We start from the raw sequence: 56041 nt of genomic DNA on the forward strand, positions 1-56041 counted from the left end.
CAATTTCCAGGGGTCCATATTCAGTTCGGGTTGGAATGCATCGGGTCAGATTCCGGAGCGGGCCGTTCGGCAGGAACTCATTAGCCGTTGGGGGTCGATCGATTCTACTGAAGGCGGAAATACATCCCGCATGAATTTGGCGATGCAATACCGTGCGCTGATCAGTGATCAGGAAAGCTGGGAAAGCAATGTTTACTTGTCGCGCTATAAATTTCAGTTGTTTTCCGATTTTACTTTTTTTCTGAAAGATCCCATTCATGGCGATGAAATAGAGCAGGTTGATAATCGATACCTGTATGGTATCGAAAACAAATACAATCGCCAATTTCAGTTTGATCATAGTCAGCTTTCTTGGACATCGGGTTTTGGACTCCGAGTGGATGATATCAAAGATCTTCAACTGAACCATGTCTATCAGCGCGACGAATTATTGGATCGGCTTTCGCATATTTCGGGCGTAGAAATGAATCTGCATGGCTATAGCAATCTTGATTGGCGTATTGGTAAATGGACTATTAATCCTGCAATACGTGTCGATCATTTGGTTTTCAACTTGCATGATAAGCTGAAAAGTGACCCCGCCGGACAAGAGGCTTCCGCGACAAGGATCAGTCCAAAGCTTAACTTTGGATATACGTTCAGTCATCGCGCACAAGTATATTTGAAAACGGGTATGGGATTTCATTCCAATGATATCCGCGTGGTGATGGAACAACATGGAAAAGATATTATGCCCGTTTCCTATGGTGCAGATCTTGGCTTGATCTGGAAGCCAACTGATAACCTCTTTATTCAGCCTGCTTTATGGGGGTTGTATCTTCAGCAAGAATTTGTGTATGTTGGGGATGAAGCTGTCGTAGAGCCTTCGGGGAAAACGAAACGTCTGGGGGCAGATTTGAGTTTACGCTATCAAGTTAGCCGTTGGTTGTATTTTGACAGCGACATAAATTATGCTTACGCGCGGGCAATTGACGAACCTGAAGGCGAAAACTATATCCCGCTGGTGCCTTCTTTAACAAGTACAGGAGGGGTATCTGTGAAGTTACCGCTTGGCATTTCTGCCAACTTGCGCTATCGTTATATGAATACAAAACCAGCGATAGAAGATAATTCGGTACGTGCTAAAGGTTATTTTGTCAATGACCTCCTGCTAAACTATGGCCTGGGAAAATGGAATTGTTTGGTGCAGGTCCAAAACTTATTTGACACCAAGTGGAATGAAGCGCAGTTTGAGACCGAGACTCGATTAAGAAATGAACAGCAGTCCGTTTCTGAATTGCATTTTACACCTGGAACGCCTTTTATGGTAAAAGCGGGCCTGAGTTATAAATTCTAAAGACTGGGAGCGATGGTAGCTTTAAAATTTTCCTTTGTATCTTTAATAGGGATTATAACTCCTAATAAATAATGTATTATGGAAAAGAGTAAGTTACTTCGAATGGATAATATGGGTATCGTGGTGGAGTCATTGGACAACGCGATTTCCTTTTTTTCAGAACTTGGTTTATATCTTGAAGGGCGAGCGCAGATTGAAGGTGAATGGGCAGGTAGAGTGACTGGTCTCGGAGCGCAGCATGTCGAGATCGCCATGATGGTGACACCAGATGGACATAGCCGATTAGAACTTTCAAGATTTATTGATCCTGCGATAATTGCAGATCATAGAAATGCTCCGGTTAATGCCTTGGGCTATTTGCGGGCAATGTTTACCGTTGAAGATCTAGATGATGTACTGCGGAGGCTAATTGGCAATCATGGCGCTGTCCTCGTCGGGGAGGTGGTACAATACGAAAATGCTTATCGCCTTTGTTATCTAAGAGGAGTAGAGGGATTATTGATTGGTTTAGCCCAACCGCTATAAGGTAAATGATTGAATCGAACCTTTGTGCGAAAAAAAGAAAATTTAAGAAATTTCTCTGTTGTACAAAATAAATAGAAAACTAAGACGTTATTGATACAAATACTTTTCATAAAATAGGTTAATATATGGCTAAGACCCTAGAGTTCCCCGCTCTAGGGCTTTTTTGTAATTATACGTGTGGGAATAACGAAGTTTAGCACAATCTGTTCGGATTGTGTTCTTTCCTGATCAATAAAGTGAAATTTATCTGCTTGATGAAAGCCATGAGGAAGGCCTAAGAATCTATTTTTTTAGACTCTATTTTCCATGATGAACTCGTCATTACGTTCATGAATGGTTTTACAATTTTGCCCAAACCGGATGTAATTTAGGCAATTTTTGAACATGTGGTCATTAGTACAATCACACATAGGACGAGCAATATAATAACAGATGTGGTGTAAGGCGTTCTTCTCATAATACTTTTTTTTACTTAGTAGTTTACAAAAGCCGTGCCTTTATTTTTAGAACCTGCAGTGAGTCTGATTGTTGTAGCTTCGTGTCTACATAATGTCAATATGAATTTACATTACTTTTGAATAAATACTGTACGTAGATTAAAAGAATGGTGTGCTTTTTGTTTATAGGGGAGAAAGATTAGAGCAATAATAATATGAAGTATCCTTATTTAGGAATTAGTATGGTATGTGCGGCCCTAGCGAGTATGGCCGATTCAAAGATTGTGTTCGCCGGAGAGCAATTGGGCGTTCAACACATTGAATATGTGCAGATAAATTCAGACTCATTGAAGGTTGAACAATTAGCAACAGCCCTGAGAAAGATGAAGCCTATCAGTTCTGCTGATTTCAAGACGAAGTTCAAACCGGAAATAAACGGATTTAAATTGACAGAGGTTACGGCCTTTGAGGACGCGGAGACAGGATCTTATGCAACGGCAAACTATGTGAAGGGAGAACAAAATATTTATTTGATGGTTACCGACGGAGCGGGTCCAGGTTCGGATCAGGTAAAGTTAAATTTAATGAACTATATCGACCTAAAATCAATTGAAGACCTAGGAACCAAATTGCAGGTTAAGCCTTATAAAGGTTGGCTGGCATCTTTTGACTGGAGCATGTTTGAAAATGATGGTTTAACTAGCATTCAATACCTCGAATCAAATCGATTTGCAACTGTCTCTTCAGCAAATCAAGTAGCAATTGAAGAATTAGAGAATTTTTTGAATAGTTTTAGTCTATAAGAAAAATTGACTAGGTCCCGGAACCTTTAGCCAAAGCCGGGACTTAGTCCATCATTTAGATTTATTCCATTCCCCAACCACCGATATTCGTATAAAAACCATATCTTCCGAGCCTTTCCTTTCGTAATTTCCCAATTATCCACCCTATAATTGGAATTGTTGATGCAATATTTTATTGTTTATTTCTTATTTTTATTATATTAAGCAATAAACCAATGAATTATGGCTATGGTCAATCTAAATCGGAGAAAATTTATTCAAGGAGCGGGCGCAGTTTTAACTTTATCAGCCTTAGAAGTTAAGGGGCTTTCATTTCGTGATGCGATTAAAAATTTTCGGGTCGGATTGATCGGTGCAGGTTGGTATGGGAAAAGTGATTTATTCCGTTTAATGCAGGTACGTGATGTTGATGTGGTTGCACTATGTGACGTCGACGACAATCAGCTGCAGGAAGCTGGACGGCTGGTTAGTGAGCGTCAAATTTCAAAAAAAGTTCCAAAACTGTATAAAGATTATAGGGAAATGCTCGCCAGTCATAAATTCGATCTAATTCTCATTGGAACACCAGATCACTGGCACGCCAGACAGGCTATTGATGCGATGCGTTCGGGTGCTCATCTCTATTTGCAGAAACCCATCAGTGTTGATGTGCTTGAGGGGGATGCTATATGGCGTGCGGCAAGAAAATATAACCGGAAAGTACAGGTGGGGACTCAACGGCGGAGCACAGCTCACCTAATAGATGCGAAAAAACGTGTTATCGAGAGTGGATTACTTGGGAAGATCTCACATGTAGAAATGTGCTGCTATTATCATATGCGAAAGAATGGAAATCCCCCCATAGAGCAGGTTCCGGATTTTTTGGATTACGAGCTCTGGACGGGGCCGGCCCCTTTACGTCCTTATGATGGTTTGCCTCACGGCGGTTGGTGGCGGACTTTCATGGCTTATGGAAATGGAATAACAGGTGATATGGGGATGCATATGTTTGATACGGTGCGTTGGCTGCTGCAACTTAAATGGCCAAAAAGTGTGAGCGCTAAAGGAGGGATTTATGTTCAAAAAGAAGGGAAATCGACAATTGCAGATACCCAGACTGCTATATTTGAATATGAAGATCTCAACTGTGTCTGGCAACATAGAACCTGGGGGGCAGCAGCAGATCCTGAATATCCGTGGGCATTTATCATATATGGAGACAAGGGGACTTTAAAGGGAAGTGTGATGAAATATGAATTTATTCCAATCGGAGAAGGCGAATCCATTCGAAAGGATGTTATTCTAGAAAAGGAGGCTTTTCCGAAAGATCTTGAGGAGCATCGAATCGAATTGCATACAGCTCCTGCAACGAGACAACATATGCTTGACCTTTTATCGGCAATTGAAAATAATCATCTCCCTGTAGCGGATATTGAAGAGGGGTATATCTCCACAGCAAGTTGTATTTTGGCCAACTTATCCATGAAGTTAAATCGTCCTTTGATTTTTGACCCAGTACAAAAAATATGTGTTGATGACCCAGAAGCAACTCAATTATTACGAAGATCATATCGAAGCCCATGGCAGCATCCTTATTAATAAAAGTCTTGTGTATATCGTTTCTTTCGTCGGCGGTGCCTTACAAGGTATGCTGCCACATATCCCAGTTGTCGCTATAACGAGTATGAAAAAGAATCAAGCAAACAATGCTTGCGACGAGGCTTACGGTAAAACACGTCAGGATTGGTTTTGATGCCCATGAATTACTGAAAACGAACACAAGCGATTTTATCCACCTGTCGACAACAGCATCCGGCCATAATATTATGCTTGAGGAGCCGACTTTGGTTATCAATGCTCTTTCTCAATTACGAAGCAAGCTCCAATGAGCAGAAACTGGCATTTAATCTTTATGCTCCAGCATTAGGCTGAGCTAAATATTGAATGCCGGTTACTTGTATCGCTGCATCTTGTCTGAACTTCGAGTTCTAAATTTCTACAAAATTCGATCCGTTCTTTACTCGATTAAAAAGACGAGTGAAAGATGGATATCAATACGACGATAATCAATAATTATGCTAGGCTTAGAAAATCATTATTCTTTCTGCCTATTCTTCTATTAGTTTTACTTGTAGTATTTCTATATTTCAATAAAGCATTAAGTATTCATGGTTATACGGGAATACAGAAGAACAGTTTTTTCGCCATAAACGCTTACCTGGGGCAATATCCCAATCTTGAATCTAACTTTACACAGTTTGGAGATTGCTTAATTAGCCTGTCGCTTTTGAGTGTTTTTGTATTATATGGACCCAAATTATGGGAAGCACTGCTATCGGCATCTTTTATTTCGGCTCTCTTTTCAGTCTTGTTAAAACTTATATTTGCTGTTCCGCGACCTGCCGTAGTATTTAACCATACTAGTTTTTTGATTACAGGGAAGATGCTCCTTGGTCACAATAGTCTACCTTCCGGTCATTCCATTACCATATTTACCACATTGACTGTCATCATGTACGCTTTCATCCCTAAAAGATTAAATTATAAAATAGTGTGGTTTTTGAGTTTAACATCGCTTGGGTTAATACTAGCTTTATCTCGGGTAGCGTTGGGAGCACATTATCCATTGGACGTTGTGAGCGGCTGCATTATAGGATACCTTTCGGGACTATTGGGTATTTTTCTAAGCCGGGAATTGAAAATTTGGAATTGGGTGAGCAATAAACGGTATTATCCTATTTTCATTTTATTATTCCTCGTTTTCAGTATTGTAGTGGTCAATAGAATAATTAATGATAATTTGCTAATATTTTATTTTACATTTATCTGCTTAATTAGTACACTTTATAAAATCATTACCATTTATGCTAAAAAATAGCTTAAAAATAGTCCATTTTGTTATATTCATGAGTGTGTTGAATTTTATATTCTTCCATTTTCCATTTTATACTTTTGTATTTAATAATATTGATTATAAGAGTTTTGGCGGAATTGTTCTGATCGGTAGTTTGATGGTTTTGATGCTGACCATGAATGCCTTTGTACTTTATCTATTTTTTTCCCTTTCTCGTCGTTTCGGGAAAGCTATACTTGTATTGTTTTTTCTAATCAATTCAGTCGCCGTTTATTTTGTGAATACCTATAGCGTTATTTTAGATGAAACGATGATCGGTAATATATTGAACACGCGATACTCCGAGTCTAGTGGTTTCTTTTCCCTGAAACTGATCGTCTATCTCGTGTTTCTTGGTATTATACCCAGTATCTTCATCATTAAAGCTAAAATAGTAAAGGATAAACCAAAAAAATTCTTAATCACTTCCTCCGTTTCATTGTTATTTATTGTCATTTTGATATTTGCCAATGCAAGTAACTGGCTTTGGATCGATAAGAATTCAAAGACTTTGGGTGCACTTGCAATGCCCTGGTCCTATACTGTAAACATTTCACGCTTTTACATTCATGAACATCAAAAAAATAAAAAAGAGATATTATTGCCTGATGCGATGATAACTAACCACAAGAAGACGGTTGTCGTACTTGTTATAGGTGAATCTGCTCGAAGAGGCAATTTTTCGCTATATGGATATCCGAAAAATACAAATCCATTACTTTCAAAGACACCGAATCTTTATCATTTTGATGCAACCTCTTGTTCTACCTATACGACAGCGGGAGTAAAGTGTTTATTGGAGCATAAAAATACGGATGATTTATACGAAATACTGCCAAATTACCTCTATAGGAATGATGTAGATGTGATATGGCGAACAAGTAATTGGGGAGAGCCACCGGTACATATTAAAGAATATGAAACAAGTGATCAACTCGCTACAACCTGCAAAGGCGAAGGATGTGCATATGATGAGGTACTTTTAACAGGCTTAAAAGAAAGGATATCAGCGAGTAAAAAGGATAAAATTTTTGTTGTCCTTCATACAAGCACAAGTCACGGACCAACTTATAGTAAGAAATATCCTGCTAATTTCGAGGTGTTTAAGCCTGTGTGTAATAGTGTGGAGCTAGGTAATTGTTCGAAAGAAGAATTGATTAATGCCTATGATAACACAGTCGTTTATACGGATTATATTTTACACAATTTGATTGAAGACCTTAAAGGATTAAAAGAATATGATAGCGCGATGTTATTTGTTTCGGATCATGGCGAATCATTAGGTGAAAATAACCTCTATATGCATGGCTTGCCAATGAGTATCGCTCCAAAAGAACAATACGAAATTCCTTTTATCGTGTGGGTATCTGATAACTCTAAACAGCTGAAACCAAATAAAACTTTGACGCAAAATCATGTATTTCATAGTGTATTGAAGTTTCTGGATATGAAGAGTCCTATCTACGATGAAAATATGGATATCTTCAAATAGTGGGTATAATGACTGTCCAGATGATAACGACTTGGCTCGTATTGCCTGATGGCGGGTATTGTTCGATATGATGTATTGGGAGGGGACTGAGTCATGATTGCTCCTTCCAAAAAACGTTAATCCGGATATTGGATAACCAATGTTTTAAACAGATACTGATTCAATGGATTAATAATATGGTTGATATAAAATTGAAGGGAAATTAATCTCGCTATTTAACTATGATTTTCTTACTTCTCCTGTAAAAAAATAAACCGAGATAGCTCTTTTTTGTTCCGACTAATTTGTATCTTAATAAACTGTATAGCCATCCGCAATCTCATGTTTTAAGGCCTTAAATTGGGGTATTAACTTGTTGGTCACATTGGCTTCGAAACTTTGTCAAAGGAATATTGCTGCAGTTTTTAAAAATAGGGGGAAAATACGAAATGAAAAAAATTATCGTCATTGCTGTCTACAGTGTTGTGTTGTTTATGTCGTGTAACAATAGGGATGAAGATAGGGGAAGTGATGAGGTTGCTGAAGTATCTCAAAGCGGAATAGCCTCAGTCGTAAAATCATACTTTCTCTATCATGAAATAAGAAATGTAGACTATGCTATCTATATCAATGACGTATTGGCAGGACAATCTCATGAAAATGATGGTATTCCGGGGCCCTATAAGCTGAACCAGTATATAACTTCATCAGGAAAGCAAATTGTGAAAATGATCATATCTGCCAACAGTCGAGAAAGAGAGATCACCCCAGAAATTTTGGGAGAAATCAGTAAGAACACAGGCATCTATTTGCTTTTAAATAAAGATTTCGAGAATATTAAGGAGCTCAAAAAACTGCAATTTCCGCACATCGAAAAGCCTGTTCCTTCCTATGAATGTATATGGGAATTTGAAACGGAATAGGATAATTTTTCCCTAGGCTTGCATTACTAGTTGATTGATCAGCCGGAAGTTATCATCGTCAAAACATACTATTTTGACTTCCGTAAGTGTTGTATCCGCCATCAGAAACTGCGTAATGACGCGGATGGATAGTTGAGCAGCTAGTTCTTTTGGGAATCTGTAAATCCCCGTACTGATATTGGGAAAGGCGATCGAATGGCAACCATTCTCTACAGCTAATTTGAGTGCATTATAATAACAGCTTTCTAATTTTTCAATTTCGTGATTTTTCCCTCCATTCCACACAGGGCCAACTGTATGAATTACATATTTAGCGGCTAGCTTGCCTGCAGTTGTAATGACGGCTTCACCGACCTTGCAGCCTCCTTGTTTAGCAACAATGTTACGGCATCCTTCCAGAATTTCCGGCCCACCGGCGCGATGAATAGCGCCATCTACACCTCCACCTCCAAGTAACGACGTGTTGGCAGCATTTACAATAACATCGACTGCAATTTTTGTTATATCGCCCTTTACTACGGTTATTTTATCGGTATTATGTGACATAAGATTAATCTTAATTCAAAGATATGAAAAATAAAATAGCAGGTCTAATCAGTGTATTAGGGGGATAGCCATTGAAGTTAATGTCTCAGCTAAAAAAATAAAAAAATATTGTGTAGTTAAATAGCTACACTTATATTTGTAGTCAAATAACTACATAACAAGGAGCGGTCGGTAAAAGACCTCGCATATTTTAGGAAATAAGAATAAGACCAAGTGTTGAATATAGAAGCGGTGACTATTAACGTGAAGTAATTAACAGTATAATAATTAAATCATAGCATTATGAAAAGAAATAGGATAATTTATTGGATAGCAACCGTATGGTTAGCTGTAGGATTATTGTCAACTGCTATCATACAGATTTTTAAAATTCAAACGGAAGGAGCAGGTGGGATACAAAATGTTACTCATTTGGGATATCCTAGTTATATACTTCCTTTACTTGGGATCTGGAAGCTTTTAGCCGTGGTTGCCTTGCTTTGGCCCAAAAGGCCTCTCTGGAAAGAATGGGCATATGCGGGTATTTTCTTTACCGCTACTGGTGCTTTGTGTTCACATATTGCATCGGGAGATTCTTTCGCTTTAATGGCTCCAGCACTATTATATATTATTCTAATTGCTACTTCTTGGTATTTCAGACCAGCCGATAGGAAATTTGATTTGAAATCGTGTTGAAAACTGTGATGAATTTAATGAGTTAACCGAAAATATACACTGTATTATGGATTCATCAGGAACAGTAAGTATTTAATGCTTTAACCTTTACTCTTCAGATGAAATATGGTGATTTCCGGTAGTATCCCAACTCGGCTTGGATAATCCAGATAACCGAATCCAACATTTACGTACAATGCCTGATGCTTTTCACGGTATAGGCCGGCCCATTCACGGTAAGCATATTTCACTGGGCTCCACTGATAATTCGGGTTGTTATAGCCGAATTGTCCCCCATGTGTGTGTCCACTGAAAGTGACGTCGATTGTGGGATATTTGGGTATGATCTCCGCGCGCCAATGGGAGGGATCGTGTGAAAGCATAAAGTTGATGGGCGAAGATTTATCTACTTTAGACATGGCCAAATCGATATTCCCATAATTTTTGGGATTATTTGTTCCCCAATTTTCGACGCCTATAATGGTAATCTTTTCGTTATTCAGTATCAGTTCTTTCGATTCATTGAGAAGTAGTTGCCAGCCTAGTTGTTGATGAATGGATTTGAGATTTGAAAGATTTTGTTCCCTGGTCAAGTTCATTTGATCAAAGAAATGATATCTGTTAAAATGATAATCTCCATAATCGTGGTTTCCAAGTATAGAGAATGTGCCTAATGGGGCCTTCACTTTATCAAATATGGATAAATAGTCCTCCATTTCGGTAGCAAAATCATTGATTAGATCCCCTGTAAAAAAGATGATGTCAGGCTTCTGCGCTAACAAGAGGTCGATCCCTTTTTTTACAGCAGTTGAATTAAATAGACTACCTGCATGTATATCGGAAATTTGCGCTATAGTAATTCCTTCAAATGATTTCGGTAACTTAGGTAAGATTAAATCGAGGTGGTTGACCTGATATTTATACAAATTGAAGGCAAATCCACGTGTAAGTGCAAGGATGGGAACACTGGCTAGCAGAAGACCGCTTTTGACAATAAAATCTGATCTTTTTATAGGCGGTAAATTTCCAGCCTGTTTCGGCGAAGATTTAGTTTTTTTAAAATGTCTGTTAATTATTTTGAACGTATATACAATAGTATCAATACCGATAAAGAAAAGACAGATTATCTTACCAAAAAGCGCCGAAAGCGGAAAAAATACGAAACAGGCAGATTCAAAACTAGTCCATTTAAAAAATAAATTAAGAAATATGCACAGATAGGAAAGTATACTGACAGACCACCAGACTATGTTTAGTAGCTTTGGATTGGATTTCCAAATTGACAATGTCCGAATTCTTAAGAAGATTAAAAGATCTAAAAAAATGAATAGCATTAAAATTTTTAGATAAGCATAGAACTGTTGGAGCATATTCGAAGTTTAACTAATTTGGACCAGGCACCTCTGGAATAAATAATTGGATTACAAAACCTAAAATAGGTGTTTTTTTCCGTAATCATAATTTCATTGTTAAATTATTTTCATAGTAAAGACTATTACGCTTTGGAGCCTATAACCTCTTCTTGTTTTGTGTCATATTATTGACGAATGTGGTGTCACAGATGTAGGGTAGAAGTTTTAAATTTGTCCCTATTTGCAACGGATTGTACGCTATTAAAGAAATTTTAAATCATGGGAAAACGAAAAGAAAATTCGGCAAATAGGATTAATGAACAGTATATTATTGAATGTGATTTAGCCTACGCTGTATGTAAAATCGGCGGCCGATGGAAGCTGCTGATACTTGCTAAATTGCAGCATGGAAAGTTGCGGTTTAGTGAAATTAAACAATTGATTACAGGGATTACCGATCGCATGCTCACCTTGCAGCTCAAAGAATTGGAAAAGCAAGGACTTGTTAAAAGGATTGCTTATGCAGAAGTGCCCCCCCGAGTGGAATATCGATTGACTGAGATTGCGGCAGAACTTATCCCTATTTGGTGTCAGTTGGAAAAATGGGGCGCCAAGCATAAAATGATAACGTAACGGCAACGTTGTTTCCTGTAATTTTTTTATCAATACCTAGATTAAAAAAGATTATTATGGGCGCAATGGAAATTTACACTATGATTGTCTCTTAAAGATTTTTATTTCAGAAAATCGACCTTGTTTTAGATCCCAGGTATATTCGAAGGCAATGGAATAGCCTAAAGATCTAATTTTCCACACCTGGCCTTTTTCATGGCCAACTATATAGTGTAAGAACCCTGACATTGCATTTTTTCCAATTTCGTCAATATCTTGATTAAAAGGGATAATGCCATTTGAAAATGAAAATAGCTGCTGTGCAGCTTCGTCGGGTTGAAGTATATTACTTTTTAATGTTTGTTCTACCATTAAATTTTCATCAGAAGATAGTTTTAGTTCCTGCCAATTTGCACCTAAATCGTTTCCCTTCCCAGTTTCTTTAAGTATTTCATGTTGAACTTTAATGAAACGAGACTGATTTTTTAGGTAAAAAACCGATAATCGCTTATCAATAGTATCTTGCCATTCTTGAGGACTGACTTCCTGTATACCTGTTGATGAATAGCTGTTCCAGCGTATTTCGTCCATTTCTTGGTAGAGTTTCTCTAATTCATTGGCTGACTTCTGAATTACGAACGGGAACTGAAGTCGTAAATATTCCGCTTTATTGGGCAGCGTATATTCCGAATGATCGATAACCATAGTTTGTAGATTCAGGTTAAACCTAAGCATATAAAGCCTATTTACTAACCAAATTTGCCAAATATCCTCTTTTAATTGTTTAGCGAACACTTGATTTCCAAAGGTATAAGCTATTGTAGCTTCGTTTGTTCCTGTATTCGATTGCTGATAAATCACAGGTTGAATAATTCCACTGATAAGTCTGGCTATTTCAAGCGGACGATAACATTGCAATAATGTCACAGTTGTGAATTGTGGATTTTCAAGCATTTTTGACAATTCTTCGGAAGGATTTCCATCAAACCTAATTGCGTTAAGGACAGCTGGGGGCGGCTGTATCTTTTGAAAATACTTTTTGCGCAGTTGTGTTAAACTACTGTGCGCTCTATGGGCATAATCAAAAATTGGATCGAACAATGCAAATTGTTGTTCAGTCGTTAGCGTGGAATCCGATAACTTACTTTCTATTTCACTAATAAATTTAAAAAATTCCTTTTGAGTCTTTTGCTTCTGACCCTTTAGTTCGCGGTCAATAATCTGAGAACTACAAGTGACCGCCATCAATAAGAAAAGAACTGTTGACAGCGTTATTTTTAAAGATATCATGTGTTGATAGTTTTTATCTTAATGTTAGTCTGCAAAGATCGCTTTTTTATTTAACATGCATACCATATATATGTTTATGATTACTTAAAGTTCGCTATGATAATGAATGTAAATTAATTTATTTAAAACGATTTTAGGTTGTATGCTGTTTGGTTTCTAGAGCGATTTGGACAGCGTAATTTAGCCCCATTCGTATCAGGTCAGTAAAAAAGTTATGCTATTATGGACAATAAAAATAAGGAACAAATGACAACAGCATATTTGCAAATTGTGTTAAAAGCGAATTCTTCCAGTAGAGGAGAATTGGGGAGTACTTATAATAAATTCAAAGATTTATTTTCGGAACAAATAAAGGGAGCTAAAACACAAGAGTTACTCATCAGCGATGAGGACATACAGCTCTTATATGGTTTTGATACCTTTGAACATGCAGAAGCCTTTTTGTCAACAGAATTATATAATAATATCATCCTTCCCGCATTAAAACCATTAATGAGCAATAATCCTGAGATCAAAATATACAATGGGGCTTAAAGAAGATTTAACTTTCATCGAATAGACACACATAATCCATATTTTAATATTGGATGAAAATAGAGTTTCCCAAATTATTAGTATACGAGGTCGCGAAACATATTAGTTGATAAAAACAGAATTGCTGTTGGTGAAAGTGTACCTGTAGGATTATTGCAACTGGCCTTTTCACATGGAGGCAGCAGCTTAAGTTTTGTTCGCTTATATGTAAATTGCTCATCGGCACAGGAGTGTAACTACCGAGAAAGTCGAACTTCGATCAGGTATTAAAACGGAGGGTGCCCAGGCTATTCATTCATGATGGCCATTCGAAACGTTAAATGAGCTATTAAAGCTAGATAGATCGTCCCACATATTTAGGACAGCCCTTTTGAGAATCGAATATTCGATATAGTATAGGGAGGGCAAAATAAATAAACTTGTTAATGGAAGGGTTGTCCATGTTAATCTCTGTCCAAGAATTTAGGCTTTGGACAACCCCTTAACTTTATTATGCCTCTCTTTTCAAATCAAAAGAGACATATTTTTCGTAATCAACTAAAGATCTCACCGGAGTTGTTACACGCTGTAAATGCTCCATATACATTTTTGCCACGTTCTTCCATACCGTTTGTTCTCCATAGCTGCGTGCTTTGAAACGATGCCATGCGAGTAAACGATGCGATCTACACAATAGATTGATGTTGTCACGCATGCTTTCTATGTCATTAAAAGGGGTAAGGATGCCGCGTTCATCTTTTAATAAATCTTTGGCATGCCAGTAAGGTGTGGAGATAACTGCAGCGCCGGCACCAACAGCAAAAGATAAGGTGCCACTACTAATCTGCTGTTCGTGAGGGTATGGAGATAGATAAATGTCACATGCGGTCAAATACTCCTTTAGTTCATCATCCGTTAAGAATTTATCAATAAAAACCACTTTATCGTCTAAACCGAGTTGATTAACCAAATTTTGCAATTCGTAACGGTAAGATTCACCTTCATGAGCAAGCACATTGGGATGTGTTTTTCCAACGATCAAATATTTGAATCCTGGGAGATCAATACCCGACAAGGATTTGATGGCGTATTCCAGACCTTTGCTTCTTCCGATTAGACCAAAGGTCATCATCACAAAGTTCTCCTGCAGGTTCAATCTGTATTTGGCCAATCCCTGATTATAGTCAAATTGTGGCACGCCATGTGGTATAACCTTAATCTTATCAGCATGCGCCGAATTGAATTGCTCCTTTAACAATTCTACTCCTTTTGGCGATAGACTCACAACAACCTGAGACTTTTCTAAAAGTAACTCGATAATTTCTCGCTGCTGTAAGGATGGGGTTTGCAGAATAGTATGAAATACGGTTAACAATGGTACATTAAGGTTGTTGGCGATTTGCGTGATGAAAATGCCGTCAACACCACCAAATATTCCAAATTCATGTTGAATAATACAATAGTCGTATTCCTCATTAATGATACGGGCGGCTTGATGATAGCTGTCAAGTTGGTCCTTAAAGATGATAAAACGCACAGATTCGTCAAAATCCTCTAAACCCAGTTTAGATAAAGCGATTATGTCTATTTGGACATGAGGATCAAGCTCCATGCCTTGTTTGAGATCTTTGGTAAAAGTTGCCAACCCACATTCTTGAGGCGGACAAGTGCTAATGATTGCTATTTTTTTCATATAACTTAACCCTCCTTTATTGTATTTTGTGCTTCTTTAACTGGAAGGTCCAAAATAGCCATGAGCAATAAATAATAGCCTTTCTCTAGGTTTAATTTTTTCGCTTTTTCATTAATATTTTCCATATCCGTACGCTATTTGAGTGTAAATTCTTTTGATCTAAGTGAATCAAAATTTATACCTAAAGATTGTTTATCATGCTTTAACCGTAGTTTTTGAATAGAAATAGCGTAAGATTTTATGGAATTTCCAAAAAATACAGATCAGTTACGTATTTATAGCGTAGCAGAGTTAGAATTATGCTCTTATCATTTAAATAATTCTATAAATCAGATGCAAATTTTAGAAATACCGTTTTGTTGATACAAGTTTCTTTACGAATTCAACTTTTTATACATTTGATCAGCTATAATGTTAACTTACACTGCTGTTCGTGGAAACGATTGGTATCGTGTACAGCGCTGGACCATGGTCTGAATTAAATTTTGAGATATATTAGTAATATGATAAACATCAGAAAGGTTAAACCAGAGGACAATTTAATATTAGCAACGATTATACGGGGTGTTTTTGAAGAGTTGAAGGCTCCGCGCTTGGGAACAGTTTATTCCGACCCTACTACCGATAAGCTTTTTGAGCTATTTCAAGAAGTGAAATCTTGTTTGTGGGTCGCTGAGGTTGATGGGGAAATCGTAGGTTGTTGCGGTATTTTTCCGACTGTTGGACTTCCTAACGGTTGTATTGAACTCGTAAAATTCTATTTGTCAGCTAAAGCAAGGGGCAAAGGTATCGGCCGGGAATTAATGGATAGATCAATAAATTCAGCCAAGGAACTCGGTTATTCCAGCATATACCTAGAGAGCTTACCGGCTTTTAGCGATGCAATTAATATGTATAAAAAACAAGGATTTGAGACACTCCCCGCACCAATGGGTGAATCGGGACATCCCGGTTGTGATGTCTGGATGGTGAAAGACTTAACATAAGGAGACATTTTTTAATTTATTACCATGTTAAAATCTAATAAATAAATTTATCTGAACACTTCTCAAACAATTGCAATACTCCTTTGGTTGTTTATGTAAGTTAGAAAGACAATTTCATGAAAATAGCCACCTATAATATTAATGGTATCAATGCACGTCTTCCCGTGCTGTTACGTTGGTTAGCAGAAGAATCACCTGACGTCGTTTGTCTTCAGGAGTTGAAATCTCCGCAGGAACGTTTTCCATTGAAAGAAATTACTGACATCGGATATCATGCGGTTTGGCATGGTCAGAAAAGTTGGAATGGGGTTGCGGTACTTTCCAAATACGACATCGAAGAAGTCTCTAGAGCTCTTCCAGGGGATTCCGAAGATGTACAAAGCCGTTATTTGGAGGTTGTGATCCAGCAAGTCGTGATTTGCTGTCTTTATCTGCCCAATGGCAACCCATTTCCAGGGCCCAAATTTGACTATAAATTGAAGTGGATCGAGCGCTTAGCAAAGCGGGCCAAAACGTTGCTTAGTATGGATGTTCCAGCGATACTCATTGGGGATTTTAACATTATTCCAACAGAAATGGATACGTATAAACCTGAAAAATATGTCAATGATGCATTGTTTAGGAAGGAGGTGAAGGAGGCTTTCAGTCAACTTCTTGAAGAGGGCTGGCAGGATTCTATTCGTCAGCTTTTTCCGGATCAGCAGGTTTATACGTTCTGGGATTACTTTCGGCAGGCTTACAATCGAAATGCTGGTTTACGAATTGACCATATCTTATTGAGCCCTTCAATTCAGGATCGTTTAATTGAAGGCGGAATTGATCGCGATGTGCGTGGATGGGAGAAGAGTAGCGATCATGCGCCTACGTGGATTCGATTACGAAATATCAGCAAGAATGGCTAAGAAGATAAATACCAGTGCTGGATTGTTATTGTATAAATTTCAGGCGTCAGAAATATATTTTTTCTTAGTACATCCTGGAGGACCCTATTTTACTAAAAAAGATGAAGGCTCGTGGACAATCCCTAAAGGGGAAATCGATTTGAATGAAGATGAACTTGATGCGGCCAAAAGAGAGTTTATTGAAGAGACAGGCTATCTTCCGCGTGGAAATTTTATTGCGCTAAATGCTATTCAACAAAAAGGAGGCAAAATAGTTAAGTGCTGGGCAATTGAAGGAGACATAGATCCTGCTAGACTTGTAAGCAATACCTTTGACATGGAATGGCCGCCGAAATCGGGGAAAATGCAAACGTACCCTGAAATAGATCGTGGCGATTGGTTTACATTTACGGAAGCCAGGAAGAAAATAAACGAACGACAGATTTCTTTTCTGGAGCAAGTTATTGCACATGGAAAATGATCGTTTATTTCAACATAAGTTTATTGTGCAAGCACTACCTAGCGGATTTCATTGCTTTAACTTTTGTTGTGTTATCATCCGATACCAATTGTTGGTATATAACTGTTTCCATTCCGTATAAGGCGACCTTGCCTTCACTATTGCTATGAATCCCATACCCATATGTCTTTGTAAGAGGGGAGGCGCGCAGGCAAGCTTGTCCTCTAGAGAAAAAAACTGTTCTAGCTTCGGGATACTCATCTGGCGTTAGGTCCCTTCTTTCCGCATAGACTTGGAAAATAATGTCGTCAGATGTATACTGATAAGGCGCTGCAGCGATTAATTCATATTGTCTTTCAGCTATGGTTTTATGGCGTTTTGATGGTGGAATAGTACCCTTAACTACTTTGGTATCTGTAGCAGCTTCAATTAAAGTATTGAAGTAATTTGTCGAATGGGTTTTCATAATTTTTATTTTTCTTTAATCAAAAAGCATGTAATGATAGAAACAAAAATAATAGAATATCTTGCGATCTGATAGCGGATCGCAAGATATCTTATGAATTACTGATTATTGTTGCTGTTCTCCTACAGTGCTGCTTTTATAGCGGCTAGGCAATCGGACTGATATTTCATGATATTATCTTTATCCGAAGCGGAGATTTTTCCTTCAACAAGATTTTTTTCAATCTCATTTTTAATATCCAATATCGATTTTTCTTTGTCCAATGCTTTTTCTGCTGATTCTGCATTAATACGGTCTACCCAGGTTTTGCCTAGCTTTGTATAAAGCTCTTTAGCCTTATCATTGGAGAGTACTGGGGCAGTCACTGAAGCAATTGCTGCATTGGCCGCAGCTTTATCTGAATAAACGACTGCTTCCGCATCTTTTGTTGCAGCATCTTCAGAGGTTTTCATGGCCTCTTCATTGGCGTCAGCTGCTTTTTCCTCCGCATTTTCCATGTGCTCGGTTGCTTTTTCTTGTGGTGTTTGATTGTTACATGAAACTAGAATTGCTGCAGTCGCTAATGAAGCGAGTAATGTTTTGTTTGAAATCATAATATTATTTATTTAGTGACAATGTTTAAATGACAAGATTTACTGATGAATAGTTTTACTAACTAAAGACTAACATCCTATCTTTGCGTAAATATTACGGAAAATGTGGTTTATACTTGTTTTGTTGTAATCGGTTCATTATGAGTTTTGTGGCGTTTTGCTTCAGGACTTCTCAATCTATTAGCCAGTAATATAAAACCGTATAAAATTTCGCCGATAGCTTATATTCTTTCGAATTCTTTCTTTGACGTTATTTATACTTTAATTGAGTAATATCCAAGATAATCCAAACAAAGCCGTAAAAAGTATTGTTGATTAAATACAGACTGCTTGTCCGGTCATGAAGAAAGTTTTAAAGCTAGGCACCTTTCCAACCTAGCTTTTTTATTTTTCACCGAAATAGCCAATTAATAGGCTTTAATACCAGCCATCCGGATTACTCAGATTCTGAATAATTATTGGACAATCGTTTGATCCACTTTTCGTAGTTATTTTTTTCTATATTAGCCTTAGATATGACATGTTTGAAGAGGGGTGCTAGATTTCATTATGCGTGGCAAATTATCTCTTTCGAGAATTTCCTATTATTAGTAAGTTAAAAGATTAAAAACTAGCAAAATATGCGTCAACTGGAGTGCCACGAAGAAGAAATCCACCTATGCGGTAAAATCCAATATTTCGGTTTCCTTTGTATTTTTAATGAGAGTGGGTGTGTTGCCGCAAGTGAAAACCTATCTGCATTGCTCGATATTTCTATGAAAGAAATCTTGGGGAGATCGATCGAGCAGCTATTGCCTTTGATATCGTCCGAACCGGAGTTGAATCTCAAAGAAATAGAAAAACAGATCACAGGGGAAATATTTACCCGTTTTGTAGAACGCATTCGTATCAAAAATGTAGATTATTATCTGAGCATTTACCGGTATGATGAGAAAACATATCTTGAAGTTGAGATCTGTAGTGAGAATCATCTAAAAGCAACCCGTTTATTTTATTATGCAAAATACCTGGAAGAGCAACACGGAAATGCTTGGCAATCATTGACTGTGTTGATTCGCCAGATTATTGGTTTTGATCGTGTCATGGTATACCGTTTCGAAGAGGACAATAGCGGACAGGTAATTGCAGAGTCCATCGCAGATGGGATGGCCTCATTGATGGGCTACCGTTATCCAGAATTTGATATTCCGGCACAAGCACGCGCGCTATATGTTAAATTCCCTGCACGCCATGTAGCAGATATTGAGGCACCAACTATTGCTATACAGGGCCTGGAGGCAAGTGAAGTAGACCTGACTCGTTGTAGCCTCAGAGCATTGTCTCCCGTACATTTACAGTATCTTAAGAATGCAGGTGCACGTGCCAGTGCCAGTTTTTCCATCGTTATCGAGGGAAGACTCTGGGGGCTGGTGGCCTGCCAGAATAGTCTAGCTTTGAATGTGGACCTTGCCCAACGCCACTTATGCGCCTTCTTAACGCAGTATGCTATAAATTATTACCTTTCAGAATATCAAAGGGAAAATCTTGTCGCGCAGACTATTATGGGCGTTATGGAACGTGACCTGAAGTCTGAATTATTGGTAAACAGTGATATCGGAATCGTGCTTGAACGCTTCGCTCCGCAAATCCTGGCAATAGTGGAGGCAGACGGATTGGTGATCAAACATGACCGTGGTTCCAAAACTTGGGGTGTAGTACCGACAGAATCAGAGCAACGACAGATTGATCTGCATATAGAAAAACAGGGCGGGAGTGATTTATTTTTTACATCAAATTTTGTTCCTGACAGGACCGACCCAGTACAATCGCTCATATTTCCCGGTATTTTACGGATAAATATTCTTCCCAGCAATAAATGGTACATCTATTTATTCCGCAAGGAGCACGTATATGAAGATGTGTGGGCGGGGAAACCCGAAAAAATATATCATTACGATTCCGAAAGGGAAATAGAGTTTCCGTCACCCAGGACATCATTTGAAGCTTGGCGTCAAACGATGAAAGGCAAGTCTATTAAATGGAAAAAAACGGAGCTTTCCTTCATTGAAAAAGTTGCACAAATAACCCAACAGGCTATTGCGCAACGGGGCGGGGAGATTGCTCAGCTCAATAAGGAGCTCGTAAGATCAAACAATGCCTTAGATACGTTTGGCTATACATTGACTCACGATCTTAAAAACCCTCTTTCTTCCATAAAGCTTGCGGCACAGATGATGTTGATGAAAGATGATCTTCCGAAAGAGATGTTGCGAAAAATGGCAACGAATATCATCGATGCGACTGGACTGATAACAGAAATGATGGATAAGGTTTATCAACTCACACAGTCTAATTATGTAGCATTCAAAACAGAACTGATCGATCCGCGAAACAAAATTCTTAATATTCTCGAAAGCTGCAAGCAGCAGTTTGACAGTACAAGGTTGGAATTTGTCTTAGGGGAGACCTTGCCCATTCTCGGGGAAAGAACACTGTTATATCAGCTGTTTTTAAATCTGATCGGCAACGCGATAAAATACAGCAGTAAAAAAGATCAACCAAGGGTGGAAGTTTATAGTGAAAAACACGGCCATTCAGTTTACTATTATATTAAAGACAATGGCATTGGGATGGATATTCAGGATGACAGTAATATATTTGACATTTTTAAACGGCTGTCAAATTCGCAGGGCTTTGAAGGATCGGGGATTGGCCTTTCCATCGTCAAACGGATAGCGGATCGTCTTGATGCCGAGGTTACAGTAGAAAGCGATCTCGGCGTGGGTACAACGTTCTGTGTTAAATTTAGAGGTTGATAGATAATGATCCAATTTACAAATCCATTATGGTATCCAAACCACGTTTTACCTCTTTAGAGCTCCCCATTTTAGCTAGCGTATGCTCGCCTTTATCTATTGCATTCAGGATGTTCTTCTTGGCAATAAATGGACTGGTAAAGTCAATTAAAATATCAAAATCAATATCCTCATTTGCATTTTCTATTGTATCAAATGGAGGAATTCGATACGTTTTTATATTTAGAATCTCAGCGAGATTTTCTCCCGCATAGGTGCGTGAAAGGCCGCCAACCAACCGACCCGGCCTGTCGCTCCTGCAAAAAGCAACTTTTTCATCATTTTTTTTAACTATTAATCACTATAAATAACATGTTTTTGATTTCGATATCAGCTAAATGAGTTAAAACTCCTTTATTTTACACAAACAAGAAGGATCTTTAAATTGTTGTTATACGTAAAGTGTTTTCAAGTTTAAACTATTTGTCCATGATTATGCCCGAAAAACAACTTCTACAAATGCTTATCCGAGTTCAGGATGAGCTATGCATTACGATTTCCATCAATACCCATCGCACACATCCTGATAACCTAAGCGATCGAATAAAGATCAAAAATCTTATCAGAGAAGCGATTGATAGACTAACGGATAAGTATGATACGAGGGCAGTTGCTGGCCTTATCCGACAATTGGAAAGGATAGCGCAAGAACTCGATATTAATTATAATCTCGAAAGTCTGCATATCTTTGTTTCAGATACGGTAGCAGAAGTTTTCAAGTCTTCATGGGAGACAAACCAAGAGGGTGTCCATATTAGCAATACATTTGCTGTGCGCCCCTTGGTTAAGGAGATTGGCCGTCAAGCCAGTTATCTTGTGATGTTGCTTTCGCAAAGCGGTGTTCATCTTTTTCGTGCCTTGAATGGGCGCATTGTTGAGGATATCAGTAGTGAAGAGTTTCCTATTGCCGAAAATCAATTTTACAATACATTTCCCGATAAAAGTAGTGATGCTAAACATCTTGATGACCTTTTAAGGGAATATCTTAATCGGGTAGACAAAGCTCTCCTGCGTTATATTGGGAACTCAAAGAGTGTAACACTCGTGTTTTGCACAGAGAATAATTATAGTAAGCTCTTACAGGTTGCGGATAGACCGTCTATCTATTATGGATACTTGCCTATAGATTACAATAACATTGAAACACATCAGTTAGAGAGCCGTGCCTGGAATTTTATGAAACAGGAACTGGTACGAAAAAATGAAGACTACTTTAAAGAACTGGAAGCAGCTGTGGGCAAGGGTTTAGTGATCACTGATCTGCAAGAGATTTATCGTGCATGTCAGGATGGTCGTGGGGATCTCCTAATTGTTCAAGAAAATTTCCATCAGGCTGTAAAGATTCTTTCAGATCGCGATATTGAAATTGTAGACAATAATGTTGGACTGGACACGATTGACGACATCAGCAGCCTATTGGCGCTATTGGTGGATGAAAAGGGTGGACAAACGGTGTATGTTTCACAAATACCGAATATAGAGCTTCAGCCAATTGCGCTTAAGATTAGGTATTAAAATGCAACTTAACGATGTTTGCTGAATAACCATCGCTGGAGCGTATCCGTTAACAGAAACGGAATAACAATATTATTGTGCTGTAAATTTTCAAACGTTGTGAATTTGAGTTTGTGATTCCCTCGCAATTTTTCGTACAAAACTACGCTGCCATAATAGGGATTTTCGGTGTCTTTTTCGCCATGAATCAGCCAAATGTTTTTATTGCCGAGTGCGTTGAGATTAGATAGATCGGGTACGGCAGCGATGGAAATCATTGCTGCGAATTTATCTGGAGACAGGCTCATCAAGTTCTGCGCTGTTGACGCGCCCATTGAATAGCCTATGAGATAAATTCTATCGCTATCAATATTGCCATATTCGTTTTCAATTGATTCTATCAATGCTAGAATCTGTTGTGCGTCTGTTGAAGGCTTCGCAGTAAGTATTCCATCTCTATTAAATTCATAATCGGATGAACGCTTTTTAAATTGAGGAACAACAACGAAACAATTGAACCTAGCATAAATCTCCTCTCTAACCCAGGTTCTTGCCAAATGCTCTAATTGGTTTTCATTGTCATTTCCTATTCGTGATGAGTTATGAAAGGTAATTACAATAGGATATTTTCTTTTTGAATGGAAATCTTTTGGCAATAGAAATCGATACGGTATGGTGGTGATCTCATTTTTGAATATCCTCTTTTCATATCGATTCGTAGATAATTGGCTTAATGTATTTCTAGTTTCCACATATGTTGCACTATCAATTGATCTATTATCATATTCGTGTTTTTGTGCAAAACAAAAATTGCAAGTAAGTATGCTCAACAGAATACCAATTTGCCTACTAAAGCTTGAGCCTTTTTGTTGCATAAGATCTTAAAGAGATATTGATTAGCTTTTTAAGTAAAATCTAATTTAGATAGCGTAATCCTATTGTATTGATTATTGTATTAAGTCCCTGTTTAGTGATGATAAATAAGGTCGCAATAATGATAACTCTAAGGACAAGTTCGATCTTATTATAATGGTAAACAGAAAAATACTGATAGAAAAATATGATAGTATATAAAAAGATAAGAATTACGAATAGTAGGTTTACCGTTAATATTGTGGAAGAGTCGTCAGTTAAAATCAACGTAAAAGTGATGAAAAATCTTAAAGAAACAACAGCTGCCAAAAGAAAGATATTGAGTACTAAATTTTCGGTATAATTTTGTCCACTTTTTTTAAATATCAGGTAACTCATCAGTGCATTAAAGGGGATGACGATAAATGTAACGAATTTCGAATAATCCTTAATGACTTTAGACAATCCTGAAACACTCTCCTGGTTGAGTACATTCTGTAGATCCACCTTTGTGAATTTTGAGAGAAAATAGTTGATGGTAAGTACGATAATTACGGTTGCGAAATAGTTGAAGTGCTTCGCTCTTCTACCTTCTATGTATTCCCTAACACTATGGCCTGGCCGCGTAAACAGTTCCTTCATCGTATATAGAAACCCATTGTCGAAATGGAATATTCCATGAATAAAATCGTGGATAAAAAAATGTTTTAAGGAATATCTGTGAGTGGCGGCTGTTTGTCCGCAATTGCTGCAAAAATTAGCTTCGATTGCACGATCGCAATTAAGACATCTATTATTCATTATCGGGTTAATTGTTTTTGCAAAGATATATTTATTATCGAAAAATCAACAAACTGCAAGACTCAATTTTCATCGTACTGAATTGCAATTTCAACGAAAAACAATACATCGAAAACCATTTCTACGCTGAACATAGTAGAGTAGTATTTATATTTGACTAGTAAATCAGTAATGGAATTTACAACGAATGAAAGTAGGGGGGAGATCAGTTCTAATTATAGAGAACGGGGATGCTGACTAATTTTTATGGAAAATAGATTTCAGTCGCATCATTTAGATGAACGATCCATCAGGATATTCTTTACCTGAAAAAAGTATACCTATTTTATAAAGTAATCGATCTATTCGATTATGCAGGAGCCTCTTGATTTTCCAAAAATCGGAGGTTTTGTTTTTAGTTACCTGCGTTAAGTTAATCATATAAATAATAAGGCCAACCCTAAGGAACTGGCCTTATTGTTTACAATGTTCAATTCAACCGGGGGCTAATCATTCGTGTGGTCCTCTGTGGCAAATGAAAACTTAACTGATTTTTGTGGATAAGCCTCCATACTCTTGCGGCTTGTATTTTTGATAATGGTTTTGATACTAACGCGATCTCCCAATTTATAGTAAGTTTCTACGGTCTGATAATCCAGTAGGTAGGGGCCACAAAAGTAGTTCCCATTATCATCTTTTTCGATGATTCCCTGATAAAGCCCTGTTCTTGTCTCTTTTGGCATGTTAATTTAATTTGAAAAACAAAGGTAGCAAGAGTATTTGGTGAAATGATATTAAAGATGAAATTAGAAATGGTTGTAACGAATTAACTTTTTTATACTAAAATTTAGAAATATATGTAAAACCTTCGGATAGTTGACATCTATTGATCTTTATCTATCAAGGAATGAAGGGCTTGCTCCTTGGATGACGGCGTCTAGAATATCTTTAGCAAAATAACTTCATAAGGTCGTCTTATGATATTAAAAGAAGACCTCTATGGGATCGATTGATCTCATAGTGGTCCGTGGTTTTTGTGATTATAGACGGTCGCTTATTTGCTTTTTACACAACGTATACCGACTTGGTTATTTTGATGTATATCTACGATTGAAACACCTGTCGCTGTTAATACCAGTGCAGGTTTAGAGTTCCCTTGAACTGTCGCACTCGCCCAATAGACACCTAGGGCGCCAGTAGGGATATTGTTGCTTCCTGATGATGAGCGAACAAAAGCATTGTCAGGCAGGAACATATAATTATCTTTATTGGTGGTTGGCACGACGGATGTTCCTAGAAACCAGCCTGTCTGTCCATTGTAGCTACCTCTAGCGGTACCCATATTAATCAATGACTGATATTCCGTTTGCGTAGCTGTTCGCCATCCGGTGCCTAAAGCACCTTCACAATATGTTGCCGATCCGTTTCCTCCATAAACGCTTCCTTTTATGTATTGCGCGGATGCGATTGTGATGGGTGAAGTGCCAGTCAAATTGGCTGAACTCCAGTAGTAATTGGAGGTAGGTACATCGATTGCACCTTTAGGTACTAAGCGAAGTTTTAAAGTGTATTTTACCCCTTTTTGTAAGCTTAGATTCGATAAATCTATTGTTCCAGAACGTACGCCATTTTGTGTGGAGTTTAGGGACACTGTTCCAAAATTAACTTTACCGGTCGTCGTTCCTTCGGTAAGAATAAGTGCCGCATTACTTGTCCATAGAACACCTGTACCACTAAATACGACGTTACGAGCTACCGACGAGCCACCTTGGGTGAACAGACCATCGGTCAATTTAACAGAAGCTGTACCATAATTAGGAGAGATTGTACTACTGGTCATGGATGTGATATTGCCAACCACATTGGCAGATGTACTTTCTAAAGTGGCCTGTACTTGTGTAAATAGGTGACTCAAGATAACGTCAACAGATAGTGTTTGGTTAGCAATTACGGTGACGGGTAATTTTTTCCATAAGAGGTCTGTATCTGCGCCAGTCACATTAAAGGTAATGTTCGCTAGTGCCTGATTAAAGTTAATTGAAGGGAACACCTGGCCATTTGCCACTGCGATAGCAACAAAAGTATAAGGACCTGCAGGAAGCGAGAGATTCCAATTTGTACCACTGGTCGAATATGTTAAAATTCCTGTATCTTTGACATAATTTCCTGCTGCATTATAAACCGCAATGGCATATTTGGCACCTGCACCTAACGAAACAGGTGTTGTTGCCATTTTAAGTCCTGTTGACGCACGTAATGCGTTCGATGAAATAGCGGCCTCTGGTGCCAAGGTAGCTAATACCGAAAGTTCATTATTAAATGGAACAATGGATTCCTGAATGTTTGAAAGTACGCTATTTAAACTTTTGCTGGTTGATAATTTTAATTGAGGGTCAGTATTTTCATCGGAGAAAGAGACTCCACCCATTTTCACGCTAACATTGCCATCTGTCTCAACAGCTGTGTTACTTTCATTTTTGCTACATGATGTGAAAAGTATAACAAGGAAGCTGAGCAATTGAATAAATTGATTTTTCATTTTTCTTCTTTTTGGTTAATTGATAGTGAATTGGGGGACTACCACCAGCCGTCACTTTTACTTTGAGTTTGTGATTCTTCGTTGTCCCAGGTTTGTTTTACATCCCCAGAAGTATTACCATTTGAACCAGCAGCAATGCCATTTTCCAATAAAACGACAGTCATTTGAATCTGAGGGACCTGGTAGGCTTGTTTGCCAGTCGGAGATTTAAAAAGTTTCTTTTTCATAACAATGTAATTTATAAGTTGAAATATTTTTATAGTTCTTTCGTCAGCCAATGGCTTATTACATGGGCTAATGCGCGAGACGTTAGCTGATATGGCGTATTTAAATTTCAGTGTAAAAGACGCATTTTATTGCGGTCTTACATTACATTCGATCGTGATATAGCATGTTTATGGGATGTTTTAGACTGGATATAACAGGAACATGTTATGTTTGTAGTTGTATGTCTACATGCTTGCAAAACAGTGTTTTATGGTTGTTTTAAATAATTATATTTGTCTTACTAGTTTAATTAGACAAGCCATACTTATGAAAATCGCTAGCCATGCTGTTATCCTAGATGACCAGAAAATAGTTGCTTTTTCTTTCGCACTCTTGTTAAAACGGGAATGTGGAATAGATTTGGTTCAATCCTTTAGTCAAGGATCTGAATTCCTTCAATTTTTGCGCGCTTTCGGGAAGCGGTATTTGTTTGTTTTTTTGGATTACTATCTTCCAAATGAAAATGGCCTTTCATTATTAACTGAAATCAGGCGTATAAATGGAGATGCAAAGGTCATCTTTTTGACTGGAGCAACGGCTCCTGTCGTAATATCGAGTATCCTTCAATATCGTCCAGAAGGTATCCTAAGTAAATCTTGTGAATTAAGTGAAGTCTTGGCTTGCTTTGAGGCGATAAAGAAAAAAGAAGTATATATATGTGAGGAATTTGAACGTATCCTGTCTACGCACGGTAAGAAGATTAAAACATTTACTACCCGGGAGATTGAAGTATTACAATACTTTTCAGAGGGTTATAGCGTGGCCGAAACTGCTTCAAAAACCTTTTTGAGTCCACACACAGTCGTTGCACATCGTAGGAAGATGATGGCAAAAGCAGATTGTCAAACGATAGGACAAATGCTTAAATACGCCCGTGAGCATAATTTAATTTAAAAACATTGCATACCGGAGGTATTATGGGAGGTATTATGATTACTGTATTTATTGTCAATATACAATTGATAAAGTTGATTCAAGTAATTCCTTTTGGAATAAGGGCTCTCTACAAAGATCTGATCTAGTTTATGTTTGGCGGACAAGATCAGAGCAAAAATAGATATTTCATGAGATCCATAATGTAAACAAATTTCTTTTTGAAGCTTGGATGAAAATGGCATAATGTATTCTTAGTGAATACTATTGATTAAAGCGCACCAATCGCTTACTTGGAACGAATGATGCGTAGAAGGGAGGATTATTTAATTAAAAATGGTAACCAAAAGATAAAGCGGTTCGAATACCTGCAAAAGGTCCGCTGGTGTTTATTGTTACACCTTCAGCATTCACTTCTTTTTTGATTTTCAAGAGATTACTGTCAAATTCATCCAGCTGTTTTTTTACTTCACGTTGCTCATCTCCATTTAGTGGTGTTCTCCCTTCAAATGTTCCCTTATTGAACCCATAATTTGGACCAATAATACGCCAATCCAAGTAGATGTCTTGGCCGATTTTCCACTGGCTACCGACAGCCACACCTCCTGTAAAAGCATTTAAGGCACCGGATATGGACACTTCTCTGTGATAGCTCGATTCATCGACGGTAATTTTGGTGTGAACGTTGTAATTGGCGTATTTGACAAATGGTGCGATATAGAATCCCTTAAGTAATTCTTTATTACTGACGTAGAAGCGTACTTCTGGTGTGATGGAAAAAGCTCCTAATTTGGCTTCGCCTAAAATGTTGTTGCGATCGTCAAAGGCGGAATCCCAGAGCGATTTAAAGGGTAGATTGGAACTGGGACGATAGCTTACCGTTCCATTGAGCGATAGATGTTCATTGAGCGACCTTTCGTATTCCAGTGAAACATTACCAACAGTTAGGGGCCAAATATTTAGTTTGATCAAATTAGGTTTTTCTTGGGCCTTTAACCCAGTGATAGCGCATAACCCAAAGGTAAGCATGGCAAAGTAGTGTAATTTCATGGTAGTTTTCCAAAAGTCAGGTTGTAAAGATAGTCGAATATATCTTTAATTACTAAAGAAAAGCCAAGGCGTAGAATTTGTTTTTTAAACATTATATCTTCTAATGGTTTGGAATTGAATTGTTTTAAGGAACGATGGTTAAGTTGATTTTGTTGTTTAAATTTCTGTTAAATTTTTATTTTTAGCAGCCGTAAACATTTTTGTGTTTGCTAAAATATCCCTTCAGTTTATGACACAGTTCTTTTGAGAAACACAAGGATGAAAGTCGCACGGTTCACATACCGATCAATTTGTATTTACTTTATAGGATGATATTATTTACATTCATAAAAATGACGGTATTCGAAGATGCCACAAAACTGAAGTCGGAAAAAATGAAGTAATGAACGGGGAGATGCGCAAAGATTTTATGACGAGCTGATTGTCAGACTTTAAATCATACACTGAAGGAAATTACTCCTTCAGTGTAATTAACAGATTAGAGTTTATTGCCTTCTAAAGTGCTTATACTTTTAGCGGGTACTATTAACGAATAGACACCTGAGCTATTCGGATTTACAGCGCCGACATTACCCCAATGCCCGAACTGCTTGCGGTGGTTTGGTAATTGTTCAATGCGCCGCTTGCAAAACCCGTAAGGTTGATATCCAATGGAACTGCTGCGGTTCCCGTGTTGGTGACAACCAATGCAAACTTTCCTGTTTGGGGATCTTTGTAAGCTGAAATCAATAAGCCATTTGCATTTTGAACCGCTACATTGATTCGCATATAACCTGCTTTGATAAACCTGGAATAGTGTCCCATCACATCATACGTTTTTGGAAATTCCAAAGAACCATCACTTTTTGTGCATATGAGTGCTTCATTATTTTGAAAAGCTAACATACCTAACCAAAACACATACGCATTGGCATTACAATCTGCAAGAAGTTTATGCATGTTAACCGCCAGTTTGAGGCCGCCTTCAATGCCGCTGTCATAATTCCCACCGTCATCTGAAGCTTCTGTTACCCACATTGGTTTGCCACCAATACTAAAATTCCACATGGAAGGACTCTGGTTAAATCCACGTTGTCCAGAAATAATCCCACTGATCTCAACGTAGCCATGTCCTGCAAGGATGTCGACTTTGCTTCTGTCCATGCCGGAAAGGAAATTATCGGCAGTTCCCCAGGCCGCATTTTCAGAAGATATAATCTTGGTCGATTGCAGACCAGCGCTGTTTAATTCAGGACGTAGATTGTTGGTAATAAATTGTCCCAAATGGGAGGAGTTCCAATAAGAAGCATCCCAGTCTGAAAAGACATTTTCAGGTTCATTTGATGGGGAGATAGCATTGATGGTGATGCCTTCATTCTGAAATGATTTTACAAATCCAGTCAAATAGCGTGCAAAAGCTGTTGAAGAGGTATTAAAATTAAGTCCATTAAACCATTTCCCGGAAATACTGCTCGTATTGGTCTTCATGTATAATGGTGGAGTCCATGTACTTGCCATAACGAAGGGGACTTCATAGCGTTCTTTCGCTTTTTTGATGATCCAGACCTGCCCAAGCTGTTCTTTTTCGTCTGCTGTCAAATTCTGATATGTTGCACTATTGGGATCCACGTCAATCGAAACTCCTGCAGGTTTAATGGTAACGACCTTGGTCTGTTGGTTAAAAGGGTAGGTATGAAGTACCTTACCACGAAGGATATTCAGTTTCAACCCACTGCCTCCCCATAAATAATCCAGGATACTATCTCTTTTTGCGGATTCAAAGAATGGAACAATCCGACCTCCGAATGCACCAAATCCATCAATCTTTTGATAGGTTTGATCCCAATTCAATGTTGCAATTGTAGCTCCTGCTTGCGCGGATACTGCAGCTTTTTTGTTAAGTTGTGCCTCTGGATTCTCAAGAGTCAAAGAATTTTTTTGGCAGCTAAAAATAGAAAATGTGGAAACTACGGCGAAAACAGTATAAAGTCTGTTCCAGCGACTGGTTAATTTTAACATAACTTAGTTTTTAAGATTTGTGAATGAATCATTAATTTAATTGTGCTTGGTTTTTCAAGCGGTTCTCATCGTCGTTGTTTTGTTTGCCTCCTTTCTTTAGTTAAAAAAATAAACATTCACCGATTTCCACATTGGTTAGTTTCCGAAAATTAATAAAATTTTGGGATAATTTATTATTACTCTTATTGTTTTAATTTTATTTTTTATTGATTTAAACATAAGTACATATTTTTTTAATGGTGACTTAATTTTACCCCTTCTTTTCTGCCGAAGATGGAGATTAAACTTGTCATTGATTACGCATTAAAAACTGATGTCTGATGGCATTTTCAAGTTCACCCACCATGTGTTGATCAACGGTATCGTTGACAATAATGATGATGCCATAATTGTATGTCGGATACAGCACACATAAGGTATTATAGCCTATTTTAGTATTCCCATCGTGATAGAAATAGCGGGCACCACGTTCATCACGATTGATCATCCAACCGAGCCCCATACCAAATCCATTGTCTTTTCCATAGGTCAGTTGATGTGTTAGACGAAGGGCTTTATCCTTTAATTTGAGGTTGGCTTCGATGTAGGTTAACATATCATTGATCGTTGAATTCATTGTTGGACCAAAGTAAAATCCCCTCAAATTGGCAAATGGAACAGGCTGACCTTTATTATTATGGCCTTGTACAATGTCGTTTTTTTGCAACTCATTCAGGTAGGGGATTGTATGGTACATGCCAAGGTGCCTCTTCAGATATGCGCTGATAAGATGTTCATAGGAATTCTTATAGCTATTTTCCAACAGCGCAACAAGTACCATTACAGCCATGCTATTGTAGCTGAATTTTGTGCCTGGAGTACTGTCCAGCTCGGCTTTCCTCAGGTCGTTGAATAGGCTGTCACGACTATAATTTCCAAGGTAGTCTACCTGTTGTGGAATAGTGAGTCTCTTTAAACTATCGGCAACTTTGGTAGAAAGCAATCTGAAAGTCTTTGGAAGTGCTGAAGTATGATTTGCAAGATGCTTAACAAGGATTCCATGGCCGTCGTATTGCAAATTGGGATAGTTTCCGGGTAAGTATTTACGGATATCGTCATCTAGGTTGATTTTCTTCTCAATGACTGCTTGTGCAAGTAAAGCGGCTACAAAGGTTTTCGCTACCGATCCAACGTTGTAATAGTTATTGGCCTTTGGTAGCTTTTCTTTACTGTAGTTGTATGCGATTTTTTTTCCCTTGGTATAAATTCCGATCGATACACTGTAGGTGTGTTCGTTCGAGAGGTAATCTGTAGCCAGTTGATTGATAGTGGTATCGAGCCAAGTTTTTAGTTTATTGTCAGTTTTAACGGATTCAAGATACTGTCCTTTTAGTGAAGGACTATGTAGTAGCAATAAGGTGCCTAAAAGAATTGTGAAGGATTTTGACAACATATTCATAAACGTTTTAGTACTGTTGATGTTGGTATCTATCGTGGGTATTTGGAGAAGCCTTTCGATTACTTATCACCTTGTGGCATGTATCAATTGTATGTACCAAATTGTTACTGAAAGATACAAATTATTACTGTAAATATGGCAAAGCTTAGTTTATGAAGCGACGGTAGCCCTGTTGGAATATTGTTCTTATTTATGTGTTTTATAGACAAATTTTGTCGTGTATTTAGGCTTGATTTATAGTGTATGTTTCTATAAATTTATTTTAGAAATATCGTGATTTATTTCTCTCTGAACGAGAACAATATAGCAATGAAAGCCAATGTCCGAAAATAATTTTGCTGAACTTTATAAAACTTGGTCGACGGATCAGTTGTTGTCTGTGGTAGACAATCCCGATCACTATGAGCCTTCTGTGCTTGAAGCTGCCGAGATTGAATTAAAAGGTCGACAGTTGACCACCGAGGAGTTGACAGCAGCAAGATATGTGCTTAACCAGCGAGAAGCGGAAAAAGAGACTAATTTTGATACAATAAAAACCAAAGAACAATGGGCTATTACCGGTAGATTTGATACGCCCAGGGCACAAGTGGTCAAAAGAAGTATCGTGCGGATCTCATTTTTTACAGGTATCCTCATTGTATTTAAAGGCTATAATCTTTTTCCTGCACTGGTATATCCGATCAAATATTTCAAAGAGCTACCGGATACCTACACATTACTGTCCTACTGCTCACACTCTTTTTTGCAAGTTCCTCATCCATGGTTTTTTCTATCTTGATGTACATGCTCTTGCAAAGCAGCAGGGAGGCCAAAATTTTAGTGGAGTTCAATCCAATTCTACAGCCATATCCTTTGGAGATGTATATCTTACCAATTCTGCTCTATGGTTTTTTGACGTGGATTTTGTGCACAAAAAAAATACGTGAATGGCTTTAATGCCGATTAATTTCTACTTTTGAATGCAAACCTGCTTTCGTGGTTTTTTTGGAAGTTCGCGACTTCAAATTTTGTAGCCGTTACTAAACAAAGAACAGTTGCTATAGGGACAATAGACTAATAAATAGTGTATGAATATTATTGAAAGCATAAAAAAGACGAATTGGTTGCATATCGCATTATTTTACGTATTGCTGATGGTGGGAACTTTTGCCATACGGAAGCTTCCTAATATTTTCCAGATGGCTATGAAAGATGTTTTCAGTTTTCCATTGCCCTGGAATATGAATCACGGATTTATGATTCTGATTATCTCGGCATTTTTTTATGCTTTGTCAAAAGTCGTTTCCACCGTTACACTTTTTGGCCCTAATAAAACAAAGTCACTTTTGTTTCCATTCTTTTTATTCGCAGGATATGGTATTTATGGATTCAAAAATAATTACGGTGTCGATGAGCACGTTTGGGCACTGTTGTTCTGCCTGTTTACATTGCTGTATGATATCATGGAGGAATTTACTTGGCGGGGCTATTTGAATGACAGTCTAGGTGAAATAAAATGGCCCATTAAAAGTGTGATAACGGGAATGTTTTGGGCGATTTGGCATCTTTTAATTTTTGATAATTTCAGCCAATTTGGTGGCTTTGCCGGATTTGTGCTTTTGTGTATTGTCTTTTCATTTGTATTGACTTTCTCCACCATAAGAACCAATTCAATTATAGCTCCAGCAACTTTGCACGCACTGTTGGGGAAGACAAATTTAGTCACCCTGTTATTATTTATACTGTTTATTATTTTATTGCTTTTTTGGAACAAGAAATTCAAGGGATCAACCAGCGAGGCTGGACTCAAATCGTAGGGAATTGCTAGATGACCATTGCTGCACACAGCCGATCAATTTTGAGTACTGACCGTAAGGAGCAGAGGATATACAGCATAGCGATCTATAAATAAACTGCTGCTCCCTAGGCCATTTAGACTATTCGGCAAGTTTATCGGCATGTCGATGCATAAGTTTCCAGATACCCTGCTCTTTTCTGAAGATTTCGGTGATTCTGAGATTGAAAATCACCACGGTATCTTGCCCTTTTACGTTGACGGACGAACGTTGTATACCCGTCCAGTAGGCTAGCGTATCGCTTGCATCTTGATGGATCACTTCAAATTTGTTTTGTGCACGCGGAAGAAAATTGGAAGCTCCTTTTCGATTAAAATCATTGACCTGGGATACTCCAGAAATGTATATTCCATTGGGTGGAAAAATTGTTGCAGGCTCATTTGAGACAGAAATATCTTTTAGGGAGTCAAAATGGCCTTCCACAAAATCTGTTGAGGCTTTTAACCGGGCAGCCATAAATTTTTCAAAATCCAAGAGTGCATTATTACCTGTTTTCATATCTTTTATCTTTGTTTAATTACACAAAGTTCCTAAAATGAAATTATTCTAACCTGTGACAATCGTCACATAATGTCAAGAGTTTAGCCTTCTTCGACGAATTCTGCTTAGGGTTTCTCGAGCTACCCCCAAAAAGGAAGCCAATTGAGAAAGGGGCACACGTTGTAGGATTTCAGGGTATTTTCTTTCTAGATAAGACAACCGTTCAGCAGCCGAATAGCATATAAATAGATTAGCAAACTCTTCCTGTCGCGAGGCAAACTGCCTGATGCAATGCCGTCCCAACCGCTCTATTTCCGTGACTTTCATTGCGAGTTCAAAGAGTTTTGTCTTATCGAAAATAATGGCCGTTAAGTTCTCACAAGCAACAATGTTAAATTCTGATTTCTTGCCGCTGCCAAAACTTTGAATGTTGGTGGCAATATCGTTTTCAAAGAAGAATCCGATGTTTTTGACGGTTCCGTCTATAACATAATAACTTCTACAATAGCCTTTATCGATAAAAAAGAGCGAATTGCAAACTTTACCCTGTTCTAGCAGCAAATCATTTTTTTTGAAGTTGCGCAATGTCAATGTTGGCTGTAGTAAGTGCCAGCTATCCGTCGAAAAATCAACCAGTGCGTGAATGTAATTTCGGAGATTGTCCATGGTTAAACGGTTTCATCGTCGTAGTGGCGCATAATGTAGTAAAAATAGTCTATCATCTTTAGGTAGTTTTCAATGCTAATGTATTCATTGGTACTATGCATACTCTGCTGTTCAGCGTGATTAATTTTAATGGGCATAAAGCGATAAATATGATCACTGAGATTTTGGTATTTGATAGCGTCGGTTCCGCCAACGGTCAAATAAGGCGTAACAATAAGATCAGGGTACAGCCTGCGGATTGAAGCTTCCATCATATTATAGGCTTTAACGTCTGTTGGTGAGACTTTGGATGCTTCTCGGGCATTGTCGACCTGTTCGATCTCAACATCAAACCCGCTTGTAGCCTGCTCGACATGATCCCGAACTTCCTGTAGGGTGTTTTCAGGCAATAGCCTAAAATTGACGACAAATTCAACTTCAGGTGAAAGTACATTGGGGGCATCGCTGCCCTTCATCATCGTCAGTGCTGTAGTTGTTCGCACGAGGGCATTAGTCGAATGGTTTTTCGTTAGTTGAGCCAGAAGTAAAGGCTCCATAATCCAGCGATTAGCGATCGCAAAACGGGAGGTAAAAGGCATACTACCACCGACCTGTTGAAAAAAGTTTTGGATAATAGGGCTGATCTGTGCTTTCATCTGGTGATTTTCTAAGCGCTGCATGATGACTGCTGCTTTACCAATTGCACTCGTTGTTGGCGGCATCGAAGAGTGCCCACCGAGACCTTTAACCTTAATTTTCAGGGATAAAAATCCCTTCTCCGCGCAACCGATCAAAGCTACATCGGAGCTGATTCCCTTGACCGAGCCCTTCTCCAGAATGAGTCCACCCTCGTCATAAACGGCTTCGAATTTAAGGCCCTTTTCTTTGAAGTAGTCTGCGATTTTGGCCGCGCCCCGTACGCCACCAACTTCTTCATCAAAACCAAAAGCGAGGTAGATATCCCGCTTGGGCTGTACCTGTTCTCGAACCAACTGTTCCGTAGCTTCAAGTAAGGAGAAGAGCACGCCTTTCATTTCTAAGGCTCCGCGGCCATAAATGCGGCCCTTGGCTACTGCCCCCGAAAAAGGTGCATAGTCCCATTCTTCGGCTATTTCACTAACCGGCGGTATTGCCTGGTCTCTAGGCTGAAATAGCGTTGAATCGTTGTTTTTTATAGCAGCAGAACCGGGAGGAACCACATCCATATGCGAAAGAAAGAGTAGCGGAAGTAAGCTATTGTCGCTTCCCTTGAGTCGAATGACTAACGCATGGCCATTGACGGTATAGGTTTCCAGGGAGCGATAGATCAGTGGAAAATTGTGCCTGATGTAAGTATTAAGTTCTTCAAAAGGAACATGATTAAATAATGTCGAGTCGCCGATAGAGATTGTGGCTATTTTGATGCCGCCGGCAAATCGGGCAACAATGCTATCATTGATCGCTGGTTGCACAGACGCTGCAGCAGATTTTTTGACACGGGTAAACGGGTAAGTCAGCGTTCTAATTAGAAGCGCAATGATAAATAGGATAAGTAAGACAAAAAAGATTAAGAGAATTTTCTTCATAACAGACTTCATATCAGTATAAGAACTTACCATATATACGCTGGAAATAACTTATCCAGCGCATATCCTGTTGTTTCTAGTAGAACACGAAAGCCCTTCGTTTGTTTCTTATTTTCCGTTAATTGTGCAATAGCTCAAATTCCTGTTGAACCGTTTCTTGCCCATTAACGATAATTGAAATTCTATGTTTCCCTGCATAGAATTTTCGGGTAGTAATCAATTTAAAAGATTGCTTTCGCTCGATACGGTTTATTTCGGCCCCCTGATAAGTTCGTTCGCTAATTTTAAAAACCTTTCGAGATAGCTGACCATTTGACTTTTGATAATATAATCCATACTCCAAACGTAATGACCTGGCGCTGCTGCTTCCATTCTCAATTTCAAAGGAAAAAATAAGGTGTTCACCTATTTTAACCGCCGGTGTATGGATGCTGAGATTCCTAATATGAAAATCACTACTATCCAGTCCATAAAAGTTTAGAATCGCTGGATGCCCTTGTTTGAGTAAGGTGCGGCAGCCATGTTTGATGATGGCATCTGTATTTTTACTGATGCCATTCCATTGCTGGGCAATAGTCAGAACGAGATGGGGATGATCTTTGGCAATATCGTTGAGATTGTTGGCTACACTTCTTCTGACGCTCTCGGATGGGTCATTATGGAGGTTTTGGAGGATGGGCAGGATAGGGGAAGGGTCGTTTTTTAACGATGGAATTGCCATCGCCCAGGGGAGTCGGGGCCTCGATCCTTCACTTGCAAGGCGTCGAACCTGAGAATGTGGGCTTTTAGACCATCTTTCCATTTCCGCGATCATACGAGATCCATAGTTGATAATAAATGGACGAACGGCAAATTCGCAGGTTATAAATCTCGTGACGATTTCAAATGACTGTACAGCTGTTTCAAAATCTCCGATACCGTAAGTTTCTATATAGTCCGGAAAAATAACATATTCAAGGCCTCCCGGAAGCTTCGTTTCTAGGAACTGTTCCACCACTTGTGTTAGTAAGGCTGCTGCTTCGGGAAAAGATGCCGGCATAAATTCGTGCAAGACCGCTGTGCTGTGTTTTGTACGCTGTTTCCATTCCATTTCATGAAAACTGTCTGAAAAAATGCGTTTGATAAACTGTTCTCTGTTAAAATTGTTGTCAACGCGGTGGAACTGATCGGCAATAAACTGATAAAATTCCCGTGTATATATATCTTTAATAAGGGCCATGAGCTGAACAATAGCTGTTAAATTTCGATTAATGAAGACAAGATACTATTTTTTAGACTTTAGTATCTTGTCATGTGAGCGGATTAGTTCGTGGCTTCTACGCCAAATTTTTTGATCGCCTCAGGGCTCAGCGGAGTGAAAAAGTTAAGCATGTTACCATCGGGATCACAAAAAAGCAATGAGCGATTACCCCAAGGCATTGTTGTCGGTTCCTGAATGATTTTTGAAGCACTATTTTTGATCCGAATATATTCATGATCTACATTTTCAACTAAAAATTCAATAATAATGGGGGCCATGTTGCCAAAAGTAGTGAGGCTGTCACTAAACATTTGCATCGTGCGAGTACTTCCTATAGCTAGGGTAATCGAACTGGTGGAAAGCTCGGCAAAATCTGGTGTAAACCATTGTGCGGTGAGCCCAAGGATTTCTTCATAGAATCTGACGGACTGCTGAATGTCGTTTGCAATCAGTCGAATGGATGTTAGTTTCATGCTGATATAAATTTTATTGATAACAAAGTTAAACGGGCTATTGACAATAGTTTGTCAATAGCCCGTTCGAAATTGTCCATAAATTTGCTTATCATCGCGAGATTAATACGTCGTCAATAATTCCAAATTCTTTGGCTTCTGCAGCAACCATCCAGTGATCCCGGTCGCTGACATCATGTACACGTTGATAACTCTGTCCACTGTGTTTGGCAATAATATCGTACAGCTCTTTCTTGATTTTCAGTACTTGATTGGCCGTAATTTCGATGTCCGAAGCCTGTCCCTGAACACCGCCAAGCGGCTGATGAAGCATCACCCGTGCGTGTTCCAGCGCGCTACGTTTGCCGGCAGCACCGCCGCAGAGTAATATCGCACCAAAGGAGAGTGCCATGCCGGTACAGATCGTTGCAACATCCGGGCTGATCAATTGCATCGTATCATAAATACCTAATCCCGCGTAAACTTCGCCTCCGGGAGAGTTGATATACAGTTGTATATCTTTTTTTGGGTCAACAGATTGAAGGAATAACAGCTGGGCTTGTACGATATTGGCGATGTTGGATTCTACAGCAGCGCCCATAAAGATAATACGGTCAATCATCAATCTGGAAAATACGTCCATCTGCGATACGCGCAATTCGCGTTCTTCGGTGATATACGGCGTCATGGCCAGCGGAATGCGTGACTGCTCGATACCTGAAATATAATGATCTACCAGATCTTTTTGGACATAACAATGCCCTACCGCAAATTTGCGGAACTCATTTTTGTCAATCGTCATGATGTTAGGAATTTAGAATTTGCTAAATAACTTTATTATTTTTTTTCTAAAAGAGACATGTTCGGGATGTGTAAATAATGCCTGCGTTATGGCTTCAATTTCCATTTTCACTTGTTTACGCCCGAATTGCCGAATAGCTGCATAAGCTTTTTGTTGGGCAATAACCTTGTCTGCCAACTCTTCGTCCAACGCCAATTTCGCTTCAAAAAGCAGTGCATCTTCCGGCTCAGCTATTCCAAAGATATACGCTTCTATCTGCTGGGTTTCATTCCATGAAGTCATCATAAACCAGGGATTTTTGTTTAACGGATTCTCTAACTTTCTCCAGGCATTTAAATTTTTGAACAGTGGCGCTCCTTGCTCCCGAATAGCCATATTCATCTGCAATTTCCTGCAGTGACATTTGATCATAATAAAAGCTTTTCAAGAGTTCTAAACATTTACGCCCAGCAGTCTCCAAAAAACGAAAAAGCCTTGTGCTAGAAGGAGACTCTTCGGTTGTCAAAGCAATATCCACTTGATCTAGGGGAAGATTTGGACTGGATTGACCATACCGTTTTAACCATAGATTTTTGGCTGTTCCAACCAAATAGCCAATATCGTTGTTTAGTGGTGCTGCTGTTAAAAGAATCTTTTCATAATACACCAGCAAAGCGTCCTGAAATACATCTTTGGCTTCATCCAAATTACCACCCGTGCGACTGATATACTTAGCCACGATGGGAAATGTAGTTTTATACAAGTTCATAAAGAGCACCTGTCGGTCTATTGTTCGATTTGAATTGATCAATTGTTGCATAGCAATATCATTTATAGACATGTACCAATTTAGCGAAAAGTATCACCTTTTATTTGAAAAATTAGTTAAACAAAAATGCTTCCCTTTTTTGGGAAGCATTCATTCGCTTATTCGAGTTCGCTTATTCCAGTTTATGTTTCCGCTGCTCAGGGCTATTTTTTTAAATTCAGTTCCATCTGGATATTACATCGTTGATAAGGACTTGGATAGCCGCTAATCTTTTGGAACCCCAACTTGTAATAGAGATTGATTGCAGGTTTTAAAATGGTGTTGCTCTCGAGAAACAGTTTTGAAGCCCCTAAGGTTTTTGCTTCTTCAATAATTGCTCTTCCCAAAAGGTAGCCTATACTTTTGCCTTGCACTGTTGGGGATACCGCCATTTTTGCCAATTCATAGTCAAAATCGGGATGATTCATTTTAATAAGTGAGCATACACCTACAGGTTCATCGTTATAAAGAGCAACCATAATTTTACCCCCTTTTGCCAAAATATACTCCTCGGGGTTGTCAAGTGCTTTATGGTCAGTTTCTTCCATTTCAAAATAGGTAGAAATCCATTCCTCATTCAAAGACTTAAATGCCCGGCGGTATGTTGAATTGTATGGAACAATGTTGACATCCTTACTTTCACGTATTTTCTTTTGTTCCTGAACGCGTTTCAGCAAGGATTTTTGTTCAAGGAGAAATTCCCATTCAGCTAAAGCTTCCCATAGATTGTGCGTGGCTTCCTGGATAATCCCATCTATGGCGCGATCGATATCGATGCATTGAATTTTCATTCTTTCCCAAAGCATTTTTCCTTTATCGGTCAATCCAACCATATTTCGCCGTTTATCTACAGAGCGAAGGTTATCCTCTACAAGACCTGCGTTGATCATTTCTTTGACGATTTTAGTGACTGATGGCTGGGAATGGCCAATCTCTGTTGCTATATCGGTAATTGTTTTTGAATCACCCTCAGACAAGATAAAGAAAACGGGAAACCACTTGGGCGCAAAATCAATCTGATAAAGCTCATGTAATCGGGCGGCCTCTTCTGTGATATTTGAAGCCATGTAGCGCAATCTGCTGCCTAATGCTATTTTTCCTGTTTTTTCAAATAGTTCCATCGTATTATAAGTAATTATATAACCAGTTATGTAAATGTAGAAAAATAATTTAAATGTTGTAAAATTTAAATTTTAAAATTCTGTTAAAACAAAAATATATGGTTGCTTTTTTCGTTATATTTCAATAAATTCAAACCATAAAAAACCAGAACCCCTTAAATTAGACCAAAGGATATGAACGAGTTAGAAACTTATTTCCGAAATAATGATGCGAAGCTAATTAATAAATGGATGCATTATTTCGATGTATACGATAGACACTTTAGTCGTTTCAAAGGCAAAGAGATCGTGGTGTTGGAAGTTGGGGTTTTTCAGGGCGGCAGTCTTCAGATGTGGAAGAACTATTTTGGTGATCGTGCGAAAATTTACGGTATTGACATCAATCCGCACTGTAAGGAACTCGAAGAAGAAAATGTAGAGATATTTATTGGTTCACAGTCGGACCGGAAGTTCCTGCGCAAGGTAAAGGAATCCATTCCGCCGATCGATATATTGATTGATGATGGTGGTCATACGATGAAACAACAAATTGTGACATTTGAGGAGCTTTTTGATCATGTGAAAGATAATGGTGTATATCTTTGTGAAGATTTGCATACCTCTTATCAGGTATTTTACGGCGGTGGCCATAAAAGGAACGGTACTTTTATTGAATACAGTAAAAATTTTATTGATTACATCAATGCTTACCATTCCGAGCAACGTGGATTGAAGGTCAATGGATTTACGCGTTCGGTAAGTTCCCTACACTACTATGATAGCATCTTGGTCGTGGAGAAGCATCGAAGGGATGAAGCGCCAATACATATGAAAACAGGGGCGGCGACAGTGAAAGATTTCAATGCGGCTCCCACAGGATTCGATGGATTAAAATGGAAGATTAAGAAACCTGCTTTGACCATGATCAACAAGTTGCTCCGTTTTTTCCGTATTGGCGGGTTTATGTGGCGTTAATAGTCTGTGGAGATAGCATCTTTTCGTTCATGTGTATTGTGTTGTTAGCTGAAAAAGACGCTTAAAACGTATTTCTTTCCTAAAAAATTATAAAATAGTTGAATTTGTATACTGAAGGAATGATTATGGTAACATTTTGTAAGCTTCAATAGATTAAATTTGTAATGTAACACAAATTACATCTACTAAAAATATACTTACCTCGCTCCGGTTTCCAAGAATCCGTCAAGTTCCACCGGAGTGGGTAAGTTTCTTTACGCTATAATATATGTTCATTTATTCCTTGAGCACTGCAATATTTAACTGCAATATTTAATTGATTTGTAGCTTATCCTTTTTAATACGCATAGATTCTATTGTGTTAATGTTGGATGGTCCCGCCGCAATACAATGTTCTATTTCGATTTTCCGACGCAGATCCTCAGAGTTTAGTTCAGCTTTCCTTTTAGAAAAGATTTAAGTATGTGCATGCTGTTGATATATGAGCGTCAAAATTATAGTGGACTTCATGTTTGTATATTGGACAAATGAAAAAATACTTGCCTTGTTGATCAATAAATTTGTAAACAAATGGAGTGATTAGGATAACGAACCAACGGACTAATGATTAGCTTTGTTTTATTACGATAGGGCAAATTGTAGTTGCAATATGTCGCCCTTCATTTCTCCAGAAAAATTTACCGGCGAAAACTTAGAATCGTACGGACCAGTTTAGTTGTTAATCTAAAAGATTAGATTAACAAGGACTTACAAGAAAACAAAAAAGGCAGATCATTTAATCTGCCTTTTGGGTAAGTAATCGGGCTCGAACCGACGACCCCTAGAACCACAATCTAGTGCTCTAACCAACTGAGCTATACCTACCGTGATTTTGATGTCACAAAAGTAGTATTATAGCTTATATGTTCCAAATGTTTTTTAAACTTTTTGACTAAACAATTGTCTATCAAAAGGTATAATTTTCAAGCATGCCCGTTTAGCGACCCTGGAGATAATATCTAGGTAATATTTTCAGGTTAAATGCCTAAAGAAGCAGCTTGGTCTTTAATTTGTATACTATAGTTTATGGGAAAATTTTTAAAATTTTTAATTATCGTAGCCATTTTGGCAGTGGGCGCTTGGTTCGTGTATAAAAAATATAACAGCGGACCGGCAGTGGAAAGCAAACATCAGTTGTTGGTGGATCGCATTGAAGCAATGGGAAAACTGGAATTGGTCAAATACCGCTATAGCGATGTTGTGGAGCATAAAAACGTGAATACGTTTTTGCCGGATGCAAGCGTATTGTTAATCGTCAAAGCAGATGCTGTAGGCTGTGTGAACCTTACAAAACTTAATCCGGAAGATATCAAGGTTGTAGGAGATTCGGTTTCCATCAAATTGCCGGCTCCAGAAATCTGCTACATTAAGATCGATCATGAAGCATCCAAAGTCTATGATACCAAAATGGCGTTCTTGCGCGAAGCAGAGCTTGTGGATGAAGCTTACAAAGCGGCGGAAAAAGCTGTTGCTGATGATGTTAAGAAGTCAGATATTCTGCAGCAAACCAAGGCCAACGCAACAACCGTGTTTAAACCGCTCTTACAGGGATTGGGGTTTTCAAAAATCAATCTGACTTTCGAATAAATCCAACAAAAAAGCTAGGCAATGTTAACATTGTCTAGCTCTCTACAATAAATCTAATGTCCAGACACCTCAGGACGAGGATCTCATAATCAAACTATTATCACGTTAAGAACAATAGCCAAGTTATATTCGTTTTACTTTTTTGTCGATGTATCGGGCTGTGGTGTTGGCGGGATTTCTCCACGGGATTCTGCAGATGTGGTATCGCGATATTGTATAGTCGTGGTATCGTTGGGAACGGAGTCCCGCATCAGTTCCTTTGACTTTTGATCATCAGTTTTAACGCCATTACATCCATAGGCTGCTAAGCAAATTAGACCGACGGCAATTAAGTTTGTTGGGTTTTTCATATTATTTATTGTTTAATGATAGCATATTGCTGCATACGCTCAGCCGAAGAACAAAGGTCAAATAAAAATGGTTTTGGATTTTCAAATTAGCTATTATGATATAAAAAGGAATCCAACCTTATATTCTTATTTTTTAGATGAATTATGTTGTAAAAAACTTTTTACAATTGAGTGCTGTTCCTATGAGTAAATAAGTTCATTAAACAGATAGATATGATTCAGATACTGCTTGTCGACGACCATCATCTGGTAAGGAGTGGTTTTCGGCTGATTTTGGAAACGCAAGATGATATCGCTGTTTTGGCTGATGTTGAAAGTGCTGAGGCAGCCTTGGATGTTTTAAAAATCAATCATCGACCGGATATGATCCTTACTGATATCAATATGGGCAAAATGGGAGGGATACCCCTCATTAAATTTGCCAAACAAAACTACCCAGATATAAAAATCCTTGCGTTGACGATGGAAAATGACAAACATATCGCCGCAGATGCATTGCATGCCGGTGCAGATGGCTATTTAGTGAAAGATAGTAGTTGTGAAGAGGTACTTTTTGGTATTCGGCAAGTTTTTAAAGGAGAGAAATATATCAGTGGTTCCTTAGGTGTTTCCTGTCTTCATGCGTATAAAAACTATGCGGATAGGGTTCCTGACCTTAGTCGGATTTTGTTAAAATATGATATTTCAGAACGGGAATTGCACGTATTGAGACTGATCGCTGAGGGATACACCAACGGTGAAATTGCTGAGCGTATTTTTTTGAGCAAACGTACCGTAGAAGGACATCGACAAAAACTTATTGAGAAAACCAATACAAAAAACACCGCGGGCCTTGTCCGATTTGGTTTTCATCATATGCTTTTACATTAATTAAAAAACAAAAAATAGAGAAATATGGCTACAAAGAATGAAAACCGCGTTGTCGGGACCGAAATGGAAAAAAAGAAAAAGGTTAAGCTAGGAGTGGACGGGGAGGCACTTTGGGATGTAAACGATAAGGATCAAGGAGATGCCGAGGCTGGTGTAGACCCGCAGGTGGATCAGCTCAATGACATGCCCAATGACCCTGCTGATAGGCCCAAGGAAAAGAAGAAATAAAAAAGACCCGCATTTGCTGCGGGTCTTTTTATGTTGGCCGAACCCTTCTGTAAAAAATCGGTTCTATTTTTTGCCCTGTTTTTCGATGGCTTTAATAAGTTCATCTTTTGTCATATCATGACGTCCCGTGATATCCATTTTCTTTGCCATTTCCAAGAGCTCAACTTTGGTTTTTTCTGAGCTTCCATTTTGTGAACCTTTAGCCGCAGAAGCGTTTTTAGCAATTGATGGAGCTGATTTTTTTTCTTTGTTGGCGCTGTTGCCCTTCGATTGTCCTTTGGCAGTCGTCTGGCTTGAACTTTTTGTTGTATTCATAATGTTCTGTTTTATTTGTTACTTATATGCTGAACATGTTATATGCACAAAAGGTTGTTCGTTTTAATACGTTATTGAACGGTACTATTACGCTTTGTTCTTTTTTTCCATAGCAAATGCTTTGATCATGGCTTTATTAAAAGCGGGTAAATCGTCGGGCGTGCGGCTCGTAATAAGTTTATCGTCAACGACGACTTCGCTGTCTTCCCATAATGCGCCAGCATTAATGAGGTCCATTTGAATGGCTTCGATTGACGTTATTTTTCTATCACGTACCAAATCCGCATTAATAAGTAATTGTGGACCGTGACAAATCGCCGCGATCGGTTTATTGCGTTCCCAAAAAGCATTGATTAAAGCAATAACCGTTTTATTGGTTCTCAATTTATCGGGGCTTATGACTCCACCGGGCAGCAGCAAGCCATCGTACTTATCCTCTTCTGCCTCCTGAAGAGCAACATCGACAGGATAATCATTTGACCACTCATCACCATTTTTTGCGCGAACTTTTCCTTTAGCGGGTGATATAATGTCCGTTTTGGCACCTGCATTTTCCAGCGCTTCTCTGGGGCTGGTCAATTCAATTTCTTCAAATCCATCTGCTACCAATATGGCAATCCGCTTATTTTTTAAATTTTCCATATCTAAAGTTTGTTTGTATTATATGTTTTGTGTTCTTAAAGGGAACGGATCTAAACTTACGAAGGTTTGATATAAATTACCTTCGAGCTGGTTTTTGCCAATTCACTTAATGAGTAGCTAAAGTAGATTTTTAATTTAGATATCGATAAGTGCAAAGCTGGTATCGTCACCATGATGGGCTCTCAGTACAGGTACTGCCACATTGTAAATCGGTATTCCGGCCGGGGATAGGGCTTTGAATTTTCCCGCATGCGCATGCCCATGAAAGGCAGCAGTAACTTTACGCCGCTGTAACGGCTCCATTAAATGTGTTGAGCCTAAGAAAGGATAAATCTGTTCGGGTTCGCCAACTACTGTTTCCGCTATAGGTGCATAATGGAGTAAAGCGACTTTTTTTATAGCTGCATGCTCTTGCTCTAACCTTGCCAAGGCACGGTCCAGTAGCAATGATTCGTTTACAGCTTCCTGCACAAAACTTTTCATAGCATCTTCGCCGAACATCGAGAGCATATAACGGTCAAACCCGCCACCAAATCCTTTTACCCCAGCAAAACCAATATTTTCGATCACGATTGCTTCGCCGTCCAAAACCGTAATTTTACTGTCGGTCAAAATTTGGCGAATCTGTTTCTGCCGTCCCTTTTCATAATCGTGATTTCCTAATACGGCGAGGACCGGAACTTTGATGGATTGAAGTTCGGCAACGAGTAATTCAGCCTCTTCTTCATCCCCAGTGTCGGTTAAATCACCACACAATAGCAGGACTTTTGCCTTTTCTGAAATCTCTTCAAATTTTGTTTTCCATTTTCCATGCTGATTTGCATTCATATGTATATCGCCCAAAGCGGCTATTGTTGTCTTTTTATTCATCTCAAACAGTTTTTATGGTATATGATTTATAATCCCATTCTTTAATATCGATCTCATATTGTGTCTGGTCGATGAGCGGTCCAAGGCAAACTTTCTCTAAGCATGGAGGCAGTTCATATTGGTCTGCTGCGCGCTTAATAAGCTGATCAAATAATTCCTTCGGAAGAATATCGCGATAGTCATGCGGATAGGTAAACTGAAAGATGAGCATTTGGGCCAACAAGAGGTGCCAATGTTGATCCATCCGGGATAATAAAAGATCCCAGTCCAGTTTCTTCCCATATTTTAGCCAAATATGGTTTATATCGGCACTGTCGTGCCGCTCTCTGTTTTGTACATACAGCTTACACCAAACAAGTTCTTCTGCAGGTATATAACGTACGGTTGTATCAAACAACACTCCCTCAGGCCCCCTGTCAAACCAATCTTGTTCTACCGTACAATTGTGATTAACACTATCAAAAATAATGTCAATAAAGTAGGGGGCCTTATAAATCTTGGCCAGCCATCTCACATCCGTCAGTTCCGTTTTATAACCACTGGCGGCAAAGTGCTTGAGAATTTTTGGGTATTCGCTGCTTTTGCAAAAAATATCCATGTCTTTCGTAGGCCGTATGATCCCTGTGTAGTGAAACATAGCCAAACCGCCACCTACCATAAATTGACATCCGTTCTCTTGTAGCAGTCTCAATGTATCTTGAAAGAAAGCCAAGCAATCCTCAGGTGGATTATCTAAATGAATCATATTGTCTACTTTTTATTAAAGACAGTCAAATAAATGCAGTAGTTTGTTGATAGTCAATGAAAACGTATTATCCACCAGATTAATAGTAAAAGTACTCTATTTAAAAATTTTTGGAACTCGGAGGGCTCTTATCGATGTTCTGAAATAAAATGGTCTGAAATAAAATAGCGGGCTCATTGCCTGATGAAGTATGGATGGACATATCACAAAGATCTAAACAGCATAAATATGGACAGTTTTTTTGGCTCTGGTGAGGATCTCACGATGTTACAGATGGGATCGCGCGCGTTTATGATGTTTATTATAGCGCTTTTTCTGGTTCGACTAGGAGGAATTCGAATTCTCGGCCGAAAGTCGGGTGTGGATTTCGTAATCATTATTATGCTAGGTGCAGTGTTGGCTAGAGGGATCGTTGGCGCCTCGCCGTTCCTGTCAACGGTGTTCGCTGGCTTTGTAATGATTATTGTCAATAAAATCCTGGCCCAGGTATCGGCCCGGCTTCCCTATTTGGGTAATATGGTAAAAGGTAAGCCGGCTGTTTTATACAAGAACGGTAAAATCCAATGGGATCAGATGGACCGACTGGGTGTAAGTCGCACAGATCTACTGACGAGCTTGCGGCTAGAAACAAACAGTAAGCACCTTGATGAAGTTGATATGGCTTTGATGGAACCGAATGGCCGAATAAGCTTTACACTCAAGGAAAGAAAATAAATATTTAACAGATAACTCTTCCTGTGTAAAAACATATTGTGACGTCGAAAGGGATCACCTGAATCAAAGCCTATTGACACTTCACATAGCTAACCTGGGAAGGGGTAAAAAACATAAATAAAGATAAGATTATGATAAAATATTTTTATTTGGTCGTCGCATTTGCAGCAACAGCGATATCTTGCGATAATAGGGCTAATAATAGCGAGGAAACTTTGATAGACACAGCCGTTAACCAAAATGGCCTACCGTTGGACGATATTCACCGAAGTCGTGGAAAAGATACGACAAAAAATGAGGGTGGGAGCGCAAAAGATGGTTTGCCATTGGACAATCTGGATCGCGGTAAAAATACGGATTGACCTGGTTGCATCTTTACGAACGATGGTGCAAAATTATTTACTTCCCGAACGATAATAGATCCAACCTGGTAACTGCTCCAATGGGTTTGGTATTTTCAGATCTACAAGAGTATTCAACCCTAGTTCTTGGGATAATTTTCCGAATGCATCTATGTCATGAACTGGATAGAATATCGCGTGCTCATTGGGCATATCCACATTCCCTTGTAACCAGCGGTAGCCCTCGGCATGTAGATTGTCGATAAAGGTATCGGTAATAACTTCCAGGTAATGCATCATTTTGTTGATCCACGTAAGTTCGTCCTTTGCTCGCGTCGGATAGTGTTCATGTGTAAAATCGAGGATCAGTTGTTCGCCCTCCATGTCCCAGCCATCGCGAATCATCGCCAAACCCATAGACCGAACTTCTTCCTGATAAAAATCCTGCCCATAGCTCATTTTAATTTTGCCCGCAATAGGACTTTCTTCAATTTTAGCACGTAGCGCCATTTGTCTATTAAGAAGTTCATGGATGTAGTCGAATGTCTGTTCCATGGTATGATAAGAATTAACGAAGGACAGAGCCTTAATGGCTTTGTCCTCCGGAGTGAATGAATGTTATAAATACTTTTATTTTAATGTCGGTTTGGGCGCTTTGTTCTTAACAGCTGGGGATGGTGCATTTGGTGTAATGTGCATATCACTTATCGAAGGATCTGAAGGCTGCATATTTTTAAGTTGATCAAGATGTTTTTCAAATGCGGGGATTTTATCGGTAGCGAATTTCTTAAGGTCGGCATCTGTAATTGCTGTGCCTGTACTTGCATCTTTGAAAAGTGAAATAGCATCCTGATGACTCTTGACCATCAGATCGGTATAGATGCGGTCAAAACTTGCTGTGTCCGCATTATTGAGTTGGTCGATCATCGGTTTATAATTTTGATCGTCGCTCGTGCTCAGTTGCCAATTTTTATTCTTTACAATGGTCGACAGTTCATTTCCTGCAGCAGTATGGTCGTCTGTGATCATCTGTGCATATTGTTTTATATTGGGGTTTTGTGATTTTGCAAGAGCAATGCTTGCTGCCTGCAGTTCGAAATTGTTGCTGGCCGTGGCTTTGCTGGCAAAGTCCAAGTCTCCAGGCTGTGGCTGAGCGGGTTTGCTGTCTTGCGCCTGAACAGTTAAAATGCAGGTGAAAATCACAAGCAGCGTTCCCAAAGTTTTTAAAATGGTTTTCATAATGCTATTTTTTAATTGTTAACGATGTATGCTATTTCGGTTATCATTTCCTTTTTGTCCATAACTAATGATGATAGCGGATGTTAAAATGGATAAAGACAATACCGATGAAATAAACATATGCTCTTTTATATTTGTGTTTTAATAGTGAACAGTGGTCGAGAAGCCAGGGTTTGGAACAGTTATATTTTACGTACTTAAATCGAAAGCGGTGTTGTTTACGTAAATAGATCGTACAAATTCGGATTGCACCATAATTAAAGATTTAGGTCAATTGTGTGCAGTCAACAATCAATTTCTCAACTAAACTAAAAACAAACCGCTATGAAACAGTGATTTTTTGCCAGGTATCTCTAATTCATATTTCGGGGCCTTGTGTCGGAAAAACTTGTTTTAACAAAAGCATCTATGTAAAGAAAATATAAAAGGCTCAATTTCGTTGGGCCTTTTCCAAAAAATGAGCGATGAAATATTCAGACAATATGGGTAGTACAGCTGTACAATTTACAGTAATCCCAATGACGGGAATTTATCTTTATTGCATCAGTAATCTGAAATGCTAATCCGTCTTGTCTGCTCTATCACCGTCTGAGGAGTTGTGTCTTTCTTTTTGAGCCTTCATTTTAAAAGCGTGATTTTCCTTTGCGGCATCAATTGAGTGTGTGCAGGTAAGATCACCTTCCTGAAGCGCCAGTTTAGCGACGTGGGCATAAAATTTCGCAAGCTGATCTAGTTCTTCTTCACTGAGATCTTCCAAATTAACCATTCGGTTACTAGTGCCTTCGTGAGAGGCAATCAATTCATTGAGCTTGAGGTGGATTGCCTTTGAATCTTTATTCTGCGATTTTTGAATAAGAAATACCATAAGAAAAGTAACAATGGTCGTACCTGTATTGATGACCAATTGCCAGGTTTCAGAGTAGTTAAATATGGGGCCACTCACTGCCCAAATGATAACTGTAGAGGTTGCAATAATAAATGCCGCTGAACTACCGGTTGCGTGTGTCGCCCAGTTTGAGAACCGTTCAAATAAGTTTTTTCTCTTTTTCATTGCTAAACTTTAAGTTTCTATAGAGACCCCACTGAAACCGAATTTGTTTGTATTTATTGGCTTTATCTTAAAAGATCAGTTTTTCAAATGTTTTTCTGCTCCATAGCTAACAACAGCCTACTTGCTTTGTTGCTACTGCCGTATTTGAGCTTTGTATTGACTAGGTGTGACTCCTTTTATGGACTTGAAAATTTTATTAAAGTTTGAAAGGCTATTGAAACCACAGGCATAAGCAATGTGCGTGATTTGATGCTTATTTTCAACAATCAATCTACAGGATTCACTAATGCGCACCTCATTGACAAACTGGACGAAGGTTTTCTGCGTACGGGATTTGAAGTAACGGCAAAAGGAATGTTTCGACATATTAGATAGCTGCGCAACTTGATCCAATTGAATTTCTCTAGTATAGTTGTTAAATACGAATTTAAAGATGCTGTCAATTTTACTATTGTCAATAGGACTATAGTTGTGGGTGTATCCGGCACTGGAGAGGTATTCAAATTCATCTGTGGATATCATCAACTCGATAATCTCCAACAACAAAATGGTTTTCTCAAAGCCATAATCCAGCTGTACGATCTTTTTTAGCTTTACCTTCAATAGTTCCTTTGTTGCGCCACGGAATAGGAGACCACGTTTTGAGGCCGAAAAGAATGTTTCGATTTTATGTGTCTGAAAGAAATGCCCTAAAACTTTAATCATTAATTTAGGTTCTATGTACAAGGCTAAAGAGCGGGATGTTTTTGTCTCCGCGATGGCCGAGCCCGTGCAATTTATATTGTTATTGTGCCAAACATGTGGCAGATCGGGTCCTACAAAAGTGAGTTCATCAGAAACAAAGTTACTCACATTGTCTCCAATGATCCGTTTTCCCTCACTTTCCACAATATAGGTCATCTGACAGGCGCTATGAAAGTGAAATTCGGTAGAAAAAAAAGGTCGCTGCACATCTTTGGTCGCAAAAGTCGTAATAGCTGCACCCTCCAGAATTTTTGCAAAAACAGGTTTCATGCGTTTGGTTATTTTAATTAAGAGCGAGTAATATAGCTTATTTTGTCCTAAAAAGAGATAAACAAAGGTAAAAATGTTAATATAGTAGGAGAAATGAGCAATCGAGCAGTAGTCACGGTACTGTTAAGCGCGTAATTTCGTATAAAATAACGCGTAGAAATTATGAATCCTAAATTATATCCTTATAGCATGATGCTCGTCTTTGTCGTATTTTGTGCGACAGCCTTTCGGTCTACAGAAAGAAGCCGCCCCGTGGCTCGCTATGGATCTATAACAGGATTAAAAGCAGAGAAGGTAGCTTATTATAAGAAACTACATGCCAATGTTTGGCCCACGGTACTTCGAAAAATCAAGGCATGTCATATCCGCAATTATTCTATTTTTTTGAAGGAAATAGACGGTAAATTTTTTCTTTTCAGCTATTTCGAATATGTAGGGCAAAATTTCAAGCATGATATGCAGAAGATGGCGTCCGATCCAGAGACACAGCGTTGGTGGAAAGAAACGGATCCTTGTCAGCAACCCCTGTCCGATGCACAGGAGAAAGGGGAGATATGGTCTGGTATGGCGGAAGTATTCCATACGGAATAAGGAAAGAAAAAGAATGCAAGCTGTAATAACCAACATCATATAACCATGAGAAAGAAACTATTATTTAGTCTGGCCCTTGCTGTATTGGGAACAAATCTCTGTGCGCAGACAAAGACTATTGTACCTGTTCCATCGATACATCCCAATGCTTATCAGCGGGAGCAAATTGACCGAAAATATGGTATGTTCGTTCATTTTGGCATGAATACATTTCATGATCAGGAGTGGACAGACGGATCTAAACCTGCTAGCTCGTATGCACCATCTGCTATTGAGGTAAAACAGTGGGTTTCAACGGCAAAGGAAGCTGGGATGAAGTACATGATTTTGGTTACGAAACATCATGAAGGTTTTTGTTTATGGGATAGTAAGTATACGGACTACGATGTCGCGAGTTCTTCAAACGCGACAAATGTTGTGCAGGAGCTGGCTAAAGAATGCGCCAAACAGGGGATGCGCCTTGGTTTATATTATTCTTTATGGGACCGAAAGCAGAATCCCAATGTAAAAGACATGTCTGCAGATGCAGCATATAATCAATATATGCTGAATCAGCTTAATGAGTTGGTTGATATGACCAAAAAGTATACAGATATCGTTGAGCTTTGGCTGGACGGTGGCTGGGAAAAAGAGAGCTATCGATGGCCCACGCAGGCGATTTACAATTTGATCAAGAAAAAGGTTCCCGGATGTCAAATTGGTATAAACTGGAGTATAGGATCACCTGAGAACACAGACAAACACATTGTTTTGCCGAAAGATCAGCAGAATTATTACCCTATACGTTATTTTCCAAGTGACTTTAGGCTAGGGGATCCTTATCTTCCGGTCGATCCTGACCCTAAACTTTTTATGGCTCAGGGGAATACGTACTATATGCCTTTTGAGACAACAGTTGTCCTTGGAGAACGCTGGTTTTATAATACTACAGACAAGAAGTATAAGTCTTTGGAAGAGCTTGCGGGGATTTATCAGGCCGCAACCGCACAAGACAATATCCTGATCTTAAACGTTGGTCCCAATCGGATGGGACGCATAAAGGATTCGGATGTTGACATTTTGCGCAAATTAAAGGATAAGTTAAAGTTGTAATTCAAAATAGATTAACCTAAACACTAAAAACAAGTACGTTAAGATTTTATGATAAAGACGTTTGATATTCAGGATCGGAGATTTCCTTTGGCCACAGGTGCCGGCAGTGATGCGATACACAAGGATCCGATCTATTCTTATGCTGTAACTCGATTGGTAGATGATAAGGGACGCGTAGGGACAGGTTTGGCTTTTACACTGGGAGCAGGAAATGAGCTGGTCTGTCGTGCTGCGGCTTTTTATGCCGAACGATTGAAAGGGATTCCAATTGAAGACCTTATGGCAGATTTTGGTCAGTTGTTTAATAAGTTGAGCAACGAACAGCAATTTCGTTGGCTGGGCCCCCATAAAGGTATCGTTCATTTGGCCCTGGCTTCGGTCACAAATGCCTGTTTTGACCTCTGGGCTAAAACGAGAGGAGTTCCACTTTGGAAGCTGTTAACCGACCTTAGCGCTGAGGAGATTGTCAACACGTTGGATCTTTCCTATTTGGAAGATGAATTTACAAAGGCTGAAGCGATCAGCCTGCTGGAGTCGACTATCTCAACCAGTCATAAAAGAATGGGCATTATAGAAAAGGGCTATGTGGGCTACGACACATCAGTAGGCTGGTTTAACTATTCTGATGAAAAGGTACGGGAGAATTGTAAACGTGCTTTAGACAATGGTTTTTCCGCAATGAAACTCAAAGTAGGTAGTGAAGATCCATTACGGGATATTCGTCGTGCGCATATTGTACGGGAGGTTGCTGGTGATGAAGCTAAAGTCATGCTCGATGCGAATCAGCAATGGACGCTACCGCAGGCGCTATCCATCTGCCAAGAGCTTAAGGAAATGAACCCTTTTTGGGTAGAGGAGCCGACACACCCCGACGACATTGTTGGGCATAAACGCTTAGCCGAGCACATTGCGCCGATAAAAGTTGCCATGGGTGAGCATGTGCCGAACCGCATCTTGTTTAAAAATTACCTTCAAATGGGTGCGGCGGGATTTGTACAGGTGGATGCTGTTCGGGTCGGCGGCGTGAGCGAGTTTATATCAGTGAGTCTACTTTGTCGAAAATATAATATTCCTGTTGTGCCACATGTCGGTGATATGGGGCAGCTTCATCAGCATCTTGTTTTGTTTAACCATATAAGCCTTGGGCACGAGGCTTTGTTTTTGGAACATATTCCACATCTAAAGTCTCATTTTGTACATCCTGTGTCTATAGTGAATGGTGTGTACCGTACGCCAATGGATGTGGGAAGCAGTTGTGATTTGTTATAAGTTGACATTATGTTAGGAAATTTAGATTTAGGTATCGCCATCTTCTATATTGTGTTGATTTTGGTTGTCGGCGTATTGGCTGGATCAGTGCGATTGAAGAAAGTAAAGGAAAAAAGCGCTGAAGGGTATTTTTTGGCTGGAAAGACACTCCGGTGGCCGGCTATTGGCTTGGCGCTTTTTGCAACTAATATTTCAACGGTACATCTGGTTAGTTTGGCACAGAGTGGATTTGATACAGGCTTGCTTAACGGCAACTTTGAATGGATGGCTGCCTTTACTTTAATCTTATTGGCGCTTTTTTTTGTGCCATTTTACCTCAAATCGGGTGTTACAACCTTGCCCGACTTTCTGGAACGGCGTTATGATCGCGCCAGCAGAGATTGGCTCACGTTTATCTCCATACTATCGGCCATTGTTATTCATATCGCTTTTTCGATGTTGGCCGGAGGGATTGTGCTGCGGACCCTTTTTGGATTTAATATGTATTTGAGTATTACCGTAATCTGTGTGATAACTGGAATATATACGATATTGGGCGGATTGCGCGCTGTTGTGGTGACGGAATCTATTCAGACAATTGTGTTGCTTGCTGGGGCTTTTATTATCAGTTTCGCAGCTTTTGACAGGATGGGCGGTTGGATGCCAATGAAAGCTGTATTGGTGCA

The 56041-nt window shown here is 38.9% G+C and carries 61 protein-coding genes and 1 tRNA gene (2 of these 62 only partly in view); 28 read left to right on the top strand and 34 right to left on the bottom strand.

The features are described from left to right. The 7 genes from ACLCDV_RS11860 to ACLCDV_RS11890 form a co-directional block, all read left to right on the top strand. Nucleotides 1-1336, top strand: partial view of a TonB-dependent receptor gene (locus ACLCDV_RS11860; RefSeq protein WP_411973812.1) — the 3' portion only. 899 nt of this gene lie to the left of the window's left edge; only the last 1336 of its 2235 coding nucleotides appear in the window; the start codon falls outside the window, past its left edge; the stop codon is at nt 1334-1336. Between the two features lie 78 nt (nt 1337-1414). After that, complete coding sequence (locus ACLCDV_RS11865) at nt 1415-1861, top strand: VOC family protein (protein ID WP_088161445.1); 447 nt, start codon at nt 1415-1417, stop codon at nt 1859-1861. A gap of 652 nt (nt 1862-2513) precedes the next feature. Continuing rightward, nucleotides 2514-3101: a hypothetical protein gene (locus ACLCDV_RS11870; RefSeq protein WP_317666979.1), complete on the top strand. Its 588-nt coding sequence runs from the start codon at nt 2514-2516 to the stop codon at nt 3099-3101. A gap of 222 nt (nt 3102-3323) precedes the next feature. Then, the gene (locus tag ACLCDV_RS11875) at nt 3324-4679 is read left to right on the top strand and encodes a Gfo/Idh/MocA family protein (RefSeq protein ID WP_411973813.1); all 1356 of its coding nucleotides are present in this window, start codon (nt 3324-3326) and stop codon (nt 4677-4679) included. 445 nt (nt 4680-5124) lie between these two features. After that, a complete protein-coding gene (locus ACLCDV_RS11880) occupies nt 5125-5958 on the top strand; it encodes a phosphatase PAP2 family protein (protein ID WP_333577225.1) in 834 nt (277 codons plus the stop codon). Beyond that, nucleotides 5945-7465, top strand: coding sequence for a phosphoethanolamine--lipid A transferase EptA (gene eptA, locus ACLCDV_RS11885; RefSeq protein WP_333577224.1), 1521 nt, complete (start codon nt 5945-5947; stop codon nt 7463-7465). The genes ACLCDV_RS11880 and eptA overlap by 14 nt, the downstream gene beginning before the upstream one ends. 428 nt (nt 7466-7893) lie before the next feature. Continuing rightward, nucleotides 7894-8367 (top strand): hypothetical protein, encoded by a 474-nt coding sequence (locus ACLCDV_RS11890; RefSeq protein ID WP_317666974.1) that lies wholly within the window; start codon nt 7894-7896, stop codon nt 8365-8367. A 12-nt stretch (nt 8368-8379) separates the two neighbouring features. Here the strand turns inward: ACLCDV_RS11890 and ACLCDV_RS11895 are convergent, their stop codons facing one another. Next, nucleotides 8380-8913 carry an O-acetyl-ADP-ribose deacetylase gene (locus ACLCDV_RS11895; protein WP_333577223.1) on the bottom strand — a complete coding sequence of 178 codons (534 nt, stop codon included), beginning with the start codon at nt 8911-8913 and terminating at the stop codon, nt 8380-8382. Nucleotides 8914-9195: 282 nt separating this feature from the next. On the opposite strand from ACLCDV_RS11895, the gene ACLCDV_RS11900 reads away from it, so the two are divergent. Further along, the gene (locus ACLCDV_RS11900; RefSeq protein ID WP_317666972.1) at nt 9196-9588 is read left to right on the top strand and encodes a DoxX family protein; all 393 of its coding nucleotides are present in this window, start codon (nt 9196-9198) and stop codon (nt 9586-9588) included. A gap of 80 nt (nt 9589-9668) precedes the next feature. Here ACLCDV_RS11900 and ACLCDV_RS11905 read toward each other — a convergent pair whose 3' ends face one another. After that, nucleotides 9669-10853 carry a metallophosphoesterase gene (locus ACLCDV_RS11905; RefSeq protein WP_333577222.1) on the bottom strand — a complete coding sequence of 395 codons (1185 nt, stop codon included), beginning with the start codon at nt 10851-10853 and terminating at the stop codon, nt 9669-9671. Nucleotides 10854-11198: 345 nt separating this feature from the next. Here ACLCDV_RS11905 and ACLCDV_RS11910 point away from each other — a divergent pair, with 345 nt between their 5' ends. Continuing rightward, nucleotides 11199-11552: a helix-turn-helix domain-containing protein gene (locus ACLCDV_RS11910; RefSeq protein WP_333577221.1), complete on the top strand. Its 354-nt coding sequence runs from the start codon at nt 11199-11201 to the stop codon at nt 11550-11552. Between the two features lie 78 nt (nt 11553-11630). Here the strand turns inward: ACLCDV_RS11910 and ACLCDV_RS11915 are convergent, their stop codons facing one another. After that, complete coding sequence (locus ACLCDV_RS11915; RefSeq protein ID WP_333577220.1) at nt 11631-12821, bottom strand: hypothetical protein; 1191 nt, start codon at nt 12819-12821, stop codon at nt 11631-11633. Nucleotides 12822-13043: 222 nt separating this feature from the next. On the opposite strand from ACLCDV_RS11915, the gene ACLCDV_RS11920 reads away from it, so the two are divergent. Further along, the gene (locus tag ACLCDV_RS11920; protein ID WP_411973814.1) at nt 13044-13355 is read left to right on the top strand and encodes a hypothetical protein; all 312 of its coding nucleotides are present in this window, start codon (nt 13044-13046) and stop codon (nt 13353-13355) included. A gap of 490 nt (nt 13356-13845) precedes the next feature. Here ACLCDV_RS11920 and ACLCDV_RS11925 read toward each other — a convergent pair whose 3' ends face one another. Continuing rightward, nucleotides 13846-15027 (bottom strand): glycosyltransferase, encoded by a 1182-nt coding sequence (locus ACLCDV_RS11925; protein WP_317666968.1) that lies wholly within the window; start codon nt 15025-15027, stop codon nt 13846-13848. A 503-nt stretch (nt 15028-15530) separates the two neighbouring features. Between ACLCDV_RS11925 and ACLCDV_RS11930 the strand changes: the two genes are divergently transcribed. The 3 genes from ACLCDV_RS11930 to ACLCDV_RS11940 all read left to right on the top strand — a co-directional run bounded on the left by ACLCDV_RS11930 (nt 15531) and on the right by ACLCDV_RS11940 (nt 17375). Continuing rightward, the gene (locus ACLCDV_RS11930; protein ID WP_333577218.1) at nt 15531-16013 is read left to right on the top strand and encodes a GNAT family N-acetyltransferase; all 483 of its coding nucleotides are present in this window, start codon (nt 15531-15533) and stop codon (nt 16011-16013) included. 116 nt (nt 16014-16129) lie between these two features. Beyond that, nucleotides 16130-16915: an exodeoxyribonuclease III gene (xth, locus tag ACLCDV_RS11935; RefSeq protein ID WP_317666966.1), complete on the top strand. Its 786-nt coding sequence runs from the start codon at nt 16130-16132 to the stop codon at nt 16913-16915. Further along, nucleotides 16908-17375 (top strand): NUDIX domain-containing protein, encoded by a 468-nt coding sequence (locus tag ACLCDV_RS11940; RefSeq protein ID WP_333577217.1) that lies wholly within the window; start codon nt 16908-16910, stop codon nt 17373-17375. Before xth ends, ACLCDV_RS11940 begins: the two co-directional genes overlap by 8 nt. Nucleotides 17376-17409: 34 nt before the next feature. Here ACLCDV_RS11940 and ACLCDV_RS11945 read toward each other — a convergent pair whose 3' ends face one another. Continuing rightward, on the bottom strand, nt 17410-17820 hold the full coding sequence (locus tag ACLCDV_RS11945) for a DUF6157 family protein (protein ID WP_317666964.1): 411 nt from the start codon (nt 17818-17820) through the stop codon (nt 17410-17412). 122 nt (nt 17821-17942) lie between these two features. Further along, entirely contained in the window at nt 17943-18413 is a 471-nt protein-coding gene (locus tag ACLCDV_RS11950; RefSeq protein WP_075992526.1) for a hypothetical protein, read from the bottom strand. Between the two features lie 620 nt (nt 18414-19033). Here ACLCDV_RS11950 and ACLCDV_RS11955 point away from each other — a divergent pair. Further along, nucleotides 19034-21208, top strand: a complete 2175-nt coding sequence (locus ACLCDV_RS11955; protein ID WP_333577216.1) for an ATP-binding protein — start codon at nt 19034-19036, stop codon at nt 21206-21208. Nucleotides 21209-21224: 16 nt separating this feature from the next. Here the strand turns inward: ACLCDV_RS11955 and ACLCDV_RS11960 are convergent, their stop codons facing one another. Then, a complete protein-coding gene (locus tag ACLCDV_RS11960) occupies nt 21225-21485 on the bottom strand; it encodes a hypothetical protein (RefSeq protein WP_333577215.1) in 261 nt (86 codons plus the stop codon). A gap of 191 nt (nt 21486-21676) precedes the next feature. Here ACLCDV_RS11960 and ACLCDV_RS11965 point away from each other — a divergent pair, with 191 nt between their 5' ends. Continuing rightward, nucleotides 21677-22762: a hypothetical protein gene (locus tag ACLCDV_RS11965; RefSeq protein WP_411973815.1), complete on the top strand. Its 1086-nt coding sequence runs from the start codon at nt 21677-21679 to the stop codon at nt 22760-22762. 8 nt (nt 22763-22770) lie between these two features. Here the strand turns inward: ACLCDV_RS11965 and ACLCDV_RS11970 are convergent, their stop codons facing one another. From ACLCDV_RS11970 to ACLCDV_RS11990, 5 genes are all read right to left on the bottom strand, one after another. Then, nucleotides 22771-23616, bottom strand: a complete 846-nt coding sequence (locus ACLCDV_RS11970; protein ID WP_411973816.1) for an alpha/beta hydrolase-fold protein — start codon at nt 23614-23616, stop codon at nt 22771-22773. Between the two features lie 40 nt (nt 23617-23656). Then, nucleotides 23657-24394, bottom strand: a complete 738-nt coding sequence (locus ACLCDV_RS11975) for a DUF3667 domain-containing protein (protein ID WP_317666958.1) — start codon at nt 24392-24394, stop codon at nt 23657-23659. Between the two features lie 485 nt (nt 24395-24879). After that, nucleotides 24880-25116 carry a hypothetical protein gene (locus tag ACLCDV_RS11980; protein ID WP_333577212.1) on the bottom strand — a complete coding sequence of 79 codons (237 nt, stop codon included), beginning with the start codon at nt 25114-25116 and terminating at the stop codon, nt 24880-24882. Between the two features lie 311 nt (nt 25117-25427). After that, nucleotides 25428-26912, bottom strand: a complete 1485-nt coding sequence (locus ACLCDV_RS11985; RefSeq protein WP_411973817.1) for a hypothetical protein — start codon at nt 26910-26912, stop codon at nt 25428-25430. A 38-nt stretch (nt 26913-26950) separates the two neighbouring features. Further along, nucleotides 26951-27139, bottom strand: a complete 189-nt coding sequence (locus ACLCDV_RS11990) for a hypothetical protein (protein ID WP_317666955.1) — start codon at nt 27137-27139, stop codon at nt 26951-26953. A 250-nt stretch (nt 27140-27389) separates the two neighbouring features. Here ACLCDV_RS11990 and ACLCDV_RS11995 point away from each other — a divergent pair, with 250 nt between their 5' ends. Continuing rightward, nucleotides 27390-28073: a response regulator transcription factor gene (locus ACLCDV_RS11995; protein WP_317666954.1), complete on the top strand. Its 684-nt coding sequence runs from the start codon at nt 27390-27392 to the stop codon at nt 28071-28073. Nucleotides 28074-28382: 309 nt separating this feature from the next. On the opposite strand, the gene ACLCDV_RS12000 is transcribed toward ACLCDV_RS11995, so the two are convergent. The 3 genes from ACLCDV_RS12000 to ACLCDV_RS12010 all read right to left on the bottom strand — a co-directional run bounded on the left by ACLCDV_RS12000 (nt 28383) and on the right by ACLCDV_RS12010 (nt 32532). Then, nucleotides 28383-29102, bottom strand: coding sequence for a DUF3575 domain-containing protein (locus ACLCDV_RS12000; protein WP_317666953.1), 720 nt, complete (start codon nt 29100-29102; stop codon nt 28383-28385). A gap of 555 nt (nt 29103-29657) precedes the next feature. Further along, complete coding sequence (locus ACLCDV_RS12005) at nt 29658-31100, bottom strand: glycoside hydrolase (protein WP_411973818.1); 1443 nt, start codon at nt 31098-31100, stop codon at nt 29658-29660. 289 nt (nt 31101-31389) lie between these two features. After that, nucleotides 31390-32532 carry a serine hydrolase domain-containing protein gene (locus ACLCDV_RS12010; RefSeq protein ID WP_411973819.1) on the bottom strand — a complete coding sequence of 381 codons (1143 nt, stop codon included), beginning with the start codon at nt 32530-32532 and terminating at the stop codon, nt 31390-31392. A gap of 325 nt (nt 32533-32857) precedes the next feature. On the opposite strand from ACLCDV_RS12010, the gene ACLCDV_RS12015 reads away from it, so the two are divergent. Next, nucleotides 32858-33316 carry a hypothetical protein gene (locus tag ACLCDV_RS12015; RefSeq protein ID WP_411973820.1) on the top strand — a complete coding sequence of 153 codons (459 nt, stop codon included), beginning with the start codon at nt 32858-32860 and terminating at the stop codon, nt 33314-33316. A 289-nt stretch (nt 33317-33605) separates the two neighbouring features. Continuing rightward, nucleotides 33606-34334: a CPBP family intramembrane glutamic endopeptidase gene (locus ACLCDV_RS12020; RefSeq protein WP_317666949.1), complete on the top strand. Its 729-nt coding sequence runs from the start codon at nt 33606-33608 to the stop codon at nt 34332-34334. A gap of 120 nt (nt 34335-34454) precedes the next feature. Here ACLCDV_RS12020 and ACLCDV_RS12025 read toward each other — a convergent pair whose 3' ends face one another. The 9 genes from ACLCDV_RS12025 to ACLCDV_RS12065 form a co-directional block, all read right to left on the bottom strand. Next, entirely contained in the window at nt 34455-34871 is a 417-nt protein-coding gene (locus ACLCDV_RS12025; RefSeq protein WP_317666948.1) for a hypothetical protein, read from the bottom strand. A gap of 75 nt (nt 34872-34946) precedes the next feature. Continuing rightward, nucleotides 34947-35519, bottom strand: coding sequence for a Crp/Fnr family transcriptional regulator (locus ACLCDV_RS12030; protein WP_317666947.1), 573 nt, complete (start codon nt 35517-35519; stop codon nt 34947-34949). Between the two features lie 2 nt (nt 35520-35521). Then, nucleotides 35522-37063: a M20/M25/M40 family metallo-hydrolase gene (locus ACLCDV_RS12035; RefSeq protein WP_411973821.1), complete on the bottom strand. Its 1542-nt coding sequence runs from the start codon at nt 37061-37063 to the stop codon at nt 35522-35524. A gap of 118 nt (nt 37064-37181) precedes the next feature. Then, nucleotides 37182-38282: a DNA alkylation repair protein gene (locus ACLCDV_RS12040; protein ID WP_411973822.1), complete on the bottom strand. Its 1101-nt coding sequence runs from the start codon at nt 38280-38282 to the stop codon at nt 37182-37184. Between the two features lie 83 nt (nt 38283-38365). Continuing rightward, nucleotides 38366-38776, bottom strand: coding sequence for a VOC family protein (locus tag ACLCDV_RS12045; protein ID WP_317666944.1), 411 nt, complete (start codon nt 38774-38776; stop codon nt 38366-38368). 91 nt (nt 38777-38867) lie between these two features. Next, nucleotides 38868-39557 carry an ATP-dependent Clp protease proteolytic subunit gene (locus ACLCDV_RS12050; protein WP_333577201.1) on the bottom strand — a complete coding sequence of 230 codons (690 nt, stop codon included), beginning with the start codon at nt 39555-39557 and terminating at the stop codon, nt 38868-38870. Nucleotides 39558-39569: 12 nt separating this feature from the next. Further along, the gene (locus ACLCDV_RS12055; RefSeq protein ID WP_333577200.1) at nt 39570-39842 is read right to left on the bottom strand and encodes a hypothetical protein; all 273 of its coding nucleotides are present in this window, start codon (nt 39840-39842) and stop codon (nt 39570-39572) included. Beyond that, on the bottom strand, nt 39823-40356 hold the full coding sequence (locus ACLCDV_RS12060; protein WP_317666941.1) for a sigma-70 family RNA polymerase sigma factor: 534 nt from the start codon (nt 40354-40356) through the stop codon (nt 39823-39825). Before ACLCDV_RS12060 ends, ACLCDV_RS12055 begins: the two co-directional genes overlap by 20 nt. 152 nt (nt 40357-40508) lie before the next feature. After that, on the bottom strand, nt 40509-41465 hold the full coding sequence (locus ACLCDV_RS12065) for a helix-turn-helix domain-containing GNAT family N-acetyltransferase (RefSeq protein ID WP_317666940.1): 957 nt from the start codon (nt 41463-41465) through the stop codon (nt 40509-40511). 174 nt (nt 41466-41639) lie between these two features. On the opposite strand from ACLCDV_RS12065, the gene ACLCDV_RS12070 reads away from it, so the two are divergent. Beyond that, the gene (locus ACLCDV_RS12070; RefSeq protein ID WP_317666939.1) at nt 41640-42419 is read left to right on the top strand and encodes a class I SAM-dependent methyltransferase; all 780 of its coding nucleotides are present in this window, start codon (nt 41640-41642) and stop codon (nt 42417-42419) included. 790 nt (nt 42420-43209) lie between these two features. Here ACLCDV_RS12070 and ACLCDV_RS12075 read toward each other — a convergent pair. Next, nucleotides 43210-43283 (bottom strand) — tRNA-His (locus ACLCDV_RS12075). Nucleotides 43284-43484: 201 nt separating this feature from the next. On the opposite strand from ACLCDV_RS12075, the gene ACLCDV_RS12080 reads away from it, so the two are divergent. Then, nucleotides 43485-44045, top strand: coding sequence for a DUF4230 domain-containing protein (locus ACLCDV_RS12080; RefSeq protein ID WP_075992545.1), 561 nt, complete (start codon nt 43485-43487; stop codon nt 44043-44045). Between the two features lie 134 nt (nt 44046-44179). Here ACLCDV_RS12080 and ACLCDV_RS12085 read toward each other — a convergent pair whose 3' ends face one another. Next, nucleotides 44180-44395, bottom strand: coding sequence for a hypothetical protein (locus ACLCDV_RS12085; protein ID WP_317666938.1), 216 nt, complete (start codon nt 44393-44395; stop codon nt 44180-44182). A 213-nt stretch (nt 44396-44608) separates the two neighbouring features. Here ACLCDV_RS12085 and ACLCDV_RS12090 point away from each other — a divergent pair, with 213 nt between their 5' ends. Both ACLCDV_RS12090 and ACLCDV_RS12095 read left to right on the top strand, forming a co-directional pair. After that, nucleotides 44609-45265: a response regulator transcription factor gene (locus ACLCDV_RS12090; RefSeq protein WP_317666937.1), complete on the top strand. Its 657-nt coding sequence runs from the start codon at nt 44609-44611 to the stop codon at nt 45263-45265. Between the two features lie 24 nt (nt 45266-45289). Continuing rightward, the gene (locus ACLCDV_RS12095) at nt 45290-45493 is read left to right on the top strand and encodes a hypothetical protein (protein WP_317666936.1); all 204 of its coding nucleotides are present in this window, start codon (nt 45290-45292) and stop codon (nt 45491-45493) included. A 63-nt stretch (nt 45494-45556) separates the two neighbouring features. Here the strand turns inward: ACLCDV_RS12095 and ACLCDV_RS12100 are convergent, their stop codons facing one another. The 4 genes from ACLCDV_RS12100 to ACLCDV_RS12115 all read right to left on the bottom strand — a co-directional run bounded on the left by ACLCDV_RS12100 (nt 45557) and on the right by ACLCDV_RS12115 (nt 48065). Then, nucleotides 45557-45808 (bottom strand): Rho termination factor N-terminal domain-containing protein, encoded by a 252-nt coding sequence (locus tag ACLCDV_RS12100; protein WP_411973823.1) that lies wholly within the window; start codon nt 45806-45808, stop codon nt 45557-45559. 87 nt (nt 45809-45895) lie between these two features. After that, the gene (locus ACLCDV_RS12105; protein WP_317666934.1) at nt 45896-46450 is read right to left on the bottom strand and encodes a type 1 glutamine amidotransferase domain-containing protein; all 555 of its coding nucleotides are present in this window, start codon (nt 46448-46450) and stop codon (nt 45896-45898) included. 135 nt (nt 46451-46585) lie between these two features. After that, nucleotides 46586-47320 carry a metallophosphoesterase gene (locus ACLCDV_RS12110; protein ID WP_317666933.1) on the bottom strand — a complete coding sequence of 245 codons (735 nt, stop codon included), beginning with the start codon at nt 47318-47320 and terminating at the stop codon, nt 46586-46588. Nucleotide 47321: 1 nt separating this feature from the next. Then, nucleotides 47322-48065 carry a nucleotidyltransferase gene (locus ACLCDV_RS12115; protein WP_317666932.1) on the bottom strand — a complete coding sequence of 248 codons (744 nt, stop codon included), beginning with the start codon at nt 48063-48065 and terminating at the stop codon, nt 47322-47324. A 228-nt stretch (nt 48066-48293) separates the two neighbouring features. On the opposite strand from ACLCDV_RS12115, the gene ACLCDV_RS12120 reads away from it, so the two are divergent. Together ACLCDV_RS12120 and ACLCDV_RS12125 are read left to right on the top strand one after the other, a co-directional pair. Further along, entirely contained in the window at nt 48294-48779 is a 486-nt protein-coding gene (locus ACLCDV_RS12120; RefSeq protein ID WP_411973824.1) for a DUF421 domain-containing protein, read from the top strand. Nucleotides 48780-48910: 131 nt separating this feature from the next. Continuing rightward, a complete protein-coding gene (locus ACLCDV_RS12125; protein WP_317666930.1) occupies nt 48911-49141 on the top strand; it encodes a hypothetical protein in 231 nt (76 codons plus the stop codon). A gap of 33 nt (nt 49142-49174) precedes the next feature. Here the strand turns inward: ACLCDV_RS12125 and ACLCDV_RS12130 are convergent, their stop codons facing one another. The 4 genes from ACLCDV_RS12130 to ACLCDV_RS12145 all read right to left on the bottom strand — a co-directional run bounded on the left by ACLCDV_RS12130 (nt 49175) and on the right by ACLCDV_RS12145 (nt 52424). Beyond that, nucleotides 49175-49675 carry a hypothetical protein gene (locus tag ACLCDV_RS12130; protein WP_317666929.1) on the bottom strand — a complete coding sequence of 167 codons (501 nt, stop codon included), beginning with the start codon at nt 49673-49675 and terminating at the stop codon, nt 49175-49177. Between the two features lie 75 nt (nt 49676-49750). Next, nucleotides 49751-50359: a DUF4142 domain-containing protein gene (locus ACLCDV_RS12135; protein ID WP_317666928.1), complete on the bottom strand. Its 609-nt coding sequence runs from the start codon at nt 50357-50359 to the stop codon at nt 49751-49753. A gap of 559 nt (nt 50360-50918) precedes the next feature. Beyond that, nucleotides 50919-51410: a low affinity iron permease family protein gene (locus ACLCDV_RS12140; RefSeq protein WP_317666927.1), complete on the bottom strand. Its 492-nt coding sequence runs from the start codon at nt 51408-51410 to the stop codon at nt 50919-50921. Nucleotides 51411-51542: 132 nt separating this feature from the next. Continuing rightward, on the bottom strand, nt 51543-52424 hold the full coding sequence (locus ACLCDV_RS12145) for an AraC family transcriptional regulator (protein ID WP_411973825.1): 882 nt from the start codon (nt 52422-52424) through the stop codon (nt 51543-51545). 162 nt (nt 52425-52586) lie between these two features. Here ACLCDV_RS12145 and ACLCDV_RS12150 point away from each other — a divergent pair, with 162 nt between their 5' ends. The 4 genes in view from ACLCDV_RS12150 to ACLCDV_RS12165 are tightly spaced (at most 48 nt apart) and all read left to right on the top strand, a layout consistent with a single transcriptional unit that may run on beyond the window. Beyond that, a complete protein-coding gene (locus ACLCDV_RS12150) occupies nt 52587-53015 on the top strand; it encodes an L-rhamnose mutarotase (RefSeq protein ID WP_317666925.1) in 429 nt (142 codons plus the stop codon). A 45-nt stretch (nt 53016-53060) separates the two neighbouring features. Next, the gene (locus ACLCDV_RS12155) at nt 53061-54107 is read left to right on the top strand and encodes an alpha-L-fucosidase (protein WP_411973826.1); all 1047 of its coding nucleotides are present in this window, start codon (nt 53061-53063) and stop codon (nt 54105-54107) included. A 48-nt stretch (nt 54108-54155) separates the two neighbouring features. Continuing rightward, entirely contained in the window at nt 54156-55376 is a 1221-nt protein-coding gene (locus ACLCDV_RS12160; RefSeq protein ID WP_317666923.1) for an enolase C-terminal domain-like protein, read from the top strand. A gap of 9 nt (nt 55377-55385) precedes the next feature. Further along, nucleotides 55386-56041, top strand: the start of a protein-coding gene (locus ACLCDV_RS12165; protein WP_317666922.1) for a sodium:solute symporter. 988 nt of this gene lie beyond the right edge of the window; only the first 656 of its 1644 coding nucleotides appear in the window; its start codon is at nt 55386-55388; the stop codon falls past the right edge of the window.

The sequence above is a fragment of the Sphingobacterium sp. Lzh-3 genome (assembly GCF_046764375.1).
Classification (GTDB): domain Bacteria; phylum Bacteroidota; class Bacteroidia; order Sphingobacteriales; family Sphingobacteriaceae; genus Sphingobacterium.

What these genes read in the sequence shown, in the direction of transcription:
- ACLCDV_RS11865 (WP_088161445.1), top strand. Translation starts at nt 1,415, where the DNA reads ATGGAAAAGAGTAAGTTACTTCGAATGGATAATATGGGTATCGTGGTG.
- ACLCDV_RS11870 (WP_317666979.1), top strand. Translation starts at nt 2,514, where the DNA reads ATGAAGTATCCTTATTTAGGAATTAGTATGGTATGTGCGGCCCTAGCG.
- ACLCDV_RS11875 (WP_411973813.1), top strand. Translation starts at nt 3,324, where the DNA reads ATGGCTATGGTCAATCTAAATCGGAGAAAATTTATTCAAGGAGCGGGC.
- ACLCDV_RS11880 (WP_333577225.1), top strand. Translation starts at nt 5,125, where the DNA reads ATGGATATCAATACGACGATAATCAATAATTATGCTAGGCTTAGAAAA.
- eptA (WP_333577224.1), top strand. Translation starts at nt 5,945, where the DNA reads ATGCTAAAAAATAGCTTAAAAATAGTCCATTTTGTTATATTCATGAGT.
- ACLCDV_RS11890 (WP_317666974.1), top strand. Translation starts at nt 7,894, where the DNA reads ATGAAAAAAATTATCGTCATTGCTGTCTACAGTGTTGTGTTGTTTATG.
- ACLCDV_RS11895 (WP_333577223.1), bottom strand. Translation starts at nt 8,913, where the DNA reads ATGTCACATAATACCGATAAAATAACCGTAGTAAAGGGCGATATAACA.
- ACLCDV_RS11900 (WP_317666972.1), top strand. Translation starts at nt 9,196, where the DNA reads ATGAAAAGAAATAGGATAATTTATTGGATAGCAACCGTATGGTTAGCT.
- ACLCDV_RS11910 (WP_333577221.1), top strand. Translation starts at nt 11,199, where the DNA reads ATGGGAAAACGAAAAGAAAATTCGGCAAATAGGATTAATGAACAGTAT.
- ACLCDV_RS11915 (WP_333577220.1), bottom strand. Translation starts at nt 12,821, where the DNA reads ATGATATCTTTAAAAATAACGCTGTCAACAGTTCTTTTCTTATTGATG.
- ACLCDV_RS11920 (WP_411973814.1), top strand. Translation starts at nt 13,044, where the DNA reads ATGGACAATAAAAATAAGGAACAAATGACAACAGCATATTTGCAAATT.
- ACLCDV_RS11925 (WP_317666968.1), bottom strand. Translation starts at nt 15,027, where the DNA reads ATGAAAAAAATAGCAATCATTAGCACTTGTCCGCCTCAAGAATGTGGG.
- ACLCDV_RS11930 (WP_333577218.1), top strand. Translation starts at nt 15,531, where the DNA reads ATGATAAACATCAGAAAGGTTAAACCAGAGGACAATTTAATATTAGCA.
- xth (WP_317666966.1), top strand. Translation starts at nt 16,130, where the DNA reads ATGAAAATAGCCACCTATAATATTAATGGTATCAATGCACGTCTTCCC.
- ACLCDV_RS11940 (WP_333577217.1), top strand. Translation starts at nt 16,908, where the DNA reads ATGGCTAAGAAGATAAATACCAGTGCTGGATTGTTATTGTATAAATTT.
- ACLCDV_RS11945 (WP_317666964.1), bottom strand. Translation starts at nt 17,820, where the DNA reads ATGAAAACCCATTCGACAAATTACTTCAATACTTTAATTGAAGCTGCT.
- ACLCDV_RS11950 (WP_075992526.1), bottom strand. Translation starts at nt 18,413, where the DNA reads ATGATTTCAAACAAAACATTACTCGCTTCATTAGCGACTGCAGCAATT.
- ACLCDV_RS11955 (WP_333577216.1), top strand. Translation starts at nt 19,034, where the DNA reads ATGCGTCAACTGGAGTGCCACGAAGAAGAAATCCACCTATGCGGTAAA.
- ACLCDV_RS11965 (WP_411973815.1), top strand. Translation starts at nt 21,677, where the DNA reads ATGATTATGCCCGAAAAACAACTTCTACAAATGCTTATCCGAGTTCAG.
- ACLCDV_RS11970 (WP_411973816.1), bottom strand. Translation starts at nt 23,616, where the DNA reads ATGCAACAAAAAGGCTCAAGCTTTAGTAGGCAAATTGGTATTCTGTTG.
- ACLCDV_RS11975 (WP_317666958.1), bottom strand. Translation starts at nt 24,394, where the DNA reads ATGAATAATAGATGTCTTAATTGCGATCGTGCAATCGAAGCTAATTTT.
- ACLCDV_RS11980 (WP_333577212.1), bottom strand. Translation starts at nt 25,116, where the DNA reads ATGCCAAAAGAGACAAGAACAGGGCTTTATCAGGGAATCATCGAAAAA.
- ACLCDV_RS11985 (WP_411973817.1), bottom strand. Translation starts at nt 26,912, where the DNA reads ATGAAAAATCAATTTATTCAATTGCTCAGCTTCCTTGTTATACTTTTC.
- ACLCDV_RS11990 (WP_317666955.1), bottom strand. Translation starts at nt 27,139, where the DNA reads ATGAAAAAGAAACTTTTTAAATCTCCGACTGGCAAACAAGCCTACCAG.
- ACLCDV_RS11995 (WP_317666954.1), top strand. Translation starts at nt 27,390, where the DNA reads ATGGTTGTTTTAAATAATTATATTTGTCTTACTAGTTTAATTAGACAA.
- ACLCDV_RS12000 (WP_317666953.1), bottom strand. Translation starts at nt 29,102, where the DNA reads ATGAAATTACACTACTTTGCCATGCTTACCTTTGGGTTATGCGCTATC.
- ACLCDV_RS12005 (WP_411973818.1), bottom strand. Translation starts at nt 31,100, where the DNA reads ATGTTAAAATTAACCAGTCGCTGGAACAGACTTTATACTGTTTTCGCC.
- ACLCDV_RS12010 (WP_411973819.1), bottom strand. Translation starts at nt 32,532, where the DNA reads ATGTTGTCAAAATCCTTCACAATTCTTTTAGGCACCTTATTGCTACTA.
- ACLCDV_RS12015 (WP_411973820.1), top strand. Translation starts at nt 32,858, where the DNA reads ATGTCCGAAAATAATTTTGCTGAACTTTATAAAACTTGGTCGACGGAT.
- ACLCDV_RS12020 (WP_317666949.1), top strand. Translation starts at nt 33,606, where the DNA reads ATGAATATTATTGAAAGCATAAAAAAGACGAATTGGTTGCATATCGCA.
- ACLCDV_RS12025 (WP_317666948.1), bottom strand. Translation starts at nt 34,871, where the DNA reads ATGAAAACAGGTAATAATGCACTCTTGGATTTTGAAAAATTTATGGCT.
- ACLCDV_RS12030 (WP_317666947.1), bottom strand. Translation starts at nt 35,519, where the DNA reads ATGGACAATCTCCGAAATTACATTCACGCACTGGTTGATTTTTCGACG.
- ACLCDV_RS12035 (WP_411973821.1), bottom strand. Translation starts at nt 37,063, where the DNA reads ATGAAGAAAATTCTCTTAATCTTTTTTGTCTTACTTATCCTATTTATC.
- ACLCDV_RS12040 (WP_411973822.1), bottom strand. Translation starts at nt 38,282, where the DNA reads ATGGCCCTTATTAAAGATATATATACACGGGAATTTTATCAGTTTATT.
- ACLCDV_RS12045 (WP_317666944.1), bottom strand. Translation starts at nt 38,776, where the DNA reads ATGAAACTAACATCCATTCGACTGATTGCAAACGACATTCAGCAGTCC.
- ACLCDV_RS12050 (WP_333577201.1), bottom strand. Translation starts at nt 39,557, where the DNA reads ATGACGATTGACAAAAATGAGTTCCGCAAATTTGCGGTAGGGCATTGT.
- ACLCDV_RS12055 (WP_333577200.1), bottom strand. Translation starts at nt 39,842, where the DNA reads ATGATGACTTCATGGAATGAAACCCAGCAGATAGAAGCGTATATCTTT.
- ACLCDV_RS12060 (WP_317666941.1), bottom strand. Translation starts at nt 40,356, where the DNA reads ATGCAACAATTGATCAATTCAAATCGAACAATAGACCGACAGGTGCTC.
- ACLCDV_RS12065 (WP_317666940.1), bottom strand. Translation starts at nt 41,465, where the DNA reads ATGGAACTATTTGAAAAAACAGGAAAAATAGCATTAGGCAGCAGATTG.
- ACLCDV_RS12070 (WP_317666939.1), top strand. Translation starts at nt 41,640, where the DNA reads ATGAACGAGTTAGAAACTTATTTCCGAAATAATGATGCGAAGCTAATT.
- ACLCDV_RS12080 (WP_075992545.1), top strand. Translation starts at nt 43,485, where the DNA reads ATGGGAAAATTTTTAAAATTTTTAATTATCGTAGCCATTTTGGCAGTG.
- ACLCDV_RS12085 (WP_317666938.1), bottom strand. Translation starts at nt 44,395, where the DNA reads ATGAAAAACCCAACAAACTTAATTGCCGTCGGTCTAATTTGCTTAGCA.
- ACLCDV_RS12090 (WP_317666937.1), top strand. Translation starts at nt 44,609, where the DNA reads ATGATTCAGATACTGCTTGTCGACGACCATCATCTGGTAAGGAGTGGT.
- ACLCDV_RS12095 (WP_317666936.1), top strand. Translation starts at nt 45,290, where the DNA reads ATGGCTACAAAGAATGAAAACCGCGTTGTCGGGACCGAAATGGAAAAA.
- ACLCDV_RS12100 (WP_411973823.1), bottom strand. Translation starts at nt 45,808, where the DNA reads ATGAATACAACAAAAAGTTCAAGCCAGACGACTGCCAAAGGACAATCG.
- ACLCDV_RS12105 (WP_317666934.1), bottom strand. Translation starts at nt 46,450, where the DNA reads ATGGAAAATTTAAAAAATAAGCGGATTGCCATATTGGTAGCAGATGGA.
- ACLCDV_RS12110 (WP_317666933.1), bottom strand. Translation starts at nt 47,320, where the DNA reads ATGAATAAAAAGACAACAATAGCCGCTTTGGGCGATATACATATGAAT.
- ACLCDV_RS12115 (WP_317666932.1), bottom strand. Translation starts at nt 48,065, where the DNA reads ATGATTCATTTAGATAATCCACCTGAGGATTGCTTGGCTTTCTTTCAA.
- ACLCDV_RS12120 (WP_411973824.1), top strand. Translation starts at nt 48,294, where the DNA reads ATGGACAGTTTTTTTGGCTCTGGTGAGGATCTCACGATGTTACAGATG.
- ACLCDV_RS12125 (WP_317666930.1), top strand. Translation starts at nt 48,911, where the DNA reads ATGATAAAATATTTTTATTTGGTCGTCGCATTTGCAGCAACAGCGATA.
- ACLCDV_RS12130 (WP_317666929.1), bottom strand. Translation starts at nt 49,675, where the DNA reads ATGGAACAGACATTCGACTACATCCATGAACTTCTTAATAGACAAATG.
- ACLCDV_RS12135 (WP_317666928.1), bottom strand. Translation starts at nt 50,359, where the DNA reads ATGAAAACCATTTTAAAAACTTTGGGAACGCTGCTTGTGATTTTCACC.
- ACLCDV_RS12140 (WP_317666927.1), bottom strand. Translation starts at nt 51,410, where the DNA reads ATGAAAAAGAGAAAAAACTTATTTGAACGGTTCTCAAACTGGGCGACA.
- ACLCDV_RS12145 (WP_411973825.1), bottom strand. Translation starts at nt 52,424, where the DNA reads ATGAAACCTGTTTTTGCAAAAATTCTGGAGGGTGCAGCTATTACGACT.
- ACLCDV_RS12150 (WP_317666925.1), top strand. Translation starts at nt 52,587, where the DNA reads ATGAATCCTAAATTATATCCTTATAGCATGATGCTCGTCTTTGTCGTA.
- ACLCDV_RS12155 (WP_411973826.1), top strand. Translation starts at nt 53,061, where the DNA reads ATGAGAAAGAAACTATTATTTAGTCTGGCCCTTGCTGTATTGGGAACA.
- ACLCDV_RS12160 (WP_317666923.1), top strand. Translation starts at nt 54,156, where the DNA reads ATGATAAAGACGTTTGATATTCAGGATCGGAGATTTCCTTTGGCCACA.